At 71.1% G+C, this 57,671-nt stretch carries 46 protein-coding genes (2 of these 46 running past the window's edge); 35 read left to right on the top strand and 11 right to left on the bottom strand.

Going from position 1 to position 57,671, the window contains the following annotated elements; translation table 11 throughout:
• Positions 1-633, top strand: the 3' portion of a protein-coding gene (locus WMF19_RS11665; RefSeq protein WP_437899151.1) for a MaoC/PaaZ C-terminal domain-containing protein. Its footprint begins 216 nt before the window's first position; only the last 633 of its 849 coding nucleotides appear in the window; the start codon falls outside the window, past its left edge; its stop codon occupies positions 631-633.
• 51 nt (positions 634-684) lie between these two features.
• Positions 685-1,404 (top strand): peptidylprolyl isomerase, encoded by a 720-nt coding sequence (locus tag WMF19_RS11660; RefSeq protein ID WP_437328754.1) that lies wholly within the window; start codon positions 685-687, stop codon positions 1,402-1,404.
• A gap of 79 nt (positions 1,405-1,483) precedes the next feature.
• Here WMF19_RS11660 and WMF19_RS11655 read toward each other — a convergent pair whose 3' ends face one another.
• Positions 1,484-2,590, bottom strand: coding sequence for a DUF6599 family protein (locus WMF19_RS11655; RefSeq protein WP_437899150.1), 1,107 nt, complete (start codon positions 2,588-2,590; stop codon positions 1,484-1,486).
• 65 nt (positions 2,591-2,655) lie between these two features.
• On the opposite strand from WMF19_RS11655, the gene WMF19_RS11650 reads away from it, so the two are divergent.
• The 9 genes from WMF19_RS11650 to gcvPA all read left to right on the top strand — a co-directional run bounded on the left by WMF19_RS11650 (position 2,656) and on the right by gcvPA (position 13,340).
• A complete protein-coding gene (locus WMF19_RS11650) occupies positions 2,656-3,492 on the top strand; it encodes a pilus assembly FimT family protein (protein ID WP_437899149.1) in 837 nt (278 codons plus the stop codon).
• A complete protein-coding gene (locus tag WMF19_RS11645; RefSeq protein WP_437899148.1) occupies positions 3,489-4,094 on the top strand; it encodes a type IV pilus modification PilV family protein in 606 nt (201 codons plus the stop codon). The genes WMF19_RS11650 and WMF19_RS11645 overlap by 4 nt, the downstream gene beginning before the upstream one ends.
• Positions 4,091-5,446 carry a PilW family protein gene (locus WMF19_RS11640; protein WP_437899147.1) on the top strand — a complete coding sequence of 452 codons (1,356 nt, stop codon included), beginning with the start codon at positions 4,091-4,093 and terminating at the stop codon, positions 5,444-5,446. The genes WMF19_RS11645 and WMF19_RS11640 overlap by 4 nt, the downstream gene beginning before the upstream one ends.
• A complete protein-coding gene (locus tag WMF19_RS11635; RefSeq protein WP_437899146.1) occupies positions 5,440-6,039 on the top strand; it encodes a hypothetical protein in 600 nt (199 codons plus the stop codon). Before WMF19_RS11640 ends, WMF19_RS11635 begins: the two co-directional genes overlap by 7 nt.
• 16 nt (positions 6,040-6,055) lie before the next feature.
• A complete protein-coding gene (locus WMF19_RS11630; protein WP_437899145.1) occupies positions 6,056-9,682 on the top strand; it encodes a hypothetical protein in 3,627 nt (1,208 codons plus the stop codon).
• Positions 9,679-10,221 carry a hypothetical protein gene (locus tag WMF19_RS11625; protein ID WP_437899144.1) on the top strand — a complete coding sequence of 181 codons (543 nt, stop codon included), beginning with the start codon at positions 9,679-9,681 and terminating at the stop codon, positions 10,219-10,221. Before WMF19_RS11630 ends, WMF19_RS11625 begins: the two co-directional genes overlap by 4 nt.
• Positions 10,222-10,307: 86 nt before the next feature.
• Positions 10,308-11,429, top strand: coding sequence for a glycine cleavage system aminomethyltransferase GcvT (gene gcvT / locus WMF19_RS11620; protein ID WP_437899143.1), 1,122 nt, complete (start codon positions 10,308-10,310; stop codon positions 11,427-11,429).
• Positions 11,430-11,517: 88 nt separating this feature from the next.
• Entirely contained in the window at positions 11,518-11,919 is a 402-nt protein-coding gene (gene gcvH, locus WMF19_RS11615; protein WP_437899142.1) for a glycine cleavage system protein GcvH, read from the top strand.
• Positions 11,920-11,975: 56 nt separating this feature from the next.
• Positions 11,976-13,340 carry an aminomethyl-transferring glycine dehydrogenase subunit GcvPA gene (gene gcvPA / locus WMF19_RS11610; RefSeq protein WP_437899141.1) on the top strand — a complete coding sequence of 455 codons (1,365 nt, stop codon included), beginning with the start codon at positions 11,976-11,978 and terminating at the stop codon, positions 13,338-13,340.
• A 387-nt stretch (positions 13,341-13,727) separates the two neighbouring features.
• On the opposite strand, the gene WMF19_RS11605 is transcribed toward gcvPA, so the two are convergent.
• The 3 genes from WMF19_RS11605 to WMF19_RS11595 form a co-directional block, all read right to left on the bottom strand.
• The gene (locus WMF19_RS11605; RefSeq protein WP_437899140.1) at positions 13,728-14,192 is read right to left on the bottom strand and encodes a hypothetical protein; all 465 of its coding nucleotides are present in this window, start codon (positions 14,190-14,192) and stop codon (positions 13,728-13,730) included.
• A 136-nt stretch (positions 14,193-14,328) separates the two neighbouring features.
• Complete coding sequence (locus WMF19_RS11600) at positions 14,329-15,102, bottom strand: hypothetical protein (RefSeq protein ID WP_437899139.1); 774 nt, start codon at positions 15,100-15,102, stop codon at positions 14,329-14,331.
• A 107-nt stretch (positions 15,103-15,209) separates the two neighbouring features.
• Positions 15,210-17,252: a hypothetical protein gene (locus WMF19_RS11595; RefSeq protein ID WP_437899138.1), complete on the bottom strand. Its 2,043-nt coding sequence runs from the start codon at positions 17,250-17,252 to the stop codon at positions 15,210-15,212.
• Positions 17,253-17,314: 62 nt separating this feature from the next.
• Between WMF19_RS11595 and WMF19_RS11590 the strand changes: the two genes are divergently transcribed.
• From WMF19_RS11590 to WMF19_RS11580, 3 genes are all read left to right on the top strand, one after another.
• Positions 17,315-17,842 carry a tetratricopeptide repeat protein gene (locus WMF19_RS11590; RefSeq protein ID WP_437899137.1) on the top strand — a complete coding sequence of 176 codons (528 nt, stop codon included), beginning with the start codon at positions 17,315-17,317 and terminating at the stop codon, positions 17,840-17,842.
• 47 nt (positions 17,843-17,889) lie between these two features.
• A complete protein-coding gene (sthA, locus tag WMF19_RS11585; protein ID WP_437328736.1) occupies positions 17,890-19,287 on the top strand; it encodes a Si-specific NAD(P)(+) transhydrogenase in 1,398 nt (465 codons plus the stop codon).
• A 161-nt stretch (positions 19,288-19,448) separates the two neighbouring features.
• A complete protein-coding gene (locus WMF19_RS11580) occupies positions 19,449-20,093 on the top strand; it encodes a Uma2 family endonuclease (protein ID WP_437899136.1) in 645 nt (214 codons plus the stop codon).
• Between the two features lie 56 nt (positions 20,094-20,149).
• Here WMF19_RS11580 and WMF19_RS11575 read toward each other — a convergent pair whose 3' ends face one another.
• Both WMF19_RS11575 and WMF19_RS11570 read right to left on the bottom strand, forming a co-directional pair.
• Positions 20,150-20,911, bottom strand: coding sequence for a hypothetical protein (locus WMF19_RS11575; RefSeq protein ID WP_437899135.1), 762 nt, complete (start codon positions 20,909-20,911; stop codon positions 20,150-20,152).
• The gene (locus tag WMF19_RS11570; protein WP_437899134.1) at positions 20,908-22,920 is read right to left on the bottom strand and encodes a hypothetical protein; all 2,013 of its coding nucleotides are present in this window, start codon (positions 22,918-22,920) and stop codon (positions 20,908-20,910) included. The genes WMF19_RS11575 and WMF19_RS11570 overlap by 4 nt, the downstream gene beginning before the upstream one ends.
• Positions 22,921-23,352: 432 nt before the next feature.
• Between WMF19_RS11570 and WMF19_RS11565 the strand changes: the two genes are divergently transcribed.
• From WMF19_RS11565 to WMF19_RS11505, 13 genes are all read left to right on the top strand, one after another.
• Positions 23,353-24,114, top strand: a complete 762-nt coding sequence (locus tag WMF19_RS11565; protein WP_437899133.1) for an SDR family NAD(P)-dependent oxidoreductase — start codon at positions 23,353-23,355, stop codon at positions 24,112-24,114.
• Positions 24,111-24,611, top strand: coding sequence for a RidA family protein (locus WMF19_RS11560; RefSeq protein WP_437899132.1), 501 nt, complete (start codon positions 24,111-24,113; stop codon positions 24,609-24,611). Before WMF19_RS11565 ends, WMF19_RS11560 begins: the two co-directional genes overlap by 4 nt.
• A gap of 32 nt (positions 24,612-24,643) precedes the next feature.
• Positions 24,644-25,186, top strand: a complete 543-nt coding sequence (locus WMF19_RS11555) for a MarR family winged helix-turn-helix transcriptional regulator (protein WP_012234634.1) — start codon at positions 24,644-24,646, stop codon at positions 25,184-25,186.
• Between the two features lie 40 nt (positions 25,187-25,226).
• Positions 25,227-26,114, top strand: a complete 888-nt coding sequence (locus WMF19_RS11550; protein ID WP_437901613.1) for an enoyl-CoA hydratase family protein — start codon at positions 25,227-25,229, stop codon at positions 26,112-26,114.
• Complete coding sequence (locus WMF19_RS11545; RefSeq protein WP_437899131.1) at positions 26,111-27,376, top strand: acyl-CoA dehydrogenase family protein; 1,266 nt, start codon at positions 26,111-26,113, stop codon at positions 27,374-27,376. Before WMF19_RS11550 ends, WMF19_RS11545 begins: the two co-directional genes overlap by 4 nt.
• A gap of 2 nt (positions 27,377-27,378) precedes the next feature.
• On the top strand, positions 27,379-28,863 hold the full coding sequence (locus tag WMF19_RS11540; RefSeq protein ID WP_437899130.1) for an NADH:flavin oxidoreductase: 1,485 nt from the start codon (positions 27,379-27,381) through the stop codon (positions 28,861-28,863).
• Positions 28,864-28,865: 2 nt separating this feature from the next.
• Positions 28,866-30,569 carry a benzoate-CoA ligase family protein gene (locus tag WMF19_RS11535; protein ID WP_437899129.1) on the top strand — a complete coding sequence of 568 codons (1,704 nt, stop codon included), beginning with the start codon at positions 28,866-28,868 and terminating at the stop codon, positions 30,567-30,569.
• 3 nt (positions 30,570-30,572) lie between these two features.
• Positions 30,573-31,367 (top strand): creatininase family protein, encoded by a 795-nt coding sequence (locus tag WMF19_RS11530; protein ID WP_437899128.1) that lies wholly within the window; start codon positions 30,573-30,575, stop codon positions 31,365-31,367.
• 573 nt (positions 31,368-31,940) lie between these two features.
• A complete protein-coding gene (locus WMF19_RS11525) occupies positions 31,941-33,812 on the top strand; it encodes a DNRLRE domain-containing protein (RefSeq protein ID WP_437899127.1) in 1,872 nt (623 codons plus the stop codon).
• Positions 33,813-34,029: 217 nt separating this feature from the next.
• Complete coding sequence (locus tag WMF19_RS11520) at positions 34,030-36,120, top strand: L,D-transpeptidase family protein (protein ID WP_437899126.1); 2,091 nt, start codon at positions 34,030-34,032, stop codon at positions 36,118-36,120.
• 62 nt (positions 36,121-36,182) lie between these two features.
• Positions 36,183-37,367, top strand: a complete 1,185-nt coding sequence (locus WMF19_RS11515) for an acyl-CoA dehydrogenase family protein (protein WP_272101676.1) — start codon at positions 36,183-36,185, stop codon at positions 37,365-37,367.
• 134 nt (positions 37,368-37,501) lie between these two features.
• Complete coding sequence (locus WMF19_RS11510; RefSeq protein ID WP_437899125.1) at positions 37,502-42,016, top strand: HipA N-terminal domain-containing protein; 4,515 nt, start codon at positions 37,502-37,504, stop codon at positions 42,014-42,016.
• Between the two features lie 4 nt (positions 42,017-42,020).
• Positions 42,021-42,953 carry a type II toxin-antitoxin system HipA family toxin gene (locus WMF19_RS11505; protein ID WP_437899124.1) on the top strand — a complete coding sequence of 311 codons (933 nt, stop codon included), beginning with the start codon at positions 42,021-42,023 and terminating at the stop codon, positions 42,951-42,953.
• 419 nt (positions 42,954-43,372) lie between these two features.
• Here the strand turns inward: WMF19_RS11505 and WMF19_RS11500 are convergent, their stop codons facing one another.
• A complete protein-coding gene (locus WMF19_RS11500; RefSeq protein ID WP_437328725.1) occupies positions 43,373-43,990 on the bottom strand; it encodes an SAM-dependent methyltransferase in 618 nt (205 codons plus the stop codon).
• Between the two features lie 69 nt (positions 43,991-44,059).
• On the bottom strand, positions 44,060-44,758 hold the full coding sequence (gene rplC / locus WMF19_RS11495; RefSeq protein WP_437899123.1) for a 50S ribosomal protein L3: 699 nt from the start codon (positions 44,756-44,758) through the stop codon (positions 44,060-44,062).
• 340 nt (positions 44,759-45,098) lie between these two features.
• Between rplC and WMF19_RS11490 the strand changes: the two genes are divergently transcribed.
• Positions 45,099-45,608: a hypothetical protein gene (locus tag WMF19_RS11490; RefSeq protein ID WP_437328723.1), complete on the top strand. Its 510-nt coding sequence runs from the start codon at positions 45,099-45,101 to the stop codon at positions 45,606-45,608.
• A 33-nt stretch (positions 45,609-45,641) separates the two neighbouring features.
• Here WMF19_RS11490 and WMF19_RS11485 read toward each other — a convergent pair whose 3' ends face one another.
• Together WMF19_RS11485 and WMF19_RS11480 are read right to left on the bottom strand one after the other, a co-directional pair.
• On the bottom strand, positions 45,642-46,028 hold the full coding sequence (locus tag WMF19_RS11485) for a cupredoxin domain-containing protein (protein WP_437328722.1): 387 nt from the start codon (positions 46,026-46,028) through the stop codon (positions 45,642-45,644).
• Between the two features lie 128 nt (positions 46,029-46,156).
• Complete coding sequence (locus WMF19_RS11480; protein WP_437899122.1) at positions 46,157-46,900, bottom strand: Bax inhibitor-1/YccA family protein; 744 nt, start codon at positions 46,898-46,900, stop codon at positions 46,157-46,159.
• 788 nt (positions 46,901-47,688) lie between these two features.
• On the opposite strand from WMF19_RS11480, the gene WMF19_RS11475 reads away from it, so the two are divergent.
• The 7 genes from WMF19_RS11475 (at position 47,689) to WMF19_RS11445 (ending at position 57,484) form a co-directional block, all read left to right on the top strand.
• Positions 47,689-48,810 (top strand): DUF4419 domain-containing protein, encoded by a 1,122-nt coding sequence (locus tag WMF19_RS11475; protein WP_437899121.1) that lies wholly within the window; start codon positions 47,689-47,691, stop codon positions 48,808-48,810.
• Between the two features lie 273 nt (positions 48,811-49,083).
• Positions 49,084-50,337 carry a hypothetical protein gene (locus WMF19_RS11470; protein WP_437328720.1) on the top strand — a complete coding sequence of 418 codons (1,254 nt, stop codon included), beginning with the start codon at positions 49,084-49,086 and terminating at the stop codon, positions 50,335-50,337.
• Positions 50,338-50,382: 45 nt separating this feature from the next.
• Positions 50,383-51,501, top strand: a complete 1,119-nt coding sequence (locus WMF19_RS11465; protein WP_437899120.1) for a hypothetical protein — start codon at positions 50,383-50,385, stop codon at positions 51,499-51,501.
• Between the two features lie 25 nt (positions 51,502-51,526).
• Complete coding sequence (locus WMF19_RS11460) at positions 51,527-53,959, top strand: DUF2169 family type VI secretion system accessory protein (protein WP_437899119.1); 2,433 nt, start codon at positions 51,527-51,529, stop codon at positions 53,957-53,959.
• The gene (locus tag WMF19_RS11455) at positions 53,956-55,695 is read left to right on the top strand and encodes a pentapeptide repeat-containing protein (RefSeq protein ID WP_437899118.1); all 1,740 of its coding nucleotides are present in this window, start codon (positions 53,956-53,958) and stop codon (positions 55,693-55,695) included. The genes WMF19_RS11460 and WMF19_RS11455 overlap by 4 nt, the downstream gene beginning before the upstream one ends.
• A 16-nt stretch (positions 55,696-55,711) precedes the next feature.
• The gene (locus WMF19_RS11450; protein WP_437899117.1) at positions 55,712-56,404 is read left to right on the top strand and encodes a DUF3540 domain-containing protein; all 693 of its coding nucleotides are present in this window, start codon (positions 55,712-55,714) and stop codon (positions 56,402-56,404) included.
• 12 nt (positions 56,405-56,416) lie between these two features.
• Complete coding sequence (locus WMF19_RS11445) at positions 56,417-57,484, top strand: S41 family peptidase (RefSeq protein WP_437899116.1); 1,068 nt, start codon at positions 56,417-56,419, stop codon at positions 57,482-57,484.
• A gap of 19 nt (positions 57,485-57,503) precedes the next feature.
• Here WMF19_RS11445 and WMF19_RS11440 read toward each other — a convergent pair whose 3' ends face one another.
• On the bottom strand, positions 57,504-57,671 hold the final stretch of the coding sequence (locus WMF19_RS11440) for a hypothetical protein (RefSeq protein WP_437899115.1). It continues 1,881 nt past the right edge of the window; 168 of the gene's 2,049 nt are visible here — the last part of the coding sequence; its start codon lies beyond the right edge, outside the window — the gene reads right to left on this strand; the stop codon is at positions 57,504-57,506.

The raw sequence follows: 57,671 nt of genomic DNA, 5'->3' as shown, positions 1-57,671 counted from the left end.
GCCGAGCTGGCGCTCATCGTCCACGGAGGGCAGACGCTCCGGGTGCACCGCTCCCTCCCGACGAGCGGGACGCTGTTCACGACCGCCACGCTGACGGGCATCTACGACCTCAAGAAGTTCGCGCAGGTGATCGTCGAGACGAAGACGACGCTCGACGGCGAGCCGCTCTTCGACACGGTGTGGTCGATCATCGTGCGCGGCGTCGGCGGCTTCGGCGGGCCGCGCCCGCCGCACGCCGAGTCGGAGGCCCCCGTGCCGAAGGACCGCGAGCCGGACTGGGTCGTCGAGCAGGCGACGACGCCCGAGCAGGCGCTGCTGTACCGGCTCTCGGGCGACGACAACCCGCTGCACGCCGATCCGGAGGTCGCGGCGAAGGCGAGCTTCACGCAAGGCCCCATCCTGCACGGCCTCTGCACGTACGGCTTCGCGGCGCGCGCGATCATCCAGAAGGCGGCGGGCGGCGACGCGAGCCGGCTGCGGGCGTACGGCGCGCAGTTCCGCAAGCCGGTGTGGCCGGGCGACACCCTCATCACGCGGGGCTGGGCGCTGGCCGGCGGCAAGGTCGCGGTGGTCACCTCTGTCAAGGAACGCCCCGATCCGGTGCTCACGAGCGCGTGGGCGGAGATCGGCTGACGGCCGGCGTGGTCGCGTGCTAAGGGCCGGGGCCCGGATCAGGGAAGCTTTATGAGCAAGACGAGCGAGAAGGACAGGGCCAAGGACGACGAGGACCTCGACGACGAGGCCGGGTCGGCCGACGAAGGCAACGACGACGGCGAGGAGGAAGAGGCGAAGGCCACCGCGGCCCGCGGCCGTGGCCACGGCCACGCGCACGACGACGACGACGCAGAGGACGACGGCTCGGAGCCGGAAGATCCGTACTGGTGGGCGCCGCACGCCGTGCTGAGCGCGCTCGTGCTGATCGGCCTCCTCGGCTTCTTCGGCATGTTCAACACGACGCCGCTCGCCCGGCTCGCGGCCCCCGTCGCCCCGGAGCCCGACGAGCACGAGCACGCCACCGCCGCCGCTCCGCCGCCCGCTCCCACGCCCCGCCCTGCGCAGGCGGCGCAGGCGCCGAGGGAGATGTTCGGCGCGAAGCACCTGCTCGTCATGTACAAGGGGAGCCGCCGAGCGCCCCCGACCATCGAGCGCACCAAGGACGAAGCCAAGGCCCGCGCGACCGAGGCCATGACGAAGGCCAAGGCCGATCCGAGCAAGTTCGCGGACATCGTGAAGGAGTACTCGGACGAGCCGGGCGCGGACAAGCGCGGCGGCGACCTCGGCAAGTTCCCGAAGGGCGCGATGGTCCCGGAGTTCCAGGCGGGCCTCGAGAAGATCAAGGTCGGCGAGGTGAGCGACCTCGTCGAGACGGCCTTCGGCTACCACGTCATCCTCCGCACGCAGTGAGCGCACGGCGCCGCCCGGGCCGCGGCGCGCGGCGCCGCAGCGTCGCGAGCCCCGGGCGGCTCGACCGCTCCCGCTGCGGTCAGCGCGCGGGCGCGGTGACGAGCTTCTTCAGCCTCGCCGTCTTCTCTTCCTTGGTCAGCGTCAGCTTGGCGTGCTCGTCGGCCGTCATGCCGTTGCGGAGCACGCGGGCCTCGTCGCCGATGCCGTAGACGGTCTTGTCGGCGCGCGCGAACACCCACTCGGTCGCGGAGCCCTCGCCGTCCTTGCTCATGAGGCGCACCGAGCCGTCGCCGATGCCCTTCTCCCTGGCCGCGCCCGGCAGCTTCGCCAGCGTCGACACCACGTCCTTGGCCTGGTCGACGTCGCCGCGCACGACCGCGACCACCCGGTAGCGCTTGTCGACCTCCTTGTAGTAGCCGAACGCGCCGGGCCCAGCGCCATCCACCCCGAGCACGTCCTTGGTCTCGTAGCGGATCCCGAGCGGGATCATGTTGTCCCTGGGCAGCGCCGCCGCGGCGGGCGGCAGCGACGGCTCGCCGGGCAGCTTCGCGCCCATCTCCTTCACGAGCCCAGGCAGGACCTTCTCGCTCGACGACTTGAGCGCCGCCTCGGCCAGCGCCTCGTCGTTGTAGGTGATCTCGGCGAGGTACTGCCCGCGCCAGAGGTACGCGTTCCCGACCCCCATCGCGGCCGCGCCGCCCCCCTCGATCGGGCGCGGCGTCGCCTCGTCGGCGGGGTCGCCGTCGCCCACGGTGCGCTTCGTGAACATCCCGTAAGCGCCCTCCGTGGATCCGAATTTCGAGAGGTGGACGTCGACGGTCGCGGAGCCGCCCTCGCCGCTCACGTACCGCGCCTCGACGACCCGCCGCACGCCGAATCCCTTGTAGATCTCGCACTCCCCGTCGAACATGTCGCAGATGCTGTCGAGCGGCAGGGGCGCCGATTCGCCGAACGTCTTCTCCCCGCCGTTCGGGTCGAGGCAGAACCCGCCCGTCGTGCGCGGGAAGAACGGCGCGCTCGCCGCGTCGCCGATCGTCCCGCCGCCGCCGGCGCAGGCGGCCGGCTTCGCGGCCGGCGGGGGCGGCGGCGGCGCGCCGAGGGGCTCTTCCTTCTTGCTGCAGCCCGAAGACAGCGCGGCAACGAGCGCGCTGGCGAGCAGCGCGCTGCTCCACGCCGGGGAGCGCAACGGCCTCCCGGAGCACGCGCGCGTCGCGCGGCTCGCGCGAGTCGGAGCTGACGCGCTGTGGTCCAATGGGCCTCTCGGTGAACACCTTTCAGGCGGGAATCGCATGGCCCGTTCGCCTTGCACCTTTTTTCATAGCGCCGCAATCGTTAGCGCCCGCGGCGAATCGCTTTGAGAGATTCACAATGAAATTCAATGGCTTAGCGCATCCCGTCGAGGGCATGCGGCTTGCCTTTGCCGAGGCTTTGGTGCGCCCTACCTCCTGTTCGCGACGTCCTCCTCGTGATTCCGATCGACCGCGGGCTTGCTCTCCGGGGCAGCGCGCGCTGCGCCGCCGTGGCGCGCGCGGCTTCACCCTGCCGGAGCTGCTCGCGGTGGTGGTCCTCATCGGCATCCTGGCCGCCGCGGCGTCGCCGAGCTTCGTGAGCGGCATGCGCGATCGCCGCGTGAACCGCACGGCGATGGAGATCAGCGGCATCTACCGGCTCGCGCGCTACCAGGCGATCGGGCGCGGGACGGCGGTCCTCGTGCGGTGGACCGCCTCGACAGGCGAGTTCCAGGTACGGCAGGCGCAGGTCGATAGCACCCCCGCCGGCCCGATGATCGCGAAGAGCTGCCTCAGCGTCGTCGACTGGATGAACGCGGCCGAGACCGAGCCGGTCACGACGTTCCACACCGAGGGCGTCGAGCTGGCGTCGATGCAGCTGCTCGATCCCACCGGCACGGCGCGCGCCGACGCCGACGTCTGCTTCACGCCGCGCGGGCGGACGTTCGTCCGCTACGACCCCAGCACGGGGTTCGCGCCGCTGCTCGGCGCGCTCCGGGTCAACGTGACCAACACGAGGACCGGCCTCCTGCGCTCGGTCTTCGTCCCGCCGAACGGCGTCGCGAGGCTCGGGCTGTGAGCGCGGCGCGTGCGAGGAGGGCGGCGAGCCGCGGCTACACGCTCATCGAGGTCATGGCGGCGCTCGGCGTGCTCGCGATCGGCGCCACCGGCGTGCTCGCGCTGCAGAAGGCGACGCTCATCAGCAACACCAACGCGCGCAACCTCGCGATCGCCAACAGCATCGCCATGACCTGGGCAGAGCGGCTGCGGGTGGACGCGCTCCAGTGGAACGATCCCATGCGGGTCCCCGACATCAACAGCGACACCGACTGGCTCGCGGTCAGCACCACCGCCCCGTTCCCCGCGAGGTCGACCCCCACGGAGATCACCGCGCTCGGGTCGCCGAGCGCCGACGTGCTCGGGGCCGACATCTACACGGGCGACACGTTGGCGTCCGCATTCTGCACGCACGTCCGCTTCCGCCAGTTCACCGATCCCGCGTCAGGCACGCGGATCTGGGAAAGCCTCATCCGCGCCGAGATCCGCGTCATCTGGGAGCGCAACGGGGACCCGATCAACTGCGGGATCGCCCCGCTCACCGTCGACACGAACCCGGGGCGCTTCGGCGCGGTCTACCTGACGACCGGCGTGCTCCGGAACACGAGCGAGGACAGGCGATGACGACGAGCCGACGCACCCCCCGCCCCGCGCGCGCGCGGGCCTCAGGACAGCGAGGCTTCACGCTCGTGGAGCTGCTCGTGGCGATGGCGGCCGGCCTCGTCGTGTCGCTGGCGGCCTTCCTGCTCTCGAAGAACGCGACGCGCTTCTTCCAGAACGAGGCGAGGGCCTCCGCCTCGCACCTCGCGGCGACGATCGGGATGAACCGGCTCACCGCGGACCTGCAGCGCGCGGGCTACCTCTCGTCGCCCAACATCCTCCAGGACCCGGAGGTCTGTCAGGTCCCGGCCTCGCCGATCGGCCTGAGGCGCCTCGCCGGGATCTCGATCTTGCGTCAAGGGTCGGAGTTCCTCCACGGGACGGAGCTCAGCCAGAGCATCGCCAACGGGCTGCACCCCGACTCCATCATCATCGGCGGCAGCTTGAACAGCACCGAGCTGTTCGAGTTCAGGAAGATCAGCGATGAGACGGGCGCCTGGGTCGTCGAGCTCAACCCGAGCAGCGCCGCCGTGCAGCGCACGCTGGAGCGCGCGCGGGGCGGCGGGCAGAGCCTGACCCAGATCTTCGCTCCTCAGCGCTTCCTCCGCATCATGGTCCGCGGTCAGGAGAAGTTCCTGTATGGCGTCATCGACCAGGTCAACGTGGCCGGCGATCCGCCCGTCCAGATCCGCATCACGCTGAAGGCTGATCCCGGCCTGCCGACGCTGGTCGGGCTCGCGGATTGCGGCGTGACCCCCGGCGGCTCCACCGGCGACGGAGGATGGGTGAACGTCGTCTCCCGCGTCCGCTACGACATCCGGAGCCTCGTCAACAAGGGGACGGCCTACGACCCTCTCGTGGCGCCCGTCACGCCGTCGCTCACCGGCGACAACGGCCGCACCGAGCTCGTGCGGGTCGAGCTCGACGAGAACGATTTGGAGCTCCCGGGCACGCTCGAGCTCATCGCGGAGTACGCCGTCGATCTGAAGTTCGGGATCTCCACAGCAACGGAGGGCACCGTGCCCGGAGTGACCAATCCGCAGATCACACGGTATCCGATCACCGCGATCGACAACGATGCCGTGTACAGAACCGCCGCCGCGAACGATCCGTCAAATACAGACGCCAGGCCGCAGCGCGTGCGGTCGGTCCAGATCCGGCTCTCGACCCGCACCCGGGCGCCCGATCGCGACGTCGGCCTCCCCATCCCCGTGGGCCCGGATGGCCGCAGGCTCCGGTTCCTGATCCCCGGCATCGTCGCCAGCGCCAACACCTATGGGAACACGGCACCCTCGGGATCGCCGCCGGTCTATGCCCGGATGCGCACGCTCTACGCCGACATCGCGCTCCCCAACCAGGCCTACGTCCAATGGTGAACGCAAGCATCGCCCGGTCCCGCCGGCGCTCCCGCGAGCGGGGCGCCGCCGTCTTCATCGTCGTGCTGGTCATCACGATGCTCACCGCCATCGGCCTGTTCGCGGCCCACGCGGCCACGCTGTCGACCATCGCCAGCGGCCACGAGCGCCGGATGACGCAGACCCACTATCTCACCGAGTACGCGATGCAGCTCGCGATCGCCGAGATCGAGCAGAAGGGAGGCCTGGAGATGATCCCCCGATCGACGACCTGCTCGGTCGCCACCAACGAGTGCTGGCCGCTCCTGCCGCACACGTTCGGCGCGGCAGAGCCGCTCCTGGAGGCGCCCACGGCCGGCCCGCCGGAGACGCCCGGGAGCCTTGGTCGCGCCGCCGTCCAGTGGATCGCCAAGGTGGAGATCACTGATAAGATAAGGCCTGCGATAGGGAACCGCGCCGGCAGCGACATGGGCGGCCCGAACCCGGTGAGCGTCGATTACTGCACGGTCACCATGAGCGCGCGTCTCATCGCCTGGCCCGGCGGCTCCGCCATCGCGACGGCGGGCAGCCAGGAATCCATGTCTGTCGTTGCCGATATCCTTTGCTCGAAGTGACGAACCGGAGCGCACGATGCGAAACCTGACGAAGGTCCTTGTCACCATGAGCTCCGCGGCGACGCTCGGCCTCATCGCGGGGCGCGCACGCGCGCAGGCGATGGATGTGGAGCCGCCGCTGCCCAACGTGCTCTTGCTCGTCGACACGTCGGGCTCGATGGAGAAGACGGTGGCGGGCGGGGAGCCGGACTGCAACCCAGGCACTCCCCCCGCCTCCGAGGCCCTGAAGAGCCGCTGGACGAAGCTCGTCGAGTCGCTTACGGGCCCGATCCAGAACTTCAGCTGCGTCGCGCAGCCGCGCACGAGCGCCGCGTTCGTCAACGAGTTCAGCCTCGGGGGAGAGCCGCCCTACGACAGGAACTACTACATCCCGTTCCACCGCATGATCTCGGGCCACTGCACGAAGGGCCCGGGGGCGACCTACGATCTGGTGGGAGAGCATCGCTGGGACAACGCGGCCGCTCCTTGTACGACGCCGTTCACGCAGCTCAACGCCGGCCTGCTCGACGTCTATCAGGATCGGATCCGGTTCTCGCTCATGACGTTCGACACGCTCCCAGACGCGAGCACCGGGCTCCTCTCCGGCGCTCCCGATCCGGTGGGCGGCATCGAGGGGATGTGGAGCTACTTCCTCGGGTTCGAGAGCGGCGCGGGATACCCGGCGCGGGGCAACCCGCCCGCCTGCGCTGCCGCGGACATGGAGGTCGGCGCCAGGAACCCGTCCGCGCCGCTCTGGGAAGGGCCGCTCATCCCCTTCCCGACCTACACGGCGGACACCACCGAGATCCGCAGCGTGAACGAGAGCATCCAGAACGCGCTCATCGCGGCGCGCCCCTACGGCGCGACGCCGCTCGCCGGGATGCTGTCCGACGCGCGCGACTACATCCTGAACGAGGCCTCGACCTGGAAGAGCCGGCCGCTCGGGCCGCGCGACGATCCGTTCATCAGCGGCGGCTGCCGCAAGACCTCGATCGTGCTCATCTCCGACGGCGAGCCGAACCTCGACCTGCGCCCGACCTGCACCCAGGGCGCCGGCCCCGGCCCCGAAGGGACCGGCTGTCCCTACGAGGAGCCGCAGGTCATCGCGCACTCGCTCAACACGCACGTCAACCCGAACCGGCGCGTGCCGACCTATACCGTCGGGTTCGGCCTCTCCACCGAGGCGGGCACCGACTGCTCGACGATCTCCTCGTCCGATTTCCTGGCGGGAGGGCGCTGCGACGGCGCGTCCGGCGCGCTCAAGGCGTGCTGCACGCTCTCGCGCATCGCCATCGAGGGCGGGACCGACCGCGGCTACTTCCCGAACGACGCCAACGAGCTCTCCGCGGTGATGTCGCGGATCTTCGCGCAGATCGCCGCGAACTCGACGAGCCGCACCCTCCCCGTCTTCGCCAACGCGACCACGGCCATGCACAGCAGCAACCCCGACGCGGGGGTCGCCTACCAGTTCGCCTCCTCGTTCAGCCCGCCGCCGGACGGCTCGCTCTGGAGCGGCAACCTCGAGCGCAAGCGCTTCGTCTGCGAGTCCGTGAGCGGCGTCATGACGACGCAGCTGAAGGACATCGACCCCGGCAAGGGCGACGACTTCGCGGCCAACGTCAACTCGAACACCGGGGAGCCGCGGCGGTTCTTCACCGTGATCGGCGACCTCGACACCACCGCGCAGCGCATCTGGTCGAGCCGGAGCATCCGCCCCGACAACGTCGCCACGGACGGGCTGGGCAGCTACAGGGGCACGATGACCAACGGCGGCGCGCTCGCGCCGGGGTCGACCTTCGCGACCGATCTCTCCAGCGCGTCCCGCGCGCTCGACCTCGATCCCAGCGCCGCAGTCCCGCCGCAGTGCTCGGGCGGGCTGCAGGCGACCAACGCCGGGGACTGCGCCCGGCGCCTCATCGAGTGGGAGGTCGGCGAGCCGATGCCCTCGGGCGTCGCCTCCCGCGACGGGAACGAGCTCGGCAGCATCTATCACTCCACGCCGGTCGTCGTGGGGCCGCCGAACGACTACATCCCCGACGAGTCCTACCGGGCCTTCGCGGAGAGCCCCGCTCAGAAGACCCGGCCGCTCGTGCTCTACACGGCGACGACCGACGGGCAGCTGCACGCCTTCCAGGTGACCGCAGCGACCACGTCGGACGACCTCAAGGTGGACAAGGTCGAGAACAACGAGCTCTGGTCGTTCCTGCCGCCCCACGTGCTCCCCCGGCTGCTCGCGACGTTCAACCAGCAATCGCTGCTGCTCGACGGCGCGCCCGTCGTGAAGAACGTCGTCTTCGAGCGCACGTCGGCGCAGGTGAGCAGCGCCAACGCGACCTGGAACACGGTGCTCGTCGCCAGCGGCGGCGCGGGCGGCAGCTTCTACTACGCGCTCGACGTGACGAACCCGAAGGCGCCGAAGTTCCTCTGGCAGCTCTCCACGGACGATAGCGGTACCCCGCTGTTCGGCGACGCGACGCCGACGCCGGCGATCGGCATGGTGGAGATGCAGGACGGCGCTCAGATCAAGGAGATCGCGGTCGCCATCCTGCCCGGTGGCTCCGCCCCGCTCGACACGAGCCAGCCCGCGTGCAACCGGCAGAACACGACGCACCCGCTCTTCTATCCGACGGGCACCCTGGCGGTCCGCGACTCGGTCCGGTGCTGGGGCAGCGCGGGCACCGGCGGCCCCGTCGGCCCGTCGCGCTCGCTCACGATCGTCCGGCTCGACACGGGCGAGATCATCCGCACATTCCGGGGCCGCGTCGACGAGGCCCCGGCGGGGATCGGCTCGCGGACCACGCAGGTCGACTTCGACTCGCCGATCACCGGCGTCCCCGTGCCGTTCCCGGCGGGCGTCGGCGAGGTCGCCGAGCGCATCTACGTCGGCGACGCCGACGGGACGCTCTGGCGCGTCAGCCTGACGAGCACCAACCCGGAGAACTGGACCGTGGACCTCGCCTGGGACGCGTACTCGTTCCCGACCGACAGCGCGGCGAGCAGCCAGCCGATCCAGACGACGCCGATCGTGAGCACCGATCCGCTCGGCAACAAGGTCATCCTGTTCTCCACCGGCGATCAGGAGGCGTTCACGGCGAGCGGCGCCATCGAGACGCGGGTCTGGTCGATCACCGAGCGACCGCACAACACCAGCCTCCGCTTCAGCGAGAACTGGGTCGTCCCCTTCACGGGCGGCCAGCGCGTGACCGGGCCCATCTCCCTCTTCAACGGCTGCGCGTACTTCGCGACGTTCACGCCCGTCGCGCCCGGGACCTACGCGTGCGCGGACGGGCGCGGCGCCATCTGGGGCGTCGACTACCTGCTCGGCGCGGCGGGGACGCCGGCCGCGTACCCGAACGCTTGCCTCGTCGTCGATCCGCTCGCGCCTCCCGAGCACTTCGAGCTGCAGTCGCCGGGCACGATCGTCTTCGGCGTGGCCGTGACCCAGAAGCCGACCTGCACGGAGACGGAGAACTACACCGATCCGTACTTCGGCCCGCAGACGATCGTCCGGCAGTCCACCCCGCCCGAGTACCAGCTCGTGTTCCACACCGGCGCCGCGGGCGACGCGGACGCCCAGGGGGGCGCGACGCGAACGAGCACGAGGACGCTGCAGCGGCCGCGCAAGGTCGTTAAGATCGACTCGTGGGCCACCCTCATCGAATGACACGAGCCGGCCTGTCGCGCGCCGCCGGCGCGCTCGCCGCGCTCGTCGCGTGCGCTTCGGCCGCGCCCGCCTGCCGCAGCGATGCCGGCGCGCCGGCGCCGGCGCCGCAGGCGAGCGAGGCCGCGGCCCCGAAGCCGCCGGTCGACCAGGCGCTGCCGGGCGAGCTCGCCGAGGGGGCCGAGCAGGCGTTCGGCCTGCCCATCCCGCGCCGCATGAAGGTGAGCGCGCGCTTCTCCGATGCCGTCTTCGCCGTCGGGGAAATCCCAGCCGAGCGGGTGGCGAACTACGTGCGCACGCGCGTCCTCGCCGGAAACGTCGAGACCGGCCCTGCGAAGACGATCTTCTCGCGCGCCACCGTGAAGAGCGCGCCGCAGCGGATGATCCGGATCGAGGTCGTCTCGCGCGCGCACACCTCGGAGCTCGTCGTCCGCGACGAGACCCGGTCGCCTGCGGAGCAGGGCCTGTCGGTCGAGGAGCGCTGGCGCCGCAGCGGGCTCACGCCGGACGGCAAGGTGATCGATCCCACCCACCTCGAGTGAGCACAGCGGCGGCGGCCTCGACCTCCCGCGCCGCGGGGCCCGCTGCGCCAGTCGACATCTACGACCTTTCGAAGTAGATCGCGGCCGTGTCGACCAAGCCGCTCCCCACCGCTCCGCTCCGAAGGACGCCGCTCTACGACGAGCACATCAAGCTCGGCGGCCGCATGGTCCCGTTCGCCGGCTGGGAGATGCCGGTCCAGTACAAAGGCGTCACCGAAGAGCACAAGGCGGTGCGCTCCGCCGCCGGGCTGTTCGACGTCTCGCACATGGGCGAGATCATCCTGAGCGGCGAGCACTCCGGACAGGTGGTCGACTACCTCGTCACGAACGACGTGAAGAAGCTGGAGGACGGACACGCGCTCTACACGTGCGCGTGCAACGAGGCCGGAACGATCCTCGACGACCTCATCGTGTACCGGATCGACGCGCGGCAGTGGCTCATCGTCTGCAACGCGTCGAACCGCGACAAGATCTCCGCCCACATCCGGGGCGCGGCGCAGGGCCACTGCAGCTTCGAGGACGCGTCGGATCGCACGGCGATGATGGCGCTCCAGGGGCCGAAGGCGCTCGACATCGTCGCGCTCGCGGGCGGCGACGGCCCTGCGCTGCGCGAGCTCGCGCCGTTCCACTTCCGCGACGCGACCCTCGCCAACGTGCGCTGCACCGTGGCCCGCACCGGCTACACCGGCGAGGACGGCATCGAGATCTTCTGCTCGCCGTCCGACGCGCAGCGGCTCTGGCGCGCGCTCGTCGAGCTCGGCGGGCCGCTCGGCCTCGAGGCGACGGGCCTCGGCGCGCGCGACACGCTGCGCCTGGAGGCGCGCCTGTCGCTGTACGGCAACGACATCGACGAGACGACGAACCCCATCGAGGCGGGCCTCGGCTGGGTGGTGAAGCTCGACAAGGGCGATTTCGTGGGTCGCGCCGCGCTCCAGCGCATCAAGGACGAGGGCCCCGCGCGCAAGCTGGTCGGCTTCGAGATGACGGGCCGCGGCATCGCGCGCCACGGCTACCCGCTGCTCGACGTGAGCGGCGCGAAGGTCGGCGTCTGCACGAGCGGCAGCCCGGGGCCGACCGTCGGCAAGAACATCGGGCTCGGCTACCTGCCGGCGCCGATGGCGGCGATCGGGACCGCCTTCCAGGTGGACTGCCGCGGGCGCTCGGTCGAGGCGGTCGTGGTCAAGACCCCGTTCTACAAGCGGGCCTGACCCGCGCCGAGGCGCGCCGCGGCGGGCTGATCCGAGCGACCGTGCGCGGCGACCAGAGATCCAGGTTGGCAAAGGGAGAAGAAGTCACATGGCGAGCGACAATGTCCGAACGGACCGGCGGTACACGAAGGACCACGAGTGGGCCAAGCAGGAGAACGATCACATCGTGATCGGGATCACCGCCTTCGCGGTCGAGCAGCTCGGCGACATCACGCTGGTCAACCTCGACGTGAAGCCGGGCGACACGATCACCGCGGGCACGGCGTTCGGCACGATCGAGAGCGTCAAGACGCTGAGCGATCTGTTCGCGCCGGTGAGCGGCAAGGTCCAGCGCGTCAACGGGGATCTCGAGAACCGCCCCGAGCTGGTCAACGACGACTGCTACGGCACGGCGTGGATGATCGAGGTCGTGCCCTCGGACGAGGGCGAGCTCGGCACGCTCATGGATCCCGACGCGTACAGCGAGCTCCTGAAGACCGCGGCGCACTGAGCGCCGCGCCCCTCCGCATTCTGCATCACCCTTCCTGCTTTCCGCTGCACAAGACCATGCGCTACCTGCCCCACACGCCCGAGGAAATCAGCGAGATGCTGCAGGCCGTCGGCCTGTCGTCGCTCGAGGAGCTCTACAGCGCGATCCCGAAGGAGGCGCGCCTCACGCGCCCGCTCTCGATGGAGCCTTCGCTCGACGAGGCCTCGCTCATGCGGCACCTCGAGGAGCTCGCCCAGAAGAACCGCGCCGGCCGTATGCTCTCGTTCCTTGGGGCCGGCGCCTACGAGCACCATTTCCCGCCGGCCGCCGATCAGCTGCTGCTCCGCAGCGAGTTCTACACCGCGTACACGCCGTACCAGCCCGAGGTCTCCCAGGGCACGCTCCAGGTGATCTTCGAGTTCCAGACGATCGTGAGCGAGATCCTCGGGCTGCCGATCGCCAACGCGTCGATGTACGACGGCGCGAGCGCGCTCGCGGAGGCCGTGCTGATGGCCCGCCGGCTGACGGGGCGGGAGCGCACGGTGCTGTCCGGGGGCGTGCACCCCGACTATGTCGGCACGGTCGAGACGTACGTGCACGGCATCGGGACCGGCAAGGCGTCGCTGGTCGGCGTCGACGTGGGCCGCGACGGCACGGCGGACGTCGAGGCGCTGACGCGGGCGATCGACGAGACGACCGCCTGCGTGGTGGTCGGCTATCCGAATTTCTTCGGCGTCGTTGGCGACATCCGGAAGGTGGCCGAGGTGTGCCACCAGAAGGGCGCGCTGCTGATCACGGTCACCCTCGACCCGTACGCGCTCGCGCTGCTCGAGTCGCCGGGCGCGCTCGGCGCCGACATCGCGGTGGCGGAGGGCCAGCCGCTCGGGCTGCCGCCGCAGTACGGCGGCCCCAACGTCGGGCTGTTCGCGTGCCGGAACGACCGCAAGTACCTCCAGCAGGTGCCCGGCCGGCTTGTCGGCGAGACGGTCGACAAGCACGGGACCCGCGGGTACGTGCTGACGCTCGCGACGCGCGAGCAGCACATCCGCCGCGAGCGGGCGACGAGCAACATCTGCACGAACAGCGGCCTCTGCGCGACGGCGGTCACGATGCGGATGTGCATGCTCGGCAAGCGCGGGTTCGTGGACGCGGCGAAGCAGTGCCTCTCGAAGGCCGAGCACCTGAAGCGGGAGATCGCGCGGCTCGACGGGTACTCGCTGCCGATGTCGGCGCCGACGTTCCACGAGTTCGTCGTGAAGGTCCGCGGCGGGGACGCGGGGAGGCTCACGCGGGCGCTGGCGGAGCAGGGGATCATCGCGGGGCTCGATCTCGGGCGGATCGACGCGCGGCGGCGGGATGAGCTGCTGGTCGCCGTGACCGAGCGGCATAGCCGCGCGGATCTCGATCGGCTCGTGGCGGGGCTCGCCGGGTTCACGCCCTGAAGCGGACGAGGCGGTTCCGAGCCGAGCGGGGCGGCGGCTGAGCGGAGCGTGGGGTGGCTTGGGGGAGGGTGTGCCGAGCTGCCCGGCCCCCGGCGAGGGAGCTCGTCGCTGGACAGGTGAGCCCTGCGGCGCGCTGCAACGCTTGATGCAAGCGTTGCAACGGGCGACTCGGTCGCCGAGTCGGCCCTTTCAAGCCTTGAGATGGCCGACTCGGCGGGCCAGCGGGGCGGATCGAGCCTTGAGATGGCCGACTCGGCGGGCCAGCGGGGCGGATCATGGCTTGAGATGGCCGACTCGGCGACCGAGTCGCCCGCTTCAAGACTTGAAACGGGCGACTCGGGCGCCCGGGAAGGCGATCTCAACGCGGGGGAGCGCTCACCGCCTTCGTCAGCGCGAAGCGACGTCTCGGCTCTGCTGCGCGGGGAACGGGTTCGGCCACAGCGGCAGGAGCGACTGCCGGTAGACGGTGAGACGCAGCAGGTCGATGCCCGCAATGGCGGCGAACGCCATCGCATTGTCTGTCCCGTAGCTCCCCTGGAGCGAGAGGCTGATGCCGAGCGGCGCCCCAAGCGTGAGCGCGCCGGCAAAGCCCGTGGAACCCGCGCCCCAAAAGCGGCGGTAGCCGCCCGCGTCGAGGGCAAGGCCCAGCTGGCCAGCCTGGAAGCCGCGCGTCGCGACCCGGGCCAGCAGCGCGAGATCGATGCCGCTGTCGAGGATCGGCGTCGCGCGCATCAGGCCGCCGACGATGACGGGCGCGTCGGGCGTGGTCCCGACGCCGACGTCGCACGACAGCGCGCCGTCGAAGACGAGATCGCTTTCCCCCTGCTTCCAGCCGACCGCGCCGGCGCCCACGAAGGTCCACGCGGAGGCGTCCGCGCGCGAAGGCGAGGACCAGGCGAGCGGGGCGAGCAAGGCCCCGACGGCGGCGAGGCAGGCGATGGGCGAGCGCACGCGAGCGAGCTAGCACGAAGCGCCGAGCGGCGATAGGTCAGCGCGCGGGGCCGCGCCGCTCGACGATGTGCCGCGCCACGAGCGCGGCCACCTCGGGATCGAAGAGGAGCGTGTTGTGCCCCCGCCCCTCCATCACCCGCACCTCGCCGCCCGGCAGCGCGTGCGCGATGGGCGAGCGGACCAGCGTGTCGGCCCCCGCGACGATCGACAGGTGCGGGATGCTCGAGCGCGCCGTCCCGAGGAGGACGCGCCGGAGGACCGGGCTCGACGCGTCGAGATCGCGCGCGCCGCCGAAGCCGAGCAGCGCCACGCGCGGGATGCCGCCGAACGGGCTCGCCATGGAGATCGTCTGCACGATGCGCGGATCGCCGACCTCCTGCGCGAAGAAGCGGCACACGATCCCGCCCATGCTGTGGCCGACGAGGTGCAAGCGCACGCCGTCCGGCAGCGCCGCGACGAGCGCCGCGAGGCGCGCCGACAGCGCCTCGACGCCGGGCCCCGGCGCGTAGGACATCGTCGCCGTGTGGACAGACCACGACGGCTCGGCGCGCGCCGGGTCCGTCCGACCACGCGCCCGCGAGGCGCGCGACAGGGCGCCGTGGCGCTCGATCGCCGTGCGCAACGGCCGGAGGACGCCGGCGGAGGCGAAGAGCCCGTGAAGGATGACCACCACCTCGTCGCCGTCGCGCGCCCCGTCAGGGATCACCGGCGCGAGGGTGTCGTACGGCAGGAGGACCGCCTGCCTCGCGAACGAGGCCACCTCCCTGCCAGCTGTCGCCGCGAAGGCCGACGCACGGAACCACCTCGCCACGTGGTGGCTCTTACCATGGATCCGTCGCGCGACGTCCTCGTGGCTCGCGACGCGCTGTGTCGCGGGCGCGCGCCACGAGGACGCCGCGCGGGCGGCAGGGAGGCCGGTCACGGCCGCAGCAGCCAGACATGGAAGCTGCGGAACGCCCCCCGGAGCGCGCGGATCCGGACCAGGTCCCCCGGCGCGACGTCGCGCAGCGGCACCCGGATCTCGGACCAGCGGTCCAGAGGGCGCTCTGGCACCTCGACGCGCGCCTCGTCCGCGGCGCGCTCGACCGCCACGCCGATCGCGATCGGGCCGCCCCCGTCGGTGCGCAGCGCGAGCACGGCGGGCCCGCGGGCGAACGCGGCGGCCGCTCCGATCGCGAACGACTGCTCGCGCCCCTCGGGGATAATCCTGCCGGCGTCGAACCGCGGCGCACCGCCGCCGTCGCTCCCGCCCCGCAGCACGGCGCCGACGACCCAGCCGCCGCGCGGCGACGGGAACGCGTAGCCGTGCGCCCGCTCGTCGATCAGGTCGGCGATGTCGACCTCGTCCATGGCCCCGTCGCGGCGCTCCCCCGGCGGGGCGAGCGCCGACCAGTCCGCCTCGTAGATCACCTTCTCGTCCGCGGCGCACATCACGTTGTCCTCGATCTTCACCGCGTCGACGCGCCGGCCGAAGACGTCCGCGAGCCCGCCCCACCACGAGGGGTACAGGGCAAAGACGTCAGGCCGCTCGGCGGCGTCGAGCCGCTCGATGAGCTCGACAACGGCCGGCACCCCGTGCACCGAGGCCCGTGCGAACGGCATCCCCCGGTACCCGCCGAGCCCGAGCCCGTCGATGGCCGGGATCCCCGACAGGTACGGGATCGCGCCCGCGTCGCCGAGCAGCACCCGCCGCGGCCGCGGCGCGCGCGCGGCGAGGCGCCGCGCGACCTCGACCTGCTGCCCGACGATGTTGGCCGAGGAGCGGGCGAAGTGGTCGATCTGCCGCCCGAACCACGGGGAGGGCGCCGCGAGGGCCGCGAGCGCGAGCGCCGCGGCGACGCCGGCCGCGAGCCGCCCCCGCCGCGCGAGCGCCTCGGCCCCGAGGGCCGCCGCGACGAGCAGCATCGCGAGCGCCGGGGCGGCGTAGCGGAGGTTCTGGTAGCGCGCCGTCGCGTTGAGCGAGACGAGGAGCAGCGAGCCGTAGGCGCCAATCAAGAGCGGCACGGCGAGGCGCCGCGCGCGCCGGTCGAGCGCCGCGATCGCGCCGAGCAGCGGCAAGACATAGGCGTAGGACGGGCCGCCGAGCGCGCTCTCGAGCGCCTGTACCCGCAGCGCAGCGAGGTTCTTGATCACCTCCACCGCCTTCTCGAGCGACGCCGGGTACGGGTTCGAGAGGATGAGCTTGCGCACCGCCCCCGCGGCGCTCCACTCCCCCGTGAGCGCGCGGTTCGCGGCGGCCTGCGCGCCGAGGAGCAGCGCGGTCGGCAGGGACGCGCGCGCGAGCGACGCCGCCGCGCCCAGCGAGCCCGCCGCGTGGGCCACGGCGACCGCGAGCGGCGCCGCGAGCGCGACGGCCTCGGGCCGCGTCGCGACGAGCAGCGCGGCGAGGAGCCCTGCCCGGAGCTGCTCGGCCGGGCGCTGCGCCGGCGGGGCGAGCTCGGCGCGCCGCACCGCGACGAGCGCCCGGCCCATCACCGCGCCGAGCAGCGCGACCTCCATCCCGGAGAACCAGCTCCAGTCGAGCAGCGGCACGGCCACGACGAAGAGCGGCGCGATCCAGGCGACCCAGCGGGAGGAGGCGGCGCCGGGCCCGGCGCGCGGCTCGAGGAGCCGCCGGAGCGACCGGCAGAGATCGAGCAGCGCGGCGCACGCGAGGAGCGCGGCGAAGAGGCCGAGCCACGCGCCGCGAAACCCGAGCAGGTACCCGGGCGCGAGGGCGAGGGGGTACGCCAGGCTGGTCCCGCCCGACGAGTAGCCGTTGCCCGGGATCCACGAGAACGGGTGGCCAAGGGCCGCGGCGCGGGCGAACCCGAAGTGGATGTAGACGTCGTCGAGGGGCGCCGGCCAGACGCCGCCCGTCCTGGCGAGCGCGGGCCCGTAGAACGCCGCGGCGACGCCGAGCACCGGGATCGCGGCGCTCGCGTGCCACAAGAGCAGCCGGATCCGCGGCGGGCGCCTCACCGCCCGGCCGGTACCACGAAGGAGCCCAGGACGGCGCGCCGATTCTGGCTAGACTGCGCGCCATGGTGCTCAGAGCCGTGGTGGACGAATCGATCGACGCCGCCCACTGGGAGGCCGTCGAGGAGGCGGCCGAGCTCCTGCAAGAGGAGCAAGTCCAGGAGGCGCTCGTCGCGCTGCGCGACGTGATCAAGGCCTCCCCGTCGAACCCGTACGCATACAACCTGCTCGGGCACGCGCTCTACGAGCTCGGCCAGCTCGATCCGGCGCGCGACGCGTACCGCGCCGCCGTGCGGCTCGCGCCGAGCTTCCTCGGAGCGCGGGTGGCGCTGTCGCACGCGCTCCGTCGCCTCGGCGACACAGACGGCGCGATCGCGCAGGCGAAGGAGGCGCTCCGCCGGTTCCCGAAGGACGGCGAGGCGATGCACGCGATGGGGCTCGCGTACGCGGCCCGCGGCAACCGCGCGCTCGCGCGGAAGCACCTCCAGGGCTTCCTGGACGCGGGCCCCGAGGTCGAGTCCGCCATGGAGGTGCGGCAGATCCTCGAGATGCTCGGCGTCGGGGACGACGACGAGCCGCTCCAGTTCGAGTAGCCTTCCCCGGCGCACGCGCGCGCGACGCGCCGGAGGCAAGGAACTCGATGGCGACCACCCCGCACTTCGATCTCATCATCATCGGCACGGGGCCGGGCGGCGAAGGCGCCGCCATGACGGCCGCGAAGCACGGCAAGTCGGTCGCGGCGATCGAGCGCTACACGCGGGTCGGCGGGGGCTGCACCCACTGGGGGACGATCCCCAGCAAGGCGCTGCGCCGCGCGATCTACCACATGAACCTGATCAACCAGAGCCCCATCTACAAGCGGATGGATGTGGTTCCGGAGTACCCGTTCGCCGAGCTCCTCGCGACAGCGAACCGCGTCATCGACGAGCAGGTCGATCTGCGGGAGAGCTTCTACGACCGGAACGGCGTCCAGCTCATTCCGGGGCAGGCCAGCTTCGTCGATCCGCGCACGATCGAGGTGGAGGGCGACGGGGGCCAGCGCCGGCGTTACACGGCCGACAGCTTCATCATCGCGACCGGCTCGCGGCCGTACCGGCCGGCCGACATCGACTTCAGCCACCCCCGCATCTTCGACAGCGACACGCTGCTGCGCATGGATCACACCCCCCGGAGCATCACGATCTTCGGGGCGGGCGTCATCGGCTGCGAGTACGCGTCGATGCTGCGCAACATGCAGGTCGCCGTGAACCTCGTGAACACGCGCGCCCATCTCCTGGAGTTCCTCGACGACGAGATCACCGACGCGCTCGGGTACCACTTCTGCGACAAGGGGATCCGCGTCCTGAACGGCGAGGAGCACGAGGCGGTCGAGGCCACGAAGGAGGGCGTCGTGCTCTCCCTGAAGAGCGGGAAGAAGCTCCGGAGCGAGGTCTTCCTCTGGGCCAACGGGAGGTCGGGCAACACGGCCGATCTCGGCCTGGAGAGCGTCGGGATCACGCCGAACAAGCGCGGTCAGATCGAGGTGAGCGAGACGTTCCAGACGAGCCAGCCGCACATCTACGCGGTCGGCGACGTTGTCGGCTTCCCGGCGCTCGCGAGCGCGAGCTACGACCAGGGCCGGTACGCGGCCAGCCACCTCTGCGGCGACGCCGACGACAAGCTGGTCCGGGACATCCCCACGGGCATCTACACGACGCCCGAGATCTCGTCGCTGGGCAAGAGCGAGCGGGAGCTCACGGCGGAGAAGGTGCCCTACGAGGTGGGGAAGTCGACGTTCAAGACGCTCGCGCGCGCCCAGATCACAGGCCAGCAGGTCGGGATGCTGAAGCTGATCTTCCACCGCGAGACGCTCGCGCTGCTCGGGATCCACTGCTTCGGCGAGAACGCCGCGGAGATCATCCACATCGGGCAGGCGATCATGTCGCAGCCTGCGCCGCACAACACGATCCGGTACTTCGTGAACACGACGTTCAACTACCCCACCATGGCCGAGGCCTACCGCGTCGCGGCGCTCGACGGGCTGGGGCGCGTGTTCTGACGACGCGGCTCCCGAGCGCCGCCGGGCCCGCCCCTGGCAGCGTCCGGCGAGTCCGTGGCGCGCGTCAGGGCCGTCGAGCGGGGCAGCGGCGCGCGGGCGCTCGGATCGGCGGTTGCCAGCGCGCGGCGCGGGGGTGATACTCCCCGGAGGAGCACGCTGTCATGGCCGCCGCTGCACCCCTCCTCGCCCCCCCTGCCGAACGCGCCGACGCTGTCGCGGCGGACGGCTCGGAAGACCAGCTCTTCGTCGTTCATGACGTCTCATGGGAAGAGTACGAGGCCCTCCTGACGGTCCTCGGCGACCGGGCGGGCGTGCGGGTGACGTACTGCGAGGGAGTGCTGGAGCTGATGAGCCCGGGCGGACCCCACGAGGGGCGGAAGACGATCCTTGCCCGCCTCGTCGAGGCCTATGCCGAAGAGGCAGAGCTGCCGCTCAGCGGGTACGGCAGCATGACCGTCCGCAAGAGGCTCGCGGAGCGGGGGGTGGAGCCGGACGAGTGCTACGTGCTCGGGACGGTCGAGGACGGGGAGATCCCGGAGCTCGCGATCGAGATCATCGAGAAGAGCGGGACGATCAACAAGCTCTCCGTCTATGCGGGGCTCGGCGTGCCCGAGGTCTGGTTCCTGAAGAAGGGGAAGCTCTCCATCCACCTCCTCGGCCCGGACGGCTACGCGGAGGCCGGGCAGAGCCGGCTCCTGCCCGGGCTCGACGTCGCGTGGCTGACGGAGTTCATGCTGCGCAAGGGGGATCAGACGACCGTGGTGCGCGCGTGGCGCGCGAGGCTCCGGGAGCGGGGCGCCAGGTGAGCTCGGTCCGCTGAGCGACGAAGCGCCGTCTGCCGAGGCGCTTCGAGGCCAGCCCCCTACCCCCCGCCGCTCGCCCGCGCCGCGCACGCCGCGGCGATCGCCTCCGCCCCCGCCTCTCGCGCCGCGATCTCGCACGCGCGCCACGCCGCGAGCCGCTCGGGCCCCGCGGCGCCGCGCGGCGCCGCCGCGACCCGCGCCTCGACCGAGCGCGCGAAGGCGTCCAGCGCCGCCTCGTCCCCGCGCTCCGACAGGAGCGCGCCCAGCGTGAGCGCCGCGTGCGCGACATGCCGCTCCGCGCCCGGGTACATCTCCTCCGAGAGCGCCTCGACGAGCGCCGGGAGGTCGCGGCGCGCCGCGGCCTCGCGCGCCCGCACCTCGGGCGCCGCGGCCTCGGCCCCTGCGACGCCGAGGCGCCGCTCCAGGTAGCCGACCACCGAGCGGGCGACGCGCTGGAACGACGCGAGCCCGTCGGTCGGCGCCTCGAGCACGCCGCCCCCGGCCCGCGCGCCCGCGACGTCGAGGTCGAGCACGATGACGAGATCCTCCCGCTCCCCGATGACCAGGAGGTCGTGCGCCCAGTCGAGCGAGCGCTCCTCCGCGAGCCACGCCGTCGCCCGCGCGACGTCGCCGCGCGGCAGGATGAGCGTCCCGTCCGGGAGCGCGATGCCGTCCGCCGCCGCGTAGAGCGCCGCGAGATCAGGCGGCTCGGCCAGCGTGAGGGACCACGCGCCCGCCCCCGCGGCCGGGGGCCGCGCCTCCACGCCGGAGCGCGCGAGCAGCGCGGCGACGCGCGACGCGAGCACGAGAGCCGCGCTCATGGAGCCGGCACCCGCCCGCGGGGCGCGTCCGCGAGGCTCTGGAGGAAGCCGTGGGCCTGCGCGGCCGCCGCTGGCACGTCGAAGATCACGAAGTGGCCGTCGCTCCCCTCGGGGACCGGCCACTGCGCGAGCAACCCCGACGCGCGGCCGTCGGCGAGGTTGCCGGCGAGCCCTCCGGGCGGCACCTCGACGGGCTCTGGGCCGCCGAAGCCGTACTCCGGGATCGGACGCTGCGCAGGCAGCTGCAGCGGCAAGCCCATCGCCAGCGCGTGCATCTCGATGCCGCGAGGCGGCGCGAACGTGTCGCCGGTGCCATCCGGGTTGATGCCCTCGGTCATGTAGATGCTCTTCGGCGCGAAGCCGTCGCGGGGCGCGACGAACAGGCGCGCAGCGTAGTGGATCGGATCGACAACGTCGACGATCGACTGCGCGAGCGAGATCGCGGGGTGGAATTCGTTCACCTCGCCCTCCTCCTCGCCCATCAGCCCGAGGAAGACCGACTTGACGAGCGCCGCGATGCTCGGCGGCGGGTTCGTCTTCTCGAGCAGGGTGACCGACATGACGGCCGATGCCCCGGAGAGCACACCGCCCCGCGCCGAGTCGTCCGCCGCGAGGTAGAGCGGCCCGTTGAGCCCGCCCTGGGAGTGCCCGAAGAACAGGATCTTCGACGGGTCGAACCGGATCTGCTCCCCCGTGCTGGACACGGCGGCGGGCACCGCCATCCGCGACTCGGTGAAGAGGCGCGCCCGCTGCACCTCGTCGAGCGCCGACTGCCGCGCGTTCGTCCGCGCCGCGGCCACGTTCTGCACGTTGTAGTAAAGGAGCCCGGCCTGCGACGGATCCAGCGGCGCCTCCGGGCGCGCGCCGTGGAAGATCTGGTCCACGCCCATGACCGCGAGGCACCGCTCCGCGAGCTCCTGGCCGGTGCCGCGGCGGACGTAGGAGCGGTAGTCGCCGCCGGTGCCGTGAGCGAAGAGCACGACGGGGTAGCCGGCCTCCGGCATGGGGCAGCGGCTCGCGGCGGGGACCGTGAGCGAGAAGCGCAGGTCGAAGTAGCTCGCGATCACCGGCTCCCCGGCCTTGCTCCCGAAGCCGCCGCCGTCCTCGTGGCTCAGGTACGGCGCCCGGCCGATCTGGTAGTTCGGAGACGGGCCGTACACGCCGGCGTACTCGTCGCACGTCGCCTTGTGGCTGAGGCGCCGCCAGAGCGCGGGCCGCGCCTCCGGCGGCGGGACGTTCGCGAGCAGGTGGTCGCGCAGCGCGAAGAGCTCCGCGGTGGGATCGGACGTGGTGAACACCGTGAGGTGAACGATGCGCTCCCGGTCGACGCCCGCGGCCTCGATCTCGTCCACCGCCGGCGCCAGCGCCTCCCTGACGGCGTCGGACGTGACGCCGGCCTGGCCGATCCCGAGCGCGTCGCGCAGCTCCGGGCTCGCCTCCACCGCGCCGCCGCCCTCGCCGCGCACCGCGTCCGTGACGACGAGCGCGTACCGGGTCCGCGGCCGGAGCGGGAAGCCCATCACGGGCATGAAGGCGAGGGTGTTCGCGGGCCAGTAAACGCCGGCCTCACGCCGGAAATAGATCGAGATCGGCCGCCGCGCTCCGCGCTCCGGCGAGCCCGGATCCACGTCGATGAGCTGCACCGTCCCGAGGGGGCTCATGGCGAGCGCGGGCGTCGACGGGAGCGAGGAGACGTCGATCGGCCCGGCGAACCGCAGGAACCCCGCCGCGGCCGGAGAGAAGCCGTCGAGGACCGAGTCCATCTCGTGGATGTACTCGTCGAGGATCCTGAGGCGCCGCGGGTTGTTGTAGCCGTCGAGCCGGACCAGGCCGCCCTCGCGGCGCAGATCGCTCGGCCACGGCGCGTCGAAGAACCGCTCTCCTCGGAGCTCGCCGTGCCGCGCAGGCGAGACCCAGATCGACGAGACGCTCGGGCGCGCATCGCCGCAGCCGAGCGCCGCGACGAGCGACGATGCCGCGGCCGTCGCCGCAGCGAGGGAGGGGCGCATGAGGGCATGGTGGCGCATGCATTCGTCGAGATCGACGGTTCGAGCTCGCGCTGAAGCAGGCAGACCACCGCGGCGCGCGCGGCGCTTCGTCGCGAACGCGCTCGCCTTCATCACGGGCGCGCATGCAGCTCCGTCACGGACGCGCGCGAGCCAGAGCCCACGGCGCGCCCGCTCTGGCCGTACTCCATGCCCTCCGCCCGCTACGTTCCAGGCGACGCTCGGCGGACGCCGTGCGCGGCAAGCGCGGCGAGCGACCAAGCGCCAGACGAGCGAGGAGAGCGAGGAGAGCGAAGAGAGCGAAGAGAGCGAGGCCGATCCGCGCGTTCCGTCGCGAGATGGCCGACTCCGACCTCAGCGGGCGGGCGGCGCTGCGAGCGCCGACGAGGGTGACTTCGCCTTGTGCTTCATATATATATGATTTAGGTGCTCCGGATGTCCCTGGAAGGCAGGATCGCGCTCGTCACGGGTGGGGGTCGCGGCATCGGCAGGGCGATCGCCGAGCGGCTGGCGCAGGGCGGCGCGCGCGTCGCCGTCGCGGGCCGCACGCTGGCCGAGATCGAGGAGACGGCCGCGGCCATCGGGGGCGTCGCCGTCCGGCTCGACGTCGGCGATCGCGAGGGCGCGCCGCCGGCGATCGCCGCGCTCGAAGGCCAGCTCGGGCACATCGACGTGCTCGTCAACAACGCGGGCGTCGCCGAGAGCGCGCCGTTCGACAGGACCAGCGACGAGCTCTGGGACCGCATGCTCGCGGTCAACGTGACCGGCGCCTTCGCGCTCTGCCGCGCCCTGATCCCGAAGATGATCGCGCGCGGGTTCGGGCGCGTCGTCAACGTCGCCTCGACGGCCGGGCTCGTCGGGTGCGCCTACTCGACCGCGTACTGCGCGTCGAAGCACGCCATGGTCGGCATGACCCGCGCCATCGCGCTGGAGATCGCCCGGACGCCGGTGACCATCAACTGCGTCTGCCCCGGGTGGGTCAACACGAGGATGGCGGACGAGGCGATCTCCCGCATCGCCGAGAAGACCGGGCGGGGCGAGGACGCGGCGCGGCGGTCGCTCGAGTCGATGTCGCCTCAGGGCCGGATGGTCGAGCCCGCCGAGGTCGCGCTCGTCGTGGCGATGCTCTGCAGCGACGAGGCGCGCAGCATCCATGGCCAGGCGATCCCGGTCGACGGGGGGCAGGTGATGCGGTGAACGGCGATCTCGAGATCGTGCAGCCGGCCGGGTGGCCTGCGCCGCGAGGCTACGCCAACGGCGTCGTGACGCGCGGCAGGACGCTGCACATCGCGGGGCAGATCGGGTGGGACCCCGCGTCCGGGCAGCTCCGGAGCGACGATCTGGCCGAGCAGTTCGCCCAGGCGCTCGACAACGTGCTCGCGGTCGTCGCGGCCGCCGGCGGGGAGCCGGGCGACGTCGCGCGCATGACCGTCTACGTGACCGATCTCGAGGCGTACAGGGGCTCGCTCCGCGCGATCGGCGCCGCGTGGCGGGCGCGGTTCGGCAAGCACTTCCCGGCGATGGCCCTCGTCGGCGTCGCGGGGCTCGTCGAGCGGCGCGCGCTCGTGGAGATCGAGGCCGTCGCGGCGCTCGACGCGCGCGGCGAGGCCGCGGCCCAGGGCGCGGCCGTGGAGATGGACGCGGCCGCGGCGGCGCTGCCCGGAGCGAGCGCGCGCGGCGAGGGCGGCCCGTGAGGCGCGGGGCGCCGGCGAGGCGGCCGCTCGCCGTGGTCCCCCCGCCGGAGAGCGCGCGCGGCGACCAGGCGGCCGTGCGCGCCTGGGTGCGCATCCTCGCCGTCCACAAGCGCGCGCTCGCGGCCATCCGCGAGGACCTGGAGCACGAGATGACCCTCCCGCGCTTCGACCTCCTGGCGAACCTCGTGCGCAGCGACGGGCAGACGCTCGCGTCGCTCTCCCGCAGCATGCTCGTCACGGCGGGCAACCTCACCGGGCTCGTCGATCGCGCGGCGCGCGACGGCATGGTCGAGCGGCGCGCCGACCCGAGCGACCGCCGCGCGTGGCGGGTGCACCTGACCGCCAAGGGGCAGCGCGCGTTCCGCGACGCCGAGCGGCGGCACGCCGCGCGCGTGGCGAAGGTGTTCTCCGGGCTGAGCCCGGCCGAGCTCTCCACGCTGACGCGGCTGCTCGACAAGCTGCGCACCACGCTCCGCGAGCCGGACATGCCCGTCCCGTCGCGCCCCGGCAGCGCCCGCGCTCACGCCGAGCGGAGCGCGCGCAGCCCCCCGCGGCGCACGCGGACGAAGCCCTGATCGCGCGAGGCTCGCCTCCGACGCGCACCGGACCCAGGAGATCCCCATGACCCTCACACCCCGCTCCTTCCAGCTCGAGATCAGCCGCGGCGTCGCGGAGATCACGCTGAGCCGCCCCGACCGCCTGAACGCCCTCACCTTCGAGGTCTACGGCGAGCTCACGGCGACGTTCCGATCGCTCGAGCGCTCGGCCGCGCGCGCGGTCGTGCTCACCGGAGCGGGGCGCGGCTTCTGCTCGGGCGGCGACGTCGAGGGGATCATCGCCGAGCTGTTCGCGCGCGACGCGCGGGGGCTGCTCGAGTTCACCCGCGCGACCGGCGCGCTGATCCAGAGCATCTGCGAGCTCCGGCGCCCGGTCATCGCCGCCGTCAACGGGGTCGCCGTCGGCGCGGGCGCGGTGATCGCCGCCGCGTGCGACCTGCGCATCGCCGCGGCGAGCGCCCGCTTCGGGTTCATCTTCCCCAAGGTCGGCCTGTCCGGCGCCGACATGGGCGCCTCGTACCTCCTGCCGCGCATCGTCGGCCAGGGGCGCGCCGCCGAGCTGCTCTTCTTCGGCGATCTCATCGGCGCCGACGAGGCGCTCCGCATCGGCCTCGTGAACCGCGTCGTCGCCGACAGCGACGCGCTGGGCGTGGCGCGCGGCTGGGCCGAGCGCCTCGCGCGCGGGCCGGCGTTCGCGCACTCCATCACCAAGCAGATGCTCGAGAGCGAGCGCACGATGCCCCTCGCCGCCGCGATCGAGGCCGAGGCGCAGGCGCAGGCCATCTGCATGGCCCACCCCGACTTCCGCGAGGCCCACGAGGCGAACAGGGCGAAGCGGCCGCCGCGCTTCGAGGGCGCCGATCTCGGCGACGCGCCGGCCGCGCCCGGCGACGCCGACGCGCCCCCCACCCCGCGGTCCACCGGCCTGGAGACGCCCCGCGTATGAGCAGGCTCGCGCTCTCCTCGGCCGATCTCCCCGTCTTCTTCGAGGAGCGCCACGCCGCGCTCGCCGCGCGGTTGACGCCCGAGGCGCTCGCGCCGCTCGCGCGGCTCGCCGAAGCGCACGACGCCGCCGCCGTGGCGCGCTGCATGGGCGAGCCGCTAGGGCTCTACGCGCACCTCGTCCCCGAGGCGCTCGGCGGCGCGCCGAGCGGCGGCGGCCTCCCTGCGGACGCGATCGCCATCGACGTGCGCTCGCTCGTCCTCATCCGCGAGGCGCTCGGCCAGATCGCCCCGCTCGCCGACGCGATCTTCGCGGTGCAAGGGCTCGGCTCGTACCCGATCGTGCTGGCCGGCAGCGACGCGCAGCGCCGCGCGATCCTGCCCGACGTGCTCTCGGGGCGGCGCATCGGGGCCTTCGCGCTGACCGAGCCCGAGGCGGGCAGCGACGTCGCCTCGCTGAGGACCGAGGCCCGCCGCGAGGGCGACGGATGGGTCCTCGACGGCGAGAAGGTGCTGATCTCGAACGTGCCGCTCGCGCACCATCTCGTCGTCTTCGCCCGCACGGGCGCGCCGCCGCGCGACGGCGGCGCGGCGGGCGAGCGCGGCGGCGGGCGCGCCGCGATCACGGCGTTCCTCGTCGACAGCGGCGCGAAGGGCGTCGCCTCGGAGCCGCTCCCGATGTCGGTCCCGCACCCGATCGGCCGGCTCCGGTTCGAGGGCTGCCGCGTGCCGGACAGCGCGCGGCTCGGCGAGGTGGGCGGCGGCTTCAAGCTCGCGATGCAGACGCTCGACGCCTTCCGGATCTCGGTCGGCGCGGCGGCGAACGGGATGGCGGCGCGCGCGCTCCGCGAGGCGATCGCGCACGTCACGCGGAGGAGGCAGTTCGGGGCGCCCCTGTCCGAGCAGCAGATGGTGCGCGCCTACCTCGCCGAGATGGCGACCGAGCTCGACGCGGCCCGCCTGCTCGTCGCCCGCGCGGCCCACAAGCGCGACACGGCGGCGGCCCGCGTCTCGACCGAGGCGGCCATGGCGAAGATGTTCGCCACCGAGGCGGCGCAGCGGATCATCGACCGCGCGGTCCAGCTCCACGGCGGCATGGGGGTCATCGAGGGGACCGAGGTCGAGCGGCTGTACCGCGAGATCAGGCCGCTGCGCATCTACGAGGGGACGACGGAGATCCAGAAGCTCATCATCGCGAAGGGCATCCTCGAGCGCGCCGCCGCCGAGCCCGCGGCCGACGAGCGCGCTCGCGACGGGGCGCGGTAGCCATGTGGAAGCCGCCGGAGCGGATCCGCCACGCGCTCCCCCGCGAGGAGCCTCCGGCCGCGGGCGAGGCGGCGCGCGCGCGCCTCTTCTCGCCGCTCCGCCTCGCCTCGGGCCTCGAGCTCGCCGAGCGCTCGTGGGTGCCCGCGATGGTTCCATGGCGCGCGACGGAGGAGGGCGTCGTCACGCAGGACGTGCTCGACTGGTACGGCCGCTTCGCCGACGGCCAGCCCGGCGCCCTCGTTGTCGAGGCGACCGGGATCCGCGACGTGCCGAGCGGCCCGCTGCTCCGCGTCGGACACGATCGGTTCGTCCCTGGGCTCCGGGAGCTCGTCCGGACGGTCCGCGCGCGGAGCGCCGGCCGGACGCGCGTGTTCCTGCAGCTCATCGACTTCCTCCGCATCCGCAGGCGCCCGCCGAAGGACAGGTTCCTGCGGGAGTTCCTGGAGATCACCGGCGCGCACCGCCGCGCCCTGTCCGAGGCGCTCGAGGAGCCGCCGCTCCGGGACGCGCCGGAGCTCGAGGTGCGCGAGCGGCTGCTCGCGCTCGACGACGCTCGGCTCGAGGCCGTCCTCGCGCCTCGCGAGCTCGAGGCGCTGCGCTTCGGCGAGCGGGAGCGCGTCACCGACGTCGCGCTCCCGCACATCCGCGACCTGCCGCGGACGCTCCCTGGCCTGTTCGCCGCGGCCGCCGTGAGGGCGCGCGAGGCGGGCTTCGACGGCGTCGAGCTCCACTATGCGCACGCCTACACCATGGCCTCGTTCCTGTCCGCGCTGAACACCCGCTCGGACGGCTACGGCGGCGATCGCGAGCGCCGCGCGCGCCTCCCGCTCGAGGTCTACGCGGCGGTGCGCGCCGCCGTCTCCTCTCGCTTCACGGTGGGCTGCCGCTTCCTCTGTGACGACGTCATCGCGGGGGGCAGCCGGGTCGACGACGCGGCGTTCTTCGCGCTCGCGTTCGCGCGCGCCGGCATGGATTTCCTCTCGCTGTCGACCGGCGGCAAGTTCGAGGACGCGAAGCAGCCCAAGGTCGGCGAGGCCGCGTACCCCTACACCGGCCCGAGCGGGTACGAGTGCATGCCCACCGCGCTCTCGGACGCGGCGGGGCCGTTCGGGCGGCAGGTGCCGAAGCAGGCGCAGATCCGGCGCGCCCTGCGCGCGTCCGGCCTCGGCACGCCGGTCGTCGTGGCGGGGGGGATCTGCACGTTCGCCCAGGCCGAGGCGATCCTCGCGCGCGACGAGGCCGATCTCATCGGGGCGGCACGGCAGACGCTCGCGGATCCCGACTGGTTCCTGAAGGTGCGGCTCGGCCGCAGCGGCGAGGTCCGGCGCTGCATCTATTCCAATTACTGCGAGGCGCTCGATCAGCGCCACCGACCCGTGACGTGTCAGCTCTGGGATCGCGAAGGCCTCGACGAGCCGGGGGTCGCGACCACGGAGGGCGGAAAGCGGCGGCTCACGGCGCCGCGATGGAGGCGAGAGGAGGCGTGACGATGACCGCACCGACGTTCCCTGACGAGTTCAACCTCGCCGACTACTTGCTGTTCGATCGGCTGCGCGAGGGGCTCGGCGACAAGGTCGCGCTGCTCTTCGGCGATCAGCGGCACACCTACGCCGACGTCGCCAAGAAGGTCCAGATGCTCCAGGCGCACCTCGCCGTCGAAGACGTCGCGCTCGAGCAGCGGGTGCTCATCGTCCTGCACGACTCGCCCGCGTTCGTCTGGTCCTTCTTCGCGGCGCTGAGCCACGGCGCGGTCGTGGCGATGGGCAACCCCGAGGCGCCCGCGCCCGACCTCGCGCACCTCGTCGAGTACACGCGCGCCGCCGCGGTCGTCACGATCCCGCGCGTGGCCGAGGCGCTCGCGCTTCAAGGCGCGCTCGCGGCCACGAACGTCCGCACCGTCGTGCTGGTGCCCGAGGTCCCGACCGGCGGCGATCTCGAGGCCGATCTCCCTGTCTCGCCGGTCCTCGCGGCGCTTCGGGGCACCTCGCTCCGCGGCGCCCTCGCGCAGGGGCGCGCGGCGCTCGCGGCGAAGCGCGCCCCGGCGGGCCCCCGCCCAACCCGGCGCGACGACGTCGCCATCTGGCTGTTCACGTCCGGCTCCACCGGCAGGAGCAAGGCGGCCATGCACACGCACCGCGACTTCGCCTTCAACACCGAGCGCTACGCCAAGGCGACCGCTGGCTACCGCAAGGACGACATCACCGTCTCGGTGCCGCGCCTCTTCTTCGGCTACGCCACGGGCACCAACCTGATGTTCCCCTTCGCCGTCGGCGCGACGTCCGGCCTCTTCGTCGAGCGGCCCACGCCGGAGTCGCTCGCGCGGTACATCGAGCGCTATCGCCCGACGGTCGTCACCAACGTCCCGACCATGATGGGCAAGCTGCTCGATCACGACGACGCCCTCGCGGCGCGCGGCGAGCCGCGCCTCGATCTCTCCAGCGTCCGCTTCCACCTGTCCGCGGGCGAGGCGCTGCCGCCGGCGCTCCTCGAGCGCTTCCGCGGGCGGTTCCACGCCGACGTCTATGACGGCATCGGCTCCGCGGAGATGTTCCACATCTACTGCACGAACCGCCCCGGCGATGTGCGCCCGGGGTCGCTCGGCCGCGTCGTGGAGGGGTACACGATCAAGATCCTCTCCTCGGACGCGGCCGGGCCGGGCGCGCCCGAGCTCCCGCCCGGCGAGACCGGCGTCATGTGGGTGAAGGGCGACTCGGTCGCGCTCGGCTACTTCCAGGATCGCGAGAAGAGCTGGGGCACCTTCCACGGCCACTGGTGCCGCACCGGGGATCTCTTCCGCATGGATGCCGAGGGTTACCTCTGGTTCAGCGGGCGCGCCGACGAGCTGCTCAAGGTGGGCGGCGTCTGGGTCGCGCCGGTCGAGGTGGAGGAGTGCCTGACCGAGCACCCGGCCGTCAGCCTCGCCGCCGTGATCGGCGCCGAGGAGGCGGGCCTCGTCAAGCCGAAGGCGTTCATCGTGGTCCGCGACGACGCGCGCGGCCGCGTCGCCACCGACGAGGGGAGGGCCGAGCTCGCCCAGGAGCTCAAGGCCTTCGTGAAGGACCGGCTGAGCAAGCACAAGTACCCGCGCTGGGTCGCCTTCGTCGATGACATCCCGAGGAACGATCGCGGCAAGGCCGATCGCAAGGCGCTCCGGCAGCGCGAGGTCGCCGGCGAGAACCCGGCGGGCCTGTAGCCCATGCAGGCCGCGCCGCGCCTCGCGGAGCTCACGACCGAGGAGCTCGCCGCGCTCCTCTCGGCCGGCGCGCCGTGCGTCGCGCTCGTGCCGGTCGGCTCGGTCGAGCCGCACGGCCCGCACCTTCCGCTCGGTACGGACACGCTCATCGGCGAGGCCGCGGCCGAGCAGGCCGGCCGCCGGCTGTGGGAGCGAGGCGTCGCCGCGCTCGTCGCCCCGCCCGTCGGTTATGGCGTGACCGACTTCGCGGCGGGCTTCGCGGGCGCGATATCGATCCCGGCGCCCGCGCTCACCGCCTTTCTGCGCGCCGTCGCCGAGGCCTACCTGTCGGCCGGCCTGGCCCATGTCTGCTTCATCAACAACCACCTCGAGCCGGAGCACGACCGCGCCGTGCGCGCCGCCGCCAGCGACCTGCCCCTGGGCCGCGCTTCCGTCGCGTGCCCGCTCGCGCGCCGCTGGGCACGGACGCTCTCCGCGGAGTTCCGGAGCGGCGCCTGCCACGCGGGCCGTTACGAGACCTCGCTCGTCCTCGCCGCGGCCTCCGCGCTCGTCCGGAGAGACATCGCCCATGTGCTGCCCGATCTCGCGCTGAGCCTGTCGGAGGGAATTCAAGCAGGGGTGAAGAGCTTCCGCGCCCTCGGCATGGACGCCGCCTATACCGGCTCTCCGCGCGAGGCATCCGAGGACGAAGGCCGCGCGTTGCTCGATCTGCTCGCGACGATGATCGTCACCGAGGTCGAAGAAGGGCTCTCCAGGGCTGCCGGTCACGAGCCCATGCCAGGAAAAGGCAGCGGGTAAGCCAAAGGGCGGCCGGGTAGACAAAAGTAGGCATTTCTGCCCCATCGCCGCTGCCTCACGCTCGCCTGAACGGCAGAATCCGCCATCGACTCACGCGCCTCGGCAAGCTGAACAGGTCACTCAGCCCGCGCGCGCCGCGCAGAAGCCGCGCGTGCCGCGCAGAAGCCGCGCGTGCCGCGCAGAAGCCGCGCGTGCCGCGTGCCGCGTAGAAGCGCGCAGAACGTAGAACGTGAGCGGCATCACAAATGCGCTTCACGGCGCTCGACAATCACCATCGACTTGAGCAATAATGATTATTTTTGTCCTGACATCACAAGCAACATTATCAGATTTTTGACAACAAGCCTCGCTTCCCAATTGACGTATTCAAAGAGAAGCCGTAAAACGGTATCGTTTTCCTCGCGCGCTGTTTGACGCCAGAACGATCCGACGGCTGACCTGATGAAGGTGATGCTTTACGGCGCGCATCCAGATGGTGGTTTTGGCGGGGGCGCTCTCTGGCGTTCCTGCGCGACGGCATCACATGCAGCCTCGCGGGCGGAGCTGGCCCGGCGATGCGGATCGGAGAGCATCATGAGGAATCGAACGATCGTGCGAGGGTCTCGGCATCTGCTCCTGGCCTCTCTTGCCGCCGCCTCCGGCGCGGCGCTCGCCGGGTGCGTTGGCGTACAAGACGAAGGTGGCGAGCTGCTCGGTGAGGCGCAGCAGGCCGTGACGGTCTGTGTGACTCTCCAGCGCACCGGGACGACGGGCGTGGTCAAGGATGCCCTCCTCAATTCGACCTATCCCAACTATACGCCCACCGGGGCCGACATGTACGCCGGCGAGAGCTCCGGTTCCCAGATGCGCGCGCTGATCGCGTTCGATCTCTCGTCGATCCCTGCCAACGCCACCATCGTCTCAGCGGATCTCTCCCTCAACATAGGTGCCGCGCCCCCCCCGGGTGTGATGCGGGCGCACCGGATCACGACGGCCTGGGACGAGAACACGGTGACGTGGAACTCGCACTCGGCCGCCTGGGATCCGACGGTCCTGGGATACCTCACGGCGGACGCCGGATACAACTACTCTTACCACACGCTCAGCCTCACCGAGCTTGTGCAGAGCTGGGTGAGCGGCGCCGTCCAGAACCACGGCGTGCTCTTCGAGCAAACCACGAGTCGCACCCACATCAGAACGAGCGAGGCCTCGCTGGATAGGCGGCCGTCTCTCCGCGTCTGCTACGACAGCGCGACGGGGGGCACGACGGCGACGTCGAGCAGCTCCAGCTCCTCGACGACCTCCTCCACGACGGCGAGCTCCAGCTCCTCGACGACCTCCTCCACGACAGCGAGCTCCAGCTCCTCGACGACCTCCTCCACGACGGCGAGCTCCAGCTCCTCGACGACCTCCTCCACGACGGCGAGCTCCAGCAGCGCGGGCGGCGCCGGGGGCGCGGGCGGTGCGGGCGGCGCCGGGGGCGCGGGCGGCGCCGGAGGCGCGGGGGGTGGAGGCGGGGGCGGCGTGCCTGGCCTGCCGATCAGCTGCAACAGCAGCACCCCGGGCGCAGGTGCCAATTGCGGCGTCGAGGGGGGCGATAACTGCTGCTCTACCCTCCCGGTCCCGGGCGGCACGTTCAACCGGCTGAACAATGCGGGCCTGCCGGCGACGGTCAGCAGCTTCTACCTCGACAAGTACTCGGTCACGGTGGGGCGGTTCCGCCAGTACCTCGAGCAGACCGGCGGCCCGACCCAGGCCAACCCGCCGGCCGCCGGCGCGGGCGCACACCCGAAGATCGCGAACAGCGGCTGGGACCCGTCGTGGAATACTTACCTCACGGCCAACACGAGCGCGCTCAAGACGGCGCTCATCTGCGATCCCTATGGATGGCCGTCCTGGAGCGACACGCCGGCAGGTAAGGAGAAGAAGCCGATCGTCTGCGCGACGTGGTACGAGCTGTTCGCGTTCTGCGCGTGGGACGGCGGCCGGCTGCCGACCCAGGCGGAGGTCAACTACGCCTCTGCGGGCGGCAACGAGCAGCGCCTCTATCCGTGGGGCGGCTCGAGCGTCTACGATATCACGCTTCAGGACGCGTCCTGGTGCTGCCAGGGCGACGGCTCGGTGGCGGGCGACTGCGTCACGGGGTATCCGTCGCTCTATCCCTGCTCGCAGACGGACCTCACGGACGTCGGCAAGTTCCCCCATGGCGCCGGGCGGTGGGGTCACCTCGATCTGGCCGGCAACGCGTACAAGGCCACCCGCGACGGCTCGGACAACTATTCGCTGCTGACGCCCTGCAACGACTGCTCGCGGCTCGACAACAGCTCGAGCACGCGCTTCATGCACGGCGGCAGCTTCCTGGCTGCTGCCTTCAAGCAGACGACGGACTATCAGGTCTCCTACGCGGGCACCTCGCGGCGCTACTACGTCACAGCGACGTGCGCGCGCGATCTCCCCACGCCGTGACGCCGCTCCAGCCGGCGGCCCGGCGAGGCGGCCGCGCGCCGCGCTGGTGAAGCCGGCGGGCGCGGGTCCGGCCCGCGCACCTCGCGCCAAGGCGCCCGCCGGACCTGCCGGGCCTCCTGGCGCCTCCTGCCGGCGAGCCGCTCGCTCCCGTGCCCTCCCACGCTGCTGAGCCCCCTTGAACTTGGCCCTCGTCGGCGCCTGCTGATACGCGCGCTCCATGCGCGTGAGAGGCGTCCTCCTCCTGCCGGCCATAACGCTCGCGACGCTCAGCGTGAGCTGCCCGCGCCCTGCCTCCGAGCCAGCCGCGACGTCCCCGGCCCCTGCGCCCGCCGCCGCCGTCACCGCGCCGCTCGCCGCGACCGCGCCCGCCGTCGCTGCCCCGGCGCCCTCCGCCGCCACCGTGGAGGACGCCGCGCCGCCCAGCGCGGAGGCCGCGATGGCGCCGGGCGCTCTCGCGATGGCGCCGGGCGCTCTCGCGGCGGCGCCGGGCGGTGACCCGCTCGCGTTGCCGGCGCTGCCGCCGGAGCTCGTCGATGACGGATCCGACAAGCTGCCCGAGATCGATCCTCCCCCGGCCACCTCGCCGACGGCGGCCGAGGAGGAGGTCCACGAGCTCGCGAGCATCGCCAGGGAGACCTGGGTCTTCGCCGAGCCGCGCTGGACCAGCCGGCGGATCGGGTACCTGCGCGCCGGCGCCGTGGTCGCGCGCAGGCCGCAGCCGTCCGGCAGGACATCGTGCGCCGAGGGCTGGTACCGCATCGAGCCGAACGGCTACGTCTGCATCGGCGCCAGTGCGACGCTCAACATTCACGACCTCGCGGTCGAGGCATCGTCTCGCCGCCCGGTCCGCCGGTTCGCTTCGCCCGCCTTGCCGGTCGTTGGTGGCGAGGCCGCGCCTGCCACAACACAGCCGGGCGAGACCCCAGTTGCCGCGGCGGAGACGGGTGAGACCGCACTTGCCGCTGCGCAGACGGGTGAGACCGCACTTGCCGCAACGCAGCCGGGCGAGACCGCACTTGCCGCTGCGCAGCCGGGCGAGACCGCACTTGCCGCTGCGCAGACGGGTGAGACCGCACTTGCCGCAACGCAGCCGGGCGAGACCGCACCTGCCGCAACGCAGGCCGGCGCAAACACACCTGCCGCAACGCAGGCCGGCGCAAACACATCTGCCGCAACACAGGCCGGCGCAAACGCACCTGCCGCAGCGCGGGCCGGCGACGCGACAACCCTGCTCGGCGGCCTGCCCTACACGTACGTGATGTCTCGCTCCCCCACCCCGCTGCTCTATGCGCGCCTGCCCGACGAGGACGAGCAGCGCGGCGCCGAGCCCGACCTCGCCGCGCACCTGCTCCGCGCCGCGACCGCCGCGCGCGCGCCGGACTTCGTCGCGCCTCCGCCTCCGGACGCGACCCCCTCGGTCCTGCTCTATGGGCGGCCGGCGCCCGGGCTCGCCGGCGATCGCCGCTCGCCCGGCGCGCTCGTCCTTGGCCGCGCCCGGACGCGCTCCGGCTTCGCCCTGCTCTCGACCTTCGACCACGACGGGCGCCGCTTCGGCCTGACGACCGACCTCACCGTCTTGCCGCTCGACCGCACCCGCGTCATCCGGCCGAGCGCCTTCGCCGGCCTGGCGCTCCCGGAGGGCGTCACCTTGCCCGTCGCCTTCGCCAGGCGCCGCCACGCCGCGCGCCTCGTCCCGGGCGAGCGCGGCGGCGTCACCCGCGCCCCGCTCCGCTTCCGCGAGGCGATCCCCCTGTCCGGCGCATCGCGGCGCGTCGGCGGCATCGACTACCTCGAGGCGCGGGACGGCTCGCTCGTCCGCGCCGACGAGGTCGTGCGCGTCGACCCGCTCCCCAGGACGCCCGCGTGGGCGGTGCGCGGGCGGAAGTGGATCGACGTCTCGATCGACAAGCAGAGCCTCGTCGCCTACGAGGGCGCTCGCCCGGTCTACGTGACCCTTGTCTCGACGGGGGCGGACGGCCTCGGCGACCCCAAGACGACGCGCTCGACCATCCAGGGGCTGTTCCGCATCCACACGAAGCACGTCACGGTCACGATGGACGGCGACGAGGAAGAAGAGGATCCGTTCGACTTCCGCGACGTGCCTTTCGTCCAGTACTTCACGGAGGGCTTCGCGTTCCACGCGGCCTACTGGCACGACGATTTCGGCACCCCGCGCAGCCACGGTTGCGTGAACCTCTCTCCGCTCGACGCCGCCTGGCTGTTCGAGTGGACGACCCCCGAGGTGCCGGCCGAATGGCACGGCGCGCTCTCGCTACGGAAGGGCACGCTCGTCTCCATCCGCCCCTGAGCCGCCGGCCCGCCGGCGCTGCCCCTTCCGCGCCGCGCGAAGGCACGCTACACGCTCGCTCCATGGCCACCCAGGAGCCCCTCTCGCTCGATCAGCTCATGGCGATCGATCCGCTGCTCTCCGAGGAAGAGCGCATGATCCGTGATGCCGTCCGTCGCTTCGTGCGCGAGCGGTACCTCCCGCGCGCCGCGGACCTGTTCGCGCGCGAGGAGTTCGCCACCGACCTGATCCCCCAGATCGCCGCGCTCGGCCTGCTCGGCGGCTCGCTGACCGGCTACGGCTGCGCCGGCATGAACTCGGTCGCATACGGCCTCGCGCTGCAGGAGCTCGAGTATGGCGACAGCGGCCTGCGCAGCTTCGTGAGCGTCCAGGGCTCGCTGGCGATGTATCCGATCTGGAAGTATGGCTCCGAGGCGCAGAAGCAGCGCTGGCTGCCGAAGATGGCCGCCGCCGAGCTGATCGGCTGCTTCGGCCTGACGGAGCCCGACAGCGGGTCGGATCCGAGCTCGATGAAGACCCGCGCCCGGAAGGACGGCAGCTCGTACGTGCTGACGGGCACGAAGATGTGGATCACGAGCGCGCCCATCGCGGACCTCTGCGTGGTGTGGGCCAAGGTCGACGACGGAGGGGCCGAGTCCATCCGCGGCTTCGTGGTGGAGCGCGGGATGAAGGGCCTGGAGACGCCGCTCATCCACGGCAAGATGAGCCTGCGCGCCAGCCCGACAGGCGAGATCGTCCTGAACGAGGTGCGCGTACCGGAGGAGAACGTGCTCCCTGGCGTGGTCGGCCTGAAGGGCCCGCTCGGCTGCCTGACCCAGGCGCGCTTCGGTATCGCGTGGGGCGCGCTGGGCGCCGCGCGTGCCTGCTACGAGACGGCGGTCTCCTATGCGCGCGAGCGCACCCAGTTCGGCCAGCCGATCGCGTCACGGCAGCTCATCCAGTCGGAGCTCGTCGAGATGGCGACGGAGATCGCGAAGGGGCAGCTGATGGCACTGCACTTCGGCCGGCTGAAGGACACGACCGGCATCAGCCCGGTGCAGGTCTCGCTGTGCAAGCGGAACAACGTCGGCTGGGCGCTCAAGATCGCCCGGACAGCGCGGAGCGTGCTCGGCGCGAACGGCATCCTGCTCGATTACCCCGTCATCCGTCACATGCTCAACCTGGAGAGCGTGTACACGTACGAGGGCACCGACGAGGTGCATTGCCTGATCCTCGGCAACGCGATCACGGGGCACAACGCGTTCTGATGGGATGTCGGCGGTTGGCCCGCGCTGGCGGGCTGCTGCGCGCGTGACCCGCCACGCGCCGAGGTAGGGCTCGCCCGTCTGTCAGGCGAGCGAGAAGAGTCGTGGTACGCTCGCGGCCTGGAGGCTAGCGGAGCGTGGTCCATCGGAAGCCTGTCACCCTGCTGCACCTGTCGGATCTGCAGTTCGGCCCGCATCATCGCTTCGAAGGGCCGAGCTCGCCGGGCAGCCTCCTCCAACGCCTCCGCGACGACCTCGATCGGCTGCGCGAGGAGGACGGGACGCGTCCGGACCTCGTTCTCCTCACCGGCGACCTCACCGAGTACGGCATGAAGTCGCAGTTCGATCAGCTTCTCTCATTCGCTCACGGGCTGACTGAAGTCACGGAGCTGGCGCCGCGCCGAGTGGTCGTCGTGCCCGGAAACCACGACGTCAACTGGAAGCTCTGCCAGGCGTACTTCGCGGAGCGCGAGGGCAACGAGGAGCGGCCGGCGCTACCGTACTGGCCGAAGCTGCGCCCCTACGCGGAGTTCTTCGCCCGCTTCTACGAGGGGCAGACGGGGATCCAGTTCACCGAGGCGGAGCCGTGGACCCTGTTCGAGTACCCCGACCTCCGGGTGGTGGTCGCCGGCGTGAACTCGGCGATCGCCGAGAGCCATCGGCCCGAGGACCACTACGGCTTCGTCGGCGAACAGCAGCTCCGGTTCTTCGCGGGCAAGCTGCGGCCATACAAGGAGCAGGGGTTCCTCAGGATCGCGGCGATCCATCACGATCCGCTTCACCCGGGCGAGGTCGAAGCCGCGAAGCAGGATGCGAAGGACCTGAAGGGAATGCTCCGGCCCTACCTGAACCTCGTGGTGCACGGGCACCTCCACGAGGAGCAGCTGGGGTGGCTCGACAACGACGTGCCGGTCCTCGGGATCGGCAGCGCGGGCGTGAAGGTGCCGGAGCGGCCGCCGGAGGTGCCGAATCAGTATCAGATCGTGCAGATCTACCCGGATCGGCTGGCGTACGGCACGCGGGCCTATGTCCCGGACCAGAAGCGGTGGATTGGGTGCCTGAGATCCGATCCGGAAGGACGCGCGTGGCGGATCGAGAAGCGGGTGGGGTTCGAGCGGGTCGAGGGTACCTTCTCCAGCAACGCTGAAGCCGTTGCGTCCCCGCTCGCCGAGCTCGCGCAGATGGTCGATGCGTACCGGCGTCACTGGGCAGACTTCTACCGACGGGAGACGTTGTTCGACCTGGCGACGATGGGCGAGGACGCGGACATCCCGGCAGGGCTCGACCTGCTGCACGTCTTTCTGCCGCAGACCGCGCGCCGCGAACCGCCCCGTCTGGATCTGCCGCGCGACCTCGGCGGCGATCTCGACGACGACGAGCGGCTCGGCAGGCTCCCGCAACGAACCAGCGCGGACGATGCGCGGAATCGCACGGCCATCGTCGGTCCACCGCAGCCAATCGATCGCGTCCTCACCTCGCTGGGAGAGCCCTGGGTTCTGATTCTAGGCGCCCCCGGGGCAGGCAAGAGCGCCCTCACCCGCTGGCTCGTCCTCAAGCTCTGCACGCCAGGCGAGTCACACGGCGACCTGCCCGCCGACCTCGTGCCGGTGCGTATCGAGCTCCGGCGGTTCGATCTCCACTATCGTCAGTGCCGACAGGCGGGCCGGTCGTGCGACTTCTTCGACTACCTCGACGAGATCCACCGGGAGCGCAACCTCTCGCTCCGTGGAGAGCCGTTGCGCCGCCTCGCCGAAGCGGGACGGCTCCTCTGGCTGATCGACGGGCTCGACGAGGTGGCAGACCCGCACGCCCGGCGGGATTACGCCGCCATGATCGTAGGCGTGCGCGACCGCTACGCGGGGCGCGGCGTCGTGACGAGCCGGATCGTCGGCGCTCGCCTGGCGCAGCCGCTCTTCCAGCAAGCCGGGCTCGCGACCTACACGCTCCAGGAGTTTGATGAGCGGCAGATCGATGCCTTCCTGGAGCGCTGGCACCGGCTCGCCTTCCCCGGTGCGCCGGAGGCCGCGGCGCGACGGCTTGAGCGCCTTCGTCAGACCCTCAAGGAGAGCAGGCCCGTTCGCGAGCTGTGCAGCAACCCTCTGCTGCTCACGCTGATTGCGCTGCTCAACCGCGGCGCGGAGCTGCCCCGGCAGCGGCACCGGCTCTACGAGCGCGCCGTGGACCTCATGGCAGAGCAATGGGAAGCGAACAAGCCCCTGGCCTCAGCCGGCGCGATCCAGTTCGATCTGGCCAGCAAGAAGCGATTCTTGCGGAGGCTCGCCTTCCTGATGATGACCGAGCTCGCAGGCGGCAGCGGTAACGCCGTCCGGCAGCGGGACCTGAGCGCCTTCGCGGCGTCCTTCTGCGCCGAGGCGTACGGGATCAGGGCCGAGGAGGCGCAGGCCACGGCTGAGCATCTCATTCAGCATCTGCGGGAGAGGAACTACATCCTCGCCTTGATCGGCGGGCAGACATTCGGGTTCGTGCACAAGACGTTCCTGGAGTACCTCGCCGCAGCGGAGATCCATGCGCGCTTCCGGAGCCATGAGTGGGGGCTCGACGAGATCAAGGCAGTATTCAGGAAGAACTGGCAGGACCAGGCGTGGGAGGAGACGCTAACCCTGCTCTGCGGGATGATCGAGGAGGAGCGCCCGCAGCAGGTGATCGAGCTGCTGCAGTCCGTGCTCGAGGACGTGGATCCCTTCGAGGATCATCCAGTATATAGCTTCGTATCGTTCGCGGTCCGATGCCTGGCCGAGATCCGGCTGCTCGATCAGGAACCTGTTCGTTCCTTCGCGCGCAAGCTCACGGATTGTATTCTCGGATATCACTTTGCACCCTGGTTCTCAATGGACAAGCTGCCCGCAGCGCTCCGGCTACGCGGACCGGAATGGCCGGACGCCGCGCGCATCGTCGCCGCAGCACTCGAAGCAAAGTCTCAACACAAGCAAAACAAAACTCTTTTCGTACTAAGCGAATGCGCATTTGCAGTTAGCGCAAAACAAGAACGCGTCACCCGATTGACAGAGCTCGCCTTTAATCAAAAATCCGAGTTCCGCCTCATCAATGGAGTCATGGAAGCAGGGCGCCTGGGAGAATGGACAGCAGCCGAAGCATCCTCACTGCATGACGTCGTAGAGAAGCTCAAGGAACCGGCGAAGACAAGAGCGTCGATCGCGCTCCTCGACAGCGGCATGACCTGGGCTGCAAGCTCCGTCGCCGCTGTCATGCGTGGCCGCGAGGATCCACGCTTGCGCTACTCTGCGGCGCTCGCACTGCTACGTATCCCCGAGTGGCGAAGCGAAGCGGTAAGCATCGTGGTAGGCGCGATCCGCTCCGCGCATGTGCCACTGTCGGGCGTGGACGTCGAACTCTTGCTGAAAGCTGCGGAAGAACCGTCTCTTCGCGAGCAAGTGCGCTCTTTGTTATACATGAAACACATTCATGTGAGGGATAGGGAGGGAATCGCCCGGGAACTCGCTTTGCATTGGCATGATGAGGAAGCCCTCTCGATCTGGACGAAAGCGATCTTCACCAAGGGAGACGAATCGTTATTCACCGGCGTTGACGCTGTCATGCTAGAGAAATTGGCCCGCGAGCACACCGGGGTGCAGCGAGCCTTGTCGCACGCGCAGGATGACATCACCAAGGTTAATAGGCTCTGCCCAAGGATAGTTATCGCGCAGTGGATGGCCGGCCGCAACGACCCGCGTGGCATAGAAGCGCTGCGCGAGATGGCGTTCTCGGACTCGTTATTCGCCCGGATCCGCCATCTCGCAGCGGAAGCCTTGCTCGACGTCCCTTCAGTACGCCAGCTTGGTGTCGACGCGCTAGTCCTGCTCGTTCATGAGGGGACAGACCACTACAGCGGCGATGCATTCTTTGAGCTGCTCCAGCGCGCGCGCAATCTGCCAGAGGCACGGGCTGGGCTTTGGCGTCTCCTTGAGGGCGAGCTCCGTGACGATCTTCGGCTGAGGGCGTGTCGAAGGCTCGCATCTCGCGAGGGCGAAAATCGAACCGAAGCGATCCAGCATATTCGCCAGCTCGCCGCTGCTTCGAACGACGAAGCCGTTCGCGTTCACGCCGCCGCGTATCTCCGTGACACGGGCCACTCCGAGCCAGAATGGCGCCCCGTCCTCGTACATCTTGCCCGGCACGCCAAGCGCGGCTCCACCCGCCTCCTCGCCGCAAAAGCGCTCCGCGACGAGGGCCGCATCGCCCGCATCGCTGCACGCGCTAAGAGCGCCAAGGTTCGCGCGGCGGCCTCCGCCGCCCTGGAGGATCTGCGCATCTACCGCGCCCTGCTTCAGGTCGGTCGCCCGCGCCGTGGAGTCGTCTCGCTCGATGGCACACGTGCCGGCGTCATCGAGGAGATCCCCGGCGGCTCCCGCTTCATCTACGACCGCTCCTACCTCGCCCGTCCCGACGCCGTCCCCCTCTCCCCAACCCTCCCGCTCCGCCCCGAGCCCTACGAGAGCCGCGGCCTTCACCCATTCTTCGAGAACCTTCTCCCCGAGGGCTGGCTCCTCGACCAGACCTGCCGCAAGCTCGGCCTCGACCGCACCGACGCCTTCGGCCTGATGCTCGCCACGTGCGCCGATTGTGCCGGCGCCGTGGAGATCGTGCCGGAGAAGCTCTCGGTGGCCGCGTAGCCGCATGAGCGCCTGCCTGATCTGCCTGGACGAGCGCCCTCCCGACGACTCCGGAGGGCGCTACCACCGCGCCTGCCTGCGCCAGCTGTTCGGCGTCGAGGAGGCCCCGCGGATCAATCTGGATCTCCTCCATCTGCCAGCCCGGATCCAACCCGAGATCGGCAAGATGTCGATCTCCGGCATGCAACGAAAAGCGCTCATGCAGCTGTCGGAGGACAGGAGCTGCCTGGAGGTCGCCGACAAGAGCAGCCGTTACATCCTCAAGCCGCAGCTCGAGCGGTTCTCCCATGTCCCCGAGAACGAGCACGTGAGCATGCGGATCGCCGCCCTCACCGGCGTGCGGGTGCCGCGCCTCGGCCTGTTCCACCTCGCGGACGGGAGCCTGGCCTACGTCATCAAGCGCTACGACCGCACCGGCCGCAAGAAGGCACGCAAGCTTCACCAGGAGGACTTCTGTCAGCTCGCTGGCCGACCGGCCCACGAGCGCGACAAGGGTACCGCGGCGGAGTGTGCGGGCATCGTGGCGCGGTATTGCGGTGAGCCCGAGGTCGAGCTGCGCCGGCTCTACCGGCACATGCTCGTCGCCTACTGGATCGGGAACGGCGACATGCATCTCAAGAACCTGTCTCTTCTGCGCGGAGCGGATGGCATCTATCGGCTGGCACCGGCCTATGACCTGATATGCACCTGGGTCTATGGGGACAAGACGCTGTCGCTGCCCCTCGGCATCCGCAACAGGGATCTGCGTCGCCACCACTGGCTCGACCTCGCCGAGCAGCACATGCGCCTCCCACGCGCCGAGGCCTCGACGGTCATCGACGCGATGCTCGGCTGCACGAGCGAAGCGCTGGCTTTGCTGCGACGTTCGCCGATGCCCGAGGAGATGCGGAAGAGCTATGCGCGCCTTCTGAGGAAGCGAAGCCGCGCGCTAGCATGACGGCAACGCATTTTACGCCCCGCAGCGCCTCTCATCGGGAAACGGTCGATCCATCGGCAGGCGTAGGCTCGCGCCGAGGGTATTCACGGGCAGCGCGGGAGACGGACCGCCGTCCGGACGCTGATAAATTGAGAGAGCGGTAGGCCCCCGGAGAGGGTGTTCGTGGGGCGGCGCGGGGGACGGACCGCTGTTTGAGCCCAATTGACGTTCTATCTCCGGCGTGCGCAGCGCGCCGGAGGTAGAACGTCAATTGGGCGAGTTCGGTGGGGCCCCCGCGCCGCCCCACGAACACCCTCTCCGGGGGCCGGGCAGTCCAGCAAGACCTCTCCTCTGCTCCGCCCATCTCCGGGGACCGGGCCGCCCGGCGCCATCCCCTTTCCGCTTCCGCCCGCCCGGAGACGCCCTCGCGCCCCGCTCCCCTACCCCGTCTTCCCCGCCGCCTTCCTTCGCAGCCCCACCAGGAAGATCTCCACGCTGTTCGCCCGCGTCCCCTCGGGCCGGATGCTCCGGACCTCCTCGCAGAGGTTCCTCAGCGCGTCCCGGGCCTTCACGAAGTCCTCGCTCATGAAGATCTTCCCGACGAACGCCCCACCCGGCGCGAGCAGCGCCTCGGCCACGGCCACGGCGCGCATGAACAGCTCGTAGCTCCGGGCCTGGTCGGCGATCTTGCTGCCGCTCGTCGCGGGCGCCATGTCCGACAGCACCACGTCGTACGGCGCGAACTGCGCGAGCGCCTCGTTCGTCAGCGACAGCGCGTCCCCCTGCACCACCGTCGCCTGCGGGCCGAACGCCGCCGTGATCGGCGACAGATCGACCGCGAGCAGCTTGCCCCCCGCGCCGATCCGCTGCGCCGCGTACATCGACCACGAGCCGGGCGCTGCGCCCAGGTCGAGCACCCGCTGGCCAGGGCGGAGCAGCCGCACCCGGCGATCGATCTCCTCGAGCTTGAAGACGCTTCGCGCAGGATAGCCCTGCGCCTTCGCCGCCTTCGTGAAGGCGTCAGGCCGCTTGTACGGGTTCTTCGGCTTCTGCGACACGGAGGGACCCCTGGCAGGCACGACCGGCGGGGCGCTCGCTCACGGGAGCGCCCCCGCCGTCGGCCGGGATCAGCCGCCCTTCTTCTTGGTCGGCTGCTGCACCGGCACGATCCCCTTGCCGCCGCGCTTCTTCACGGCGCCGCGGATCGTCACCAGCTGGTTCTTCGGGCCGGGGACCGGACCCTCGATGAGGATCAGGTTGTCCTCGGGGAGGAGCTTCGCGATCTTGAGGTTGAGCGCGCTCACCGTCTCGTCGCCGTAGTGGCCGGGCATCTTCAGGCCGGGCAGCGTGCGGCCGGGGGTCATGTTCGTACCGATCGACCCGCCGTGGCGGAAGTACTCGTGCGTACCGTGCGAGTTGACCGCGCCGGCGAAGCTCCACCGGCGGATGACGCCGCTGAAGCCGCGGCCGCGCGAGCGGCCCTGCGCGTCCACCCGCTGGCCCACCTCGAAGATCTCGTCGACCTTGAGCGTGCTGCCGAGCTCGTACTTCGCCGCGTGCTCCGGGCTGCAGCGCAGCTCGCGCACGATCCGCTTCGGCGTCTGCCCCGACTTCTTGTACGCGCCGGCGACCGGCTTCGTCGTGTGCTTCTCCGCCCGCTCGCCCAGGCCGAGGATGAGGGCGCTGTAGCCGTCCTTCTCGAGCGTGCGCTTGCCGATGACGACGCAGCCCGCCTGCACGACCGTGCAGCGCAGGACCTCGCCCTTCTCGTTGAAGATCTGCGTCATGCCGATCTTCTTGCCGATGATGCCGGGATGCTGATTCATGATGGGATTGCCTTGCTCGCTCCGTCCGGGGTGGCTGGGACTGGCTCCGCGCGGCGCGCCGCGAGAGCGATCCCCTCGGTGCGCCTCGTCACGAGCCGGTTCGGAGCGAAGAACCGGGGCGGCTTCCCGCCGGGCACGTTGGGGGGCGCAGAGCTTACCCACGGCGCCCCCAAAGGGAAGCGAAAACCACCGCCACAACGGTAATCCGCACCACATCCCCATCGAGACGCATCGCGTCGCGATCGCCCGGACATTGTCCTTCTGGGCGGACATTTCCTGTCTCTCCCTGGCATCGAAGTTCCGAGGAGCGGGCCTCACATTGCCTCATCGGAGGTCACGGATGACAGACATCATCGCTCACGGTGAGCCGGACGACGTCGAGCGCCTCATGGATCGTTACTGGTTCCTCCTGAGAGGCGAATCGCACGGCGCCGCTGAGGACAGCGCGGGCGCGGCCCGGACCCGGGTGGTCCGCGACGGCGAGTTCGTCGTGGTGAGCATCGAGGCGTCGGCGCTCGGATGGCCCGAGGGGACGCTGCTCTTCAGGTTCCGATCGGAGGTGGCCCCCTGCGCCGAGTGCATCGAGCGCGCGGCCGCGATCGCGCGCCACCGGACGCGCGGCATGCTCGGCTCGGGCGACGTGCGCGAGATGCTCCGCTTCGCCGTCGCCCGCTGCGCCGCGGCCGGGATCGACGTGGCCCACGCCGGTGCGCCCGTTCGAGGCGACGGGGCGCGCCGGGACGACGCGCCGGGCAGCGCGGGGGAGCCCGCCTCCGGGAGGCGCCGCGCGGCGCAGGACGCGGGCGGCGGCGCGAAGCGCTACGACGCCGAGCTCTGGCTCATGCTCTGACAGCGCGCGCGCCTCGCGACGGGCGCGGCCGCGTCACGAGCCGACCACGTTGAGGGTCGCCTTGACCATCGCCATCCAGCACTGAAGCACCATCTTCCCCTCCTTCTGCGGGGTGACGGCCACCTCGACCTGCGTGTTCAGCGGCAGGTCCTTCTCGATCTTCAGATCGGGAATCGCGATCGCCTTCAGACACTCGCTCTTCGTCGTCCGCGTGAAGCGCAGCACCACGGGCTCTCCCTTCTTCAGCTCGATCGTCGACGGGGAGAAGCCGCTGTCGTTCACCGCGATGTCGATGCGCTTGACGTTCGCCGGCGCGGCGAGCTCGGCGGCCGCCACCACCGGCGCCTCCTCGGCAGGCTTGCTGCAGGCGAGGGATGACAGGGAGAGGGCAAACGCGGCGACGAGGAGCTGCAGGCTCATGGTCAGCGCGTTCTTACTCGGCCCAAATCGCGCGTCAAGCCGCCCTCCGGCCGTCCGCCCCGGGCAAGAGACCCGAGGGCGGTCAGGCGCGGGAGCGCGGGCGCCGTGGACGCGGCCGGTTCAACCCGTCAACCGCGGCCCGAGAGGATCTGCAGAATCGACGAGAAGAGGTTGATGAAGTTGAGGTAGAGGTCGAGCGCGCCGCCGACGGGGTCCTCGTCGTTCGAGTGGAGCAGGCGCGACGTGTTGTAGAGGACGTATCCCCCGAACACGAGGACGGACACGCTGGCGATCGCGAGGCCGAGGAGCGTGCTCCCGAGCAGGGCGTTCAGCAGCATCGCGCCGAGGACGACCATGGCGCCCATCACCAGCCCGCTGGCCATGAACGACAGGTCCTCCCTCGAGAGGAAGACACCCAGCGTGAGGCTCCCGAACGTGAGGACGGTCAGGATGAAGGTGTCCCGCACCGGGGCCGACGACAGCGTGCCGCCGAGGCCCGCCGCCGCCTGGGCCATGTAGAGCGCAGGCGCCGTGGTGACCCCCAGGACGGCCGCCATCCCGAAGAGCGCGAGGACGTTGACGCCGGGGATCTTGCGCACCGCGCGCGCGCCGAACATCACGCCGAACACGACGCCCATCGAGAGGATCGGGTGTTGCGCGAACAGCTCGACGACCGGCGGCATCGCGCGCCCCAGAGCCCCCTCCTCCACGTCCGGCGCCCCGATGTACAGCGCGCACATGGCGCCCAGGGAGGAGACGACCAGGCTCGCCGTGAAGAGCCCGTAGACCTTCTTGAGAAAGTCGATCCGCAGCGCCAGCTTCGGGCTGGCCGATACGCTCGCCCCGAGGGGACTCGCCTGGCGTGAGTTCATCTGCTGCGCTCCTCCTTCAGGGCATTTCGCCGCGGCTGCACGAGCGCCTAGTCGTGCACCATTCACCATGGACATGCAACACCGGCACGGCGCAGCCCTCGGCCATCTGCTGGCCGCAAAAAATCACGTTCCAGCGGCATCGCGCGCACATGGCGAGGCCGGCGCGGGGTGAACGGCGCGCCGACATCGTGCTCGATTCCGGCTAAAATCAGCCCGGGTTCAGAGAAAAATCTCTGGGATCCGGCTAAAATCGGCCCGGATCCAGAGAAAAATCTTTCAAATCCGGCAAACAACAGCGCGGATCCAGAGAACAAGCTCTCGATTACGGCCAAAACAAGCCAAGATCCAGAGAAAAATCTCTCGCTTCCGACGAAGAGAAGCGCGGATCCAGAAAAACCTCTCACTTCCGACGACAACCCGCTCGGCTGCAACGCCGGCGCCGGGCGACAGCGCCGTCGACCTGGCTGCGCGCGCCGTGGGGAGGATCCGAGAAAGGTCCAGAGCGCTTCTCAGCGCTCCGGAACAACGACCGCACACGCTTCCCAGCGGACCCGGAGCACGACCGATCACGACCCATCGACAATCGATGCCTCGGAACAAGCACCTTGCCAGGCCCAGGCGCTCACGCCGGACAGCAGGAGCGCGCCGCGCCCGGGCGCGCTCCGTCCCATGCAGCGACGCCGCTATGGGCGCCTGCACGCGGCCCGTTGTCGCGCGCCGCACGCTCGTGTACGAAGGACAGCGAAGGATCACGAGCGCGCCGCGCAGCCCGGGGAGGACGAGGTTTCATGAACGTCACGACGATCGCCGTTGCCGACGTCGAGCCCGCGACGGCGCCGTTGCCGGGATTCGATAGCGAAGCTGCGGTGCAGAGCCTGCTCGTCTCCCAGATCGAGGCCTCCTACCGCCACCGCCTGCCCCTCGTGGGGCGCACGGACCTCCACCCGCTCGTCCAGGCCGCCTATACCGCCTTCACCCAGCGCTATCCCCTCGTGCTCTCGCCCGACGTGGTCTGGCTCTGCCTGGCGCGCGGCTTCACCTTCCACCTCGCCGCGAACGACGAGCATCGACGCCGCTTCCTCCCCGACGATCACGAGTTCGCGCTCGTCGTCGATCGCCCGGACTTCACCCTCGGCGAGGTGAACCCGTGGCCGGCTTTGTTTCCGGACTTTTCCAGGCAGATTTCGGCGCGCGTCGGCTCGCTGCGGGACCTCGTGACATCCAATTTCTCCACCACGGGGCCTGTCGAGCGGGTGTCGTCGGAGCTCACGGTCGCGACCCCGCTCGCGCCGCACTACGCGTGGGAGCCGCCGTTCCCGGGCGACATGGAGTTCCCGCAGCGCGGGATCCCGCGCGTGTACCTGCTCGGCACGTCCGACGACTGGCGCTGGGTGCGCCAGCGCGTGGCGATGCTCGGCTCCGTCGGGCAAGATCGCTGGACCCGCGCGCTCCTGCCTGTGCTCGACCAGATCGCCGCCTCGGCGGAGGGGCGCGCCGACACGATGTTCTGGCGCGCGTTCTTCAGGTACGAGAGCTCGGCCGACGAGCTGACCGGGTGGATCCACGTGCTGTTTCCCTACCTGCGCGCCTGGCCCAACGACTACTTCGCCCCGAACCCCTATATCGAGACATGGCATGAGCGATGGCGGACGGCGGAGGCCCGGAGCGACGCGCTCGGGGGCCTCGGGAACCCGCAGGGACCAGGGCTCTCCGAGCTGCCGCCCGGCCTGACCAGCGCCCAGCTGCGCTTCATCGACAGGAGCAGGCGCGAGCACCCCATGGAGTTCATCAGCGGCCTCATCGGCGTCACGCAGGACCCGCACTCCCTCGCGCTCCTCCCGGAGTTCGTCTGGGCCATCGCGCACCAAGCCCCCGAGTCGGCAGCGCAGCGCCCCGCCGAGGCCTCATGAGCCACGCGGCCCCGTGCTCTACGGCGATTTCCGCCCCCCTCTGCCCCATCCAGAGCCGCAGCAGAGCGGCGGTCACCCGCACAGGAGACGGGCCCAGATCGGCGTTTTCGGCGCGGAAGCGCACTCCAGTGCGCTGAGCACCGAAAACGCCGAGGTGGGCCCGTATCCGAAGCGGGTGACCGTCGCTCTGGACGGGCGGCGCACCCTGACATAGGATTGTGCGGTCCGCGACACGGCGACGCCATGCGTCGTCCATCACGCTCGGAGGCTCCAGTGTCCGGAGGCAAGTTCGCGCTCCTCGAAGTACCGGATCTGAACGGCGGGGAACCGTCCTACCTCCGCCTCGGGGCCGCAGCGCCCCTCGGCGAGAGCGCGGGGGACGATCTCGCCGAGCGGATTCAGACGTTCACCGACGACGACCGCAAGCGGGACGGCTCGCCCGATTTCGTGCCCGTGGGCGAGCGGAAGGCCGAGACCGCGAAGCTGCACACGAAGGGCGGCTGGCGCGATCACACCGACGGCAACCGCATCTCGACCACCAAGGGCGACAAGGTCGAGGTGATCGGAGGGAACTACCGCCTGCTCATCCTCGGTCGCGGGGAGCACCAGGCGGGCTGGGACGTGTCGGGAGGGCACGTCACCGAGGTCAGCGAGACCTTCGGCGGCGGCACCACGATCGAGTGGGTGCAGAACTACGGCGGGACGTGGAAGGTGGTCGAGACGACCATCAAGGGCGAGGTGCACACCGTCTACCACGGCGACGTCTACGACTATTACTTCGGGAAGATCAAGGAGAGCCAGACCGGCACGGACACGTTCCCCACGCTGAATGTCACCGATGATTTCATCGATGACAAGAACCCGCCCTCGCCCCAGGCGATCCCGACGGAGAACCCCACGATCGTCGACAGGACGTGGGCCAAGAGCATCTCGTCCTATACCGGCTCGGAGAAGCTGCCGGTGCCGTCGATCACGGACGAGACCTGGGCGGAAGTGATGGTGACGAAGACGAACGCCACCTCGATGACCGACGAGACGACCGTCAAGGGGGAGTCGAAATCCACAATGCACGCCGCGTCGATCACGTCCTCCACCAAGGTCGACGGGACCATGGATGACCACACCGAGGCCGACACCATCAAGAGCTACACGAAGGCGAGCAAGATCATCTCCGAGACCCACGCCGACACCGAGGACAAGATGTACGGCGACGCGGACTCCTACACGCAGGGCAACAGCAAGACCGTCGTCGATGGGATCGAGACGACGATCAACCTCGGCATGGTCAACGAGGTCGTCCTCGGGGGGATGATCGAGGCGACGCTCGGCGCGGAGGTGACCTTCACGGCCGGCGGCATCGTCGACGTGACCGTCGGGCTCAAGGCGGATTTCAGCTTGACCGGGAGCATCGACGTCTCCGCCGGCCCCACGCTCGAGATCAGCCCGGCGGGCGTGGAGCTCCACATGAGCAAGACGGAGATCGCGCTCGCGAACAAGATCGTCTCTGCGTTCAACCTCTTCGTTTGAGGGCGCGAGCACCACGCTCCACGCGCCACCGGATACGGAGCTCCCATGGCCGGCGATGGCAAGTACGGTATCCTCCATGTGCCTGATTTCGGCGACGGCATGTCGTCGTACCTGCGCATCGGCGCGGCCGAGGGCGACGAGTACTCCTGGCGAGATCACACCGACGGCAACCGGGTCATCACCACGCGGGGCGACAAGGTCGAGGTCATCGGGGGCACCTACAAGATGACCGTCCTCGGGCGCCGCGAGTTCGAGAGCGGCTGGAAGGCGGAGGACGGGCAGATCAACGAGAAGAGCATCACCTTCCACGGGTCGGGCGAGTTCGACTTCATCCAGGGCCCCCGCGGCGAGAAGCGCCTGCGCGAGAAGACCGTGAAGGGCGAGGTGCACACCACCTACCACGGCGATGCATTCGAGTTCCATTACGGCAGCAAGCTGGAGAGCGTCACCGGACACGACAGCCCGCCGCGCGACCTGGACGCGCTCACGGCGCCCTGGGGCCTCCCTCCGTCGGGCGTCCTCGGGGAGAACCCCACGATCGTCGACAGGACGTGGGCCAAGAGCATCTCGTCCTATACCGGCTCGGCGAAGCTGCGGGTGCCCTCGATCTCCAACGAGACCTGGGCGGACACGATGGTGTCGAAGACCCACGCCACGTCGATGACCGACGAGACGACCGTCAAGGGACCGTCGAAGTCGACGATGAAGGCGGGGTCGATCACGACCTCGACCACGGTCACCGGGACCATCGATGACCACACCGAGGCCGACACCATCAAGAGCTATACGAAGGCGAACAAGATCATCTCCGAGACCCACGCCGACACCGAGGACGATAAGTACGGCGACGCGGACTCCTACACGCAGGGCAACAGCAAGACCGTCGTCGACGGGATCGAGACGACGATCAACCTCGGCATGGTCAACGAGGTCGTCCTGGGGGCGATGATCGAGGCGACGCTCGGCGCGGAGGTGAGCTTCACAGGCGGCATCTCGGCCAGCGCCACGATCGGCCTGGAGGCGTCCGTCACCGTCGCCGCGTCGCTCGATGCCAGCATCGGGCCCACGCTCTCGATGGGGACGGAGAAGTTAAAGGTCACCCTGGACCGGGGCAAGGTCGCGCCCGTCCGCACGAACATCGCGGCAGTCCACCTCATGACGTGACGCGCAAGCGCGGCGACCCTCACGGATGGCGAACAAGAATCTCACCCCGTTCCTCTTCGGCAGCAAGGTCACCTCGCGGAGGCCGCCCCAGCCGGAGATGACCCTGATCGTCCGGGCGAAGTTCATCCTCGAGCCCGGAGCGCCGCTCTCCCTGCCCGAGGGCCACCCGGCGCTCGCGCAGGAGACGCTGCGCGGCGACGTGTTCCACGACGACGATCACGAGCAGACCGGCGAGTGCCTCTACCCGAGCGATCTGGTGGACTTCAAGCCCCACGCCGACGTGCTCCTGATCGGCACGTGCCACACGCCGGGCAAGGCGCGCATGACCGAGTGTCCTGTGCGGTTCGGCGTCGGGTCCTGGTCGAAGATCCTGCGCGTTGTCGGCGAGCGCGTGTGGATGGATGGCCTGCTCGGGCCCGCCATGAGCGATCCCGTGCCGTTCGACCGGATGCCCCTCGGCGATCGACGCAGCTTCGGAGGGCCGGGGCACCCGCTCAACCCGGTGGGCAGGGGCCACGGGACGCGCGAGCTGCCCAACGTCGAGGGCGCGGACGATCTGCTGCTGTCGCGCTCGGATCGGCCGGCGCCCGCGGGGTTCGGGCCGCTGTCGCCGAACAGGCCCGATCGGCGCGCCCGGGTCGGGAAGAACTACGGCAAGGCGTACCGCGAGAAGCGAGCGCCGTACTACGCCGACGACTTCGACTGGACGTACTTCAACTCGGCCCGGCCCGACCAGTGGCTCCCGTACCTGCGCGGCGACGAGGAGCTCCTGTTCCAGAACCTCCACCCGGACGCGGAGGTCTTCCGGTCGCGGCTGCCGGGCCTCCGGATCCGCGTCTTCGCGAACGACGCGGAGCGCGGGTTCCGGGAGGTGCCGATGCACCTCGACACGCTGCTCGCCAACCTGGACGAGGGGGCCCTGTTCCTCACGTGGCGCGGCCTCACGGAGGTGACCGACGACGACCTCTCGCGCGTCACCACGCTTGTCGCCTCCGAGCCGCTCGACGGGCCGGCGCTGCCCGAGGAGCATTACCGGGAGATCCTCGCGCGCTTCGAGGCCGACCCGCTCGAGATCGAGGAGCAGCTCGCGCCGGAGCTCAAGGAGGAATGGGGGGCGCTTCAGGCGCTGCAAAAGAAGGGCGACGGCGCGGCGCCGCCCGGCGGCGGCGCGGCGGGGCTCGACCCGCTGTCGGCGCTGCTCAAGGCGCGGCTCGGCGACGTCGCGAAGCCGCAGCAGGAGAGGATCGGCCGGGCGATGGCGGGGCTCGCGGGCGTCGCGTTGCCGGGGGGGAAGGTCCTCGGCAGCGTCATCGCGGAGGCGCTGCGCAACCTGCCGAAGGCCTCGCAGGCGCTGCCGCCGATGAGCTCCGCCGCGTCGCCCATGCTGATGGACGCGGCGCTCCGGACGGCCTTCCGGCGCGTCGCGCGGGCGGTGGAGGAGGCGAAGGAGCTCGCGGCCGCGCGCGGGACGCAGGTCCCGGCGCTCGCGGCGTGGGACAAGCTCGCCGGCGATCCGAAGCTCGCGTCGATGGGCCTCTCCACGGCCCCGCCTCAGCCGCCCGGGCAGATCGGGCCCGGGAGCGACCTCCGCGACCAGGACCTCAGCGAGCAGGACCTGAGCGGCCGCGACCTGACCGGCGCGAACCTCACGGGCGCCATCCTCACGGGCGCCGACCTCCGGGGCGCCAGGCTCACGCGCGCCATCCTCAAGCACGCCGTGCTGTTCGACGCCGACGTGAGGGAGGCGGATTTCACGGGCGCGGACCTGAGCCTCGCCACCCTCCAGAGCGCCTGGGCGGAGCGCGCCGTCTTCCGCGGCGCCACGCTGGAGGGCACCACGTTCGACGGCGCGCGGCTCATGGAGGCCGATCTCTCGGGCACGCAAGGGTCGCAGCTCGTCTTCTCGAGGGCGGACATGACGGGGGCCGTCGCGCGCGGGGCGGCGTGGGCGGTGGCCTTCCTGGAGGACACCGTGATCGAGCGCGCGGACCTGTCGCAGGCCTCGCTCACGCGGTGTTTCGTGTCGAAGGTCAAGGGCGCCTCCGCCACGTTCGCGGGCGCCACCCTCACCGGATCGAGCTTCTCCGGGTCCGACCTGACCGGCGCGATCTTCACGGGCGCGCGGGGCGACGGGAGCGTGTGGATGGCCGCGACCCTCACCGGCGCAGATCTCAGCCTCGCCGTCCTGACGGGCGCCCTCTTCAGCGAGGCGACGGCCGACGGCGCGATCTTCTTCGGGGCCAACGTGCGGGGCGCCCGGTTCGACAGGGCAAACCTCACGCGCGCCGACTTCACGCGGGCGAACCTCTTCGAGGCGGACCTGCTCAAGGCGCGGGTCCCGGAGGCGAAGTTCGTCGACGCGAACCTCTACGATGCAAAATTCTACGAGACCTCGGGATCCGGCTGTGATTTCAGGGGGGCGAACCTGAAGAAGTCGACGCTGGAGCGAGATCGATGACCCCGGACGAGCTGAGGGCGCTGCTCCAGGCGGGCGAGGCGCTCGAGGGCAGGACGCTCGGCGACATGGACCTGCGGGGGGCCGATCTCCGCAAGGCGCGGCTGCGCGGCGTGAAGCTCGGGCGGGTGCAGCTGGAGGGCGCGGACCTCTCGGGGGCCGATCTCCGCGGCATCAAGATGGCCTGGTGCGCGCTCCGCGGCGCGGACCTGTCGGGCGCCGATCTCCAGGGAGCGGCCGTCGCCCAGAGCGACCTCTCGGGCGCGAACCTCGCCGGCGCGAACCTCACGGGGGCGAGCCTGGTCCGCGGGCAGCTGACCGGGGCGAACCTGCGCGGCGCGCGGCTCCAGGAGGCGAACCTGGCGGAGTCGAAGCTCGCGGGGGCGGAGCTGTCCGGGGCGACCCTGAGGGGCACGCGGCTCGACCTGGCCGACCTGTCGGGCGCGGCGCTCGACGGCGCGACCGTCTCGCAGTCGTCGTTCACGCGGGCGGATCTCTCGGGCGCCTCGCTGTCGCAGGCGCGGATCGAGGGCTCGTCGTTCGCCGAGGCGAACCTGACGCGGGCCGATATGTCGGGCGCAGAGCTCGACACGGTGGTGTTCCTGAAGGCGGATCTCCGGGAGGCCGTGCTCCCGAAGAAGCTCACGAAGGCGGTGTTCGACGGCGCGCGCCTCGGCCGGCTCGACCTCTCCGGGGCGGACCTCGCGGGCGCGGCGCTGGAGGGGATGGACTTCTCCGGGGTGAGCTTCGAGAACGCGAACCTCACGCTGTCGTCGCTCCAGGGCACGGACCTCCGGGGCGCGAGCTTCCGGGGCGCGACGCTCGACCAGACGGTGCTCGCGAGCTGCGACCTCACCGGCGCGGACTTCCGGGGCGCGACGGTGAGGTCGTGCATGCTCTACCGGGCGCGGCTGCCGGGCGCGGATCTCTCGGGCAAGGACCTCGAGATGGTGGTCTTCAAGGAGGCCGATCTCTCGGGCGCGAACCTGTCCGGGTCGCGGCTCGTGCGCTGCGTGCTGGAGGGCGCCAACCTGACGGGCGCGAACCTGACGCGCGCGCTCGTGTCGCAGACCACGCTGCGGACCGCGGTCGTGGAGGGCATCACCTTCGAGAAGGCGATCTTCGACTGCGTGGACTTCTCCGGCGTGGACCTGACGCGGGTGTCGCTCTCCGGGCTGACCATCTCGCGGTGCTTCTTCGCGCTCGGGAACCTCTCGGGGATGGACCTCTCGGGGTGCAACCTGTCGAACTGCGACTTCACCTCGTGCAACCTGGAGCGGACGCGGCTCGACGGCGCCATCCTGGCGAACGCGAACTTCAAGGGGGCGAACCTGCGGCAGGCCTCGCTGGCGGGCGCGATGGCGAAGGCCGCCTTCTTCGGCGAGGGCGTGCTCGCCGGCGCCGGGTTGACGCAGGCGATGCTCCGCAATGCGATCTTCGTGAAGGCCGATCTCTCGGGGGCGAACCTCGCGGGGGCCGACATCCGGGAGACGGTGATGCACGAGGTCCGCGCGACCGAGGCGCTGTTCGTGGGGGTCAAGGCGCACCACGCCGATCTCTCGCACGCGGACATCTCGGGCGCCGACTTCACCGGCGCGGACCTGCACTGGGCGAACCTGCACCACGTCCGCGACGAGAAGACACGTTATCTCGACGCCAACCTCGCCACGGCGAGGCGCACGGACGTGGATCGCCTGGAGGCCGAAGCATGGATGCCGCCCGAGCGGCGCTCGCAATGAAGGAGGAGCGATGTCGATGGGAGCCATGAAGGAGAGCGATCGCGCGGCGGCCGTGCGGGTGGATGCGCCGGCCGGCGAGGAGAACGCGCCTCGGGCGTACGGCGCGCACGGCCCGCGCGGCGCGGACGTGCTGCGGATAGGCCTCCCGCGGGACGGGGCCGCGGCGGCCGACGGCGCCGGGCAGGCGGGCGCCGCGGCGCTCCCGAGGGAGTACCTGGGCCCGGGCCGGGTCACGGCGGCGGAGGGGGGCGCGATCGCGGTGGAGCTGCCGGGCGGCCAGCCGGTCGCCGTCGAGATGGCGCTCGCGCTGCCCTACGAGCCCGCCGTGGGCGACACGCTGCTCGTCATCGGCAGGGAGGAGCGCTACTACGCCATCGGCGTGCTCCACGGCGCGGGTCGGACGGTGCTGTCGCTCCAGGGGGACGTGGCGGTGCACGCGAGGGACGGAGAGCTCTCGCTGTCCGGGGACAAGGGCGTCGCGATCCGGGGGCCGGAGCTCGAGGTGCAGGCGGGCAAGATCCGGATGGTGGCCGACGCGGTGGTCCAGAGGTTCACCTCGATGGTCCAGCGGGTGAGCGCGCTGCTGAGCGTTCAAGCGAGCGAGTCGCACACGGTCGTGGAGAAGACGGCGTTCACGAAGGCGAAGAACGCGACGATCCTGACCGAGGAGACGGTCACGGTGAACGGCAAGCAGATCCTCTTGGGATAGGAGGCCGGCGCGATGCTCCCTGCGAACAACAAGTGTACAGGCATGAGCGCCGGCTTCCCCGACGTGTGCATGTCGCCTGCGCTCGGCCCGTTCCCGTTCCCCAATTTCGACCCGAACGCGGTGAAGTTCCCGTTCTCGTTCAACGTGTGGTTCTCGATGGGGCCTGCGCTGAGCCTCCTGGCGCGCGCGATCCTCACGATGGGCGACTGGCTGGGAACGCTGCACTGGACCTTCATGGGAACAGGCCAGTACACGTTCGGCAACGTGCGGGTCTTCGTCAACTATGCCCCCGCCACGTCGCTGCTCTCTCCGAGGGCCGGCAACAATTACAACTGCTTCATCGGCGTCCAGGTGTTGCCGAGCGTGACCAACGTCTTCATCACGTACAACGCGGGCACCGCCGGGGGCGCGCGGCCCGCCGGCGCCCCGATGCTGGCCGATCTGGACGCGCTGGTCGCGTCGCTCCACCCGTGCGGCGGCGCGTCGCCCGTCGAGAGCGTCCAGCTCGAGCCGGGGGTCGGGTACGTGAAGATCCGCACCTTCTCGCTGGACGTGCCCGCCCGGGTCCACACGGCGGTAAAGGCGCTCGAGGCCGAAGGGCTGGAGACGCTCGTGCTGGATCTGCGGGACAACCCCGGTGGGGAGCTGACGGCCTTTCTCGAGCTCGCGGGCGACTTCCTGGAGCCGGGGAGCGTCCTCGGGAGGGCGATCGACGCGGACGGCGACGAGATCGCGTACCGGTCGAGCCACCGCGATCCGTGCCGTGTGCCGCTGTGGATCCTGGTGAATGGCGGGACGGCGTCGGCGGCGGAGCTCTTCGCCGGCTGCCTCCAGTGGCACGGGAGGGCGGTCGTGGCGGGCGAGCGCACGTACGGAAAGGGGACGGCGCTGAAGGTCGCGGCGGATCCGGAGGATCGCGCGCCGGTGCTCGCGCCCGCTGCGAAGATGGTCCTGCCTGGCGGAGAGCCGATCCACGGGACGGGGATCCGGCCGGACGTCGACCTGGGGGGGATTGATGGGGCCGATCGAGGCGGGGAGCGGCGATCGCTGATGGACTTGATCGCCGGCGCGAAGGCCTGAGGGCGAGGCGCCGCTCGGCTCAGGGGCGTACCGCGAGGTACACGGTGCTCCAGAGCTGCACCGCGTTCGACTCGTCGTGGTGCAATCGCTCCGCGCCGAAGGGCACCAGCTTGTAACAGCCGCCCTCGAAGGCCCAGCTCCAGAGCTCCCGCGTGCTCGCCTCGCGCGTCGCCGCGATGACCTCCCA

It is taken from the genome of Sorangium sp. So ce124 (assembly GCF_051525235.1).
In the GTDB taxonomy this organism is placed as follows: Bacteria; Myxococcota_A; Polyangia; order Polyangiales; family Polyangiaceae; genus Sorangium; species Sorangium atrum.
The sequence above is the reverse complement of the archived record's forward strand: the minus strand, read 5'-3'. Positions and strand labels throughout refer to the sequence as shown.

Excerpts from the sequence above, each read along its gene's own strand:
- WMF19_RS11660 (WP_437328754.1), top strand. The coding sequence starts at position 685 with ATGAGCAAGACGAGCGAGAAGGACAGGGCCAAGGACGACGAGGACCTC.
- WMF19_RS11650 (WP_437899149.1), top strand. The coding sequence starts at position 2,656 with ATGGGCCTCTCGGTGAACACCTTTCAGGCGGGAATCGCATGGCCCGTT.
- WMF19_RS11640 (WP_437899147.1), top strand. The coding sequence starts at position 4,091 with ATGACGACGAGCCGACGCACCCCCCGCCCCGCGCGCGCGCGGGCCTCA.
- WMF19_RS11635 (WP_437899146.1), top strand. The coding sequence starts at position 5,440 with ATGGTGAACGCAAGCATCGCCCGGTCCCGCCGGCGCTCCCGCGAGCGG.
- WMF19_RS11630 (WP_437899145.1), top strand. The coding sequence starts at position 6,056 with ATGCGAAACCTGACGAAGGTCCTTGTCACCATGAGCTCCGCGGCGACG.
- WMF19_RS11625 (WP_437899144.1), top strand. The coding sequence starts at position 9,679 with ATGACACGAGCCGGCCTGTCGCGCGCCGCCGGCGCGCTCGCCGCGCTC.
- gcvH (WP_437899142.1), top strand. The coding sequence starts at position 11,518 with ATGGCGAGCGACAATGTCCGAACGGACCGGCGGTACACGAAGGACCAC.
- gcvPA (WP_437899141.1), top strand. The coding sequence starts at position 11,976 with ATGCGCTACCTGCCCCACACGCCCGAGGAAATCAGCGAGATGCTGCAG.
- WMF19_RS11590 (WP_437899137.1), top strand. The coding sequence starts at position 17,315 with ATGGTGCTCAGAGCCGTGGTGGACGAATCGATCGACGCCGCCCACTGG.
- sthA (WP_437328736.1), top strand. The coding sequence starts at position 17,890 with ATGGCGACCACCCCGCACTTCGATCTCATCATCATCGGCACGGGGCCG.
- WMF19_RS11580 (WP_437899136.1), top strand. The coding sequence starts at position 19,449 with ATGGCCGCCGCTGCACCCCTCCTCGCCCCCCCTGCCGAACGCGCCGAC.
- WMF19_RS11575 (WP_437899135.1), bottom strand. The coding sequence starts at position 20,911 with ATGAGCGCGGCTCTCGTGCTCGCGTCGCGCGTCGCCGCGCTGCTCGCG.
- WMF19_RS11570 (WP_437899134.1), bottom strand. The coding sequence starts at position 22,920 with ATGCGCCCCTCCCTCGCTGCGGCGACGGCCGCGGCATCGTCGCTCGTC.
- WMF19_RS11565 (WP_437899133.1), top strand. The coding sequence starts at position 23,353 with ATGTCCCTGGAAGGCAGGATCGCGCTCGTCACGGGTGGGGGTCGCGGC.
- WMF19_RS11545 (WP_437899131.1), top strand. The coding sequence starts at position 26,111 with ATGAGCAGGCTCGCGCTCTCCTCGGCCGATCTCCCCGTCTTCTTCGAG.
- WMF19_RS11540 (WP_437899130.1), top strand. The coding sequence starts at position 27,379 with ATGTGGAAGCCGCCGGAGCGGATCCGCCACGCGCTCCCCCGCGAGGAG.
- WMF19_RS11535 (WP_437899129.1), top strand. The coding sequence starts at position 28,866 with ATGACCGCACCGACGTTCCCTGACGAGTTCAACCTCGCCGACTACTTG.
- WMF19_RS11530 (WP_437899128.1), top strand. The coding sequence starts at position 30,573 with ATGCAGGCCGCGCCGCGCCTCGCGGAGCTCACGACCGAGGAGCTCGCC.
- WMF19_RS11525 (WP_437899127.1), top strand. The coding sequence starts at position 31,941 with ATGAGGAATCGAACGATCGTGCGAGGGTCTCGGCATCTGCTCCTGGCC.
- WMF19_RS11520 (WP_437899126.1), top strand. The coding sequence starts at position 34,030 with ATGCGCGTGAGAGGCGTCCTCCTCCTGCCGGCCATAACGCTCGCGACG.
- WMF19_RS11515 (WP_272101676.1), top strand. The coding sequence starts at position 36,183 with ATGGCCACCCAGGAGCCCCTCTCGCTCGATCAGCTCATGGCGATCGAT.
- WMF19_RS11505 (WP_437899124.1), top strand. The coding sequence starts at position 42,021 with ATGAGCGCCTGCCTGATCTGCCTGGACGAGCGCCCTCCCGACGACTCC.
- rplC (WP_437899123.1), bottom strand. The coding sequence starts at position 44,758 with ATGAATCAGCATCCCGGCATCATCGGCAAGAAGATCGGCATGACGCAG.
- WMF19_RS11490 (WP_437328723.1), top strand. The coding sequence starts at position 45,099 with ATGACAGACATCATCGCTCACGGTGAGCCGGACGACGTCGAGCGCCTC.
- WMF19_RS11485 (WP_437328722.1), bottom strand. The coding sequence starts at position 46,028 with ATGAGCCTGCAGCTCCTCGTCGCCGCGTTTGCCCTCTCCCTGTCATCC.
- WMF19_RS11480 (WP_437899122.1), bottom strand. The coding sequence starts at position 46,900 with ATGAACTCACGCCAGGCGAGTCCCCTCGGGGCGAGCGTATCGGCCAGC.
- WMF19_RS11475 (WP_437899121.1), top strand. The coding sequence starts at position 47,689 with ATGAACGTCACGACGATCGCCGTTGCCGACGTCGAGCCCGCGACGGCG.
- WMF19_RS11465 (WP_437899120.1), top strand. The coding sequence starts at position 50,383 with ATGGCCGGCGATGGCAAGTACGGTATCCTCCATGTGCCTGATTTCGGC.
- WMF19_RS11460 (WP_437899119.1), top strand. The coding sequence starts at position 51,527 with ATGGCGAACAAGAATCTCACCCCGTTCCTCTTCGGCAGCAAGGTCACC.
- WMF19_RS11455 (WP_437899118.1), top strand. The coding sequence starts at position 53,956 with ATGACCCCGGACGAGCTGAGGGCGCTGCTCCAGGCGGGCGAGGCGCTC.
- WMF19_RS11450 (WP_437899117.1), top strand. The coding sequence starts at position 55,712 with ATGGGAGCCATGAAGGAGAGCGATCGCGCGGCGGCCGTGCGGGTGGAT.
- WMF19_RS11445 (WP_437899116.1), top strand. The coding sequence starts at position 56,417 with ATGCTCCCTGCGAACAACAAGTGTACAGGCATGAGCGCCGGCTTCCCC.